Source organism: Paenibacillus agaridevorans (genome assembly GCF_018604145.1).
Taxonomy (GTDB): domain Bacteria; phylum Bacillota; class Bacilli; order Paenibacillales; family Paenibacillaceae; genus Pristimantibacillus; species Pristimantibacillus agaridevorans.
Genome location: NZ_CP075889.1, coordinates 8,945,758 through 9,003,428 on the forward strand (window position 1 = coordinate 8,945,758; position 57,671 = coordinate 9,003,428).

Consider the following 57,671-nt stretch of genomic DNA (forward strand, 5'->3'; position numbering starts at 1 on the left):
CGACGACCTGTTCATAACGAAAGAGGGCGGCGGGACGCCGGTTGACTTGCCGAATGAAATTCAGAACCCTGGTTTGGAGCTTCCGTCCGCTACCGGAGGGATTCCGCATTGGAGTGTCGGAGCCGGTACGGCAGGCGTGCTCGAAGTGAGCACGGAACGCGTCCGAAGCGGCTCGAGCAGCCTTTATTTTGCCGATCGCGATTCGGGGCAGGGCTTGCGGGCGATTAGCGATCCGTTCCGGGTAGAAGGCGGGGAGACCTATATCGCGGGCGCTTATGTAAACGTCATCAGTCAATCTCATAATATTGTGTTGGAAGCGTATTATTTTGATGCCAAAGATGTTCAAGTCGGCGTGAAGACGGAGCTGTTCAGCTCCAACTCGCTGGGAACGAATCAATGGTCGCGCATGAGCACGCAGACGGAAGTCCCTCAGCATGCCGCCTATGCCAGGGTGGCGTTATACTCGGGAGGAGTGAGTATTACGGAGGCATACTTTGACGATGTTTCATTTGAAATCCTGCCCAAAGAAGAGCCGTTGGACCGCGTTTATCAACAGGCGGTTCGGCTTGGCGACATGGTAAGCGTCAATTTGGGCCAGGCGGGACAAATTCAAACGAACAGTCTTGGAGAGAATGAGGTTTATTTCCATTCCAACGGTTTGCCGGGTCCATTCTCGGTCCTGGATGCCGAGACGGGCGAATTGAAGTTTTCGCAGCTGATTCCGAATTCGGAAGCGATGTGGGCCATGACGGTCGGTTCGGATAAAAACGTTTATTTTGCCGCAACCGGAGACGGGCTACTGTATCGTTATCTTCCCGCGGAGAAGCGGATTGAATCGCTAGGGGTCAATCCTGCCGACAGCTGGGTCTGGGATTTGGAAGCATCCTCCGACGGCAAAATTTATGGAGCGACCTTCCAGGATAAAGGGATAGGCAAAGTGTTCGAATATGACATTGCCTCCGGCACGTTCAGAAACTACGGAGGCGTCATGAGCGGCATGGACTACGTCCGGGGCATTGCGGTGCACGGCGATTATATTTATGCCGCGCTGGGCGCCAATGTCCATCTGTTCAAGATCCATCGCGTAACAGGGGAGAAAACCGAGATTCCGATTGCGGGGTACAGCGGCACCGTTGGCACGATGGCCGATGTCTTCGTGGTAGGAAATAAGCTGTTCGCGTCGGTCAGCACGATGAATATGGTCGTAATGGACTTGGACACCTATGAGGTTCTCGGAGGTTTCCAATACAGCAACATGCTGTCGGAACCGAATCCGCATAACGAAAACGAGATTTATTACAAGAATGGAAGCGAGCTGTTCAAATACGATTTGGCGCAAAATAAATCGGTCAAGATTGCGCTACCGTTCCCTCTGCCGGACACGCTGCGCGTTAAGGATATGACATGGATTGCGCTCAAGGAAGGCGCGGGAGCGGGAGAAACGGTGCTGGCCATGATCACCCAGTACGGCGAGTATTGGTACTATAATCCGAAGGACAACTCCATTAAATTCGTGGATTTGGATATTGCGTCTCAATATGTAAGGATTCAGGCTCTCGAAAGCGGTCCAATGGACGGCCGCATTTATATGGGAGGTTATCAGCGGGGGATGAGCGTCTACAACCCGTTCACCGACGAGATGGATGTTAATATAGCGGCGTTCGCTCAACCCGAAGGAATAGGGTTCCTGAACGATCATGTTTATTACGGCACGTATGTCGGAGCGGTTATGTACAAATACGATCCGCGGAAGCCGGCCGAGATTGGCAGCAATCCGGTGCTGTCTTATGACATCGGACATCATCAGGACCGACCGTTCGCGATTGCATCGGGCGGAGGCAAGCTGTATGTCGGCACGGTAGCGGACTACGGCATGCTCGGCGGCGTGCTTGCCGTCTACGACGAGCGGCAGGACAAATGGACGCAATACGACGATGTGATCGAAGATCAGGCGATTATCGGGCTGGCTTACAAGGACGGCCTGTTGTACGGGGGCACTACCGTATGGGGCGGCCTCGGTATCTCGCCGACGCAACAGGCAGCCAAAATCTTTGTATGGGATGTGGCTCAAGGCAGGAAAGTAGCCGAATTTACGCCTGACATTCCGGGCATCGACGAAACGCCGAAGATGATCGGAGATATTTCATTCGGGCCGGATGGCCTGTTATGGGGCGCGGTCGACGGCACGATCTTTGCGATGGATGTAGAAACGAAGGAAGTCGTGAAGAGCAAGATGATCCGTCCAAGCCTTTACAACTCCAGCAAATGGAAGCCATATCATTTGCGATGGAGCCCGGACGGCATGCTGTATACGACATTGTCCCGCCAACTGACCGTCATTGATCCGGAGACTTTGCAATACAAGGTGATCGACGGCACGTTTACGAACGATATGACGATCGGTCTTGACGGAACCATCTATTATGCGCCGGATGCGGGAACGGCATTAGTGAAAATCCCGGTGCCCGAGACGGATGCGACCTTGCGTTCCGTAACCATTAACGGCAAGCCGTTCGCGGAATTCTCGACGGGAGTCACCAGCTATGTGAAAGAACTGACGGCGGATTCGACGATTGAGGCCATCCCGTCGCAGCAAGGCGCGACAATTGCGATTGAAGCGATGAACGCCAGCGAAAAAACGTTGATCAAGGTTACGGGCGCAGACGGCAAATCCAGGCTGGATTATACGTTGTATTGGAATGAAGCCGCGCGCCAGAAGGACAGACCGGGCGCGGGAGATCCGAATCCTCCCCTTAACCCAGGGCCATCGGGGCCATCCGCGCCTGCTGAACCGGCGGTAGAAGGAAGACAGATTGTATCCGAGAACGAGCTTCGTCCGAACGCACAGGGCGAGGTTGCAGTCAAGCTGGACCCTAGTTCGGACCACGCGCTGCTGCCTATTAACGCGGGCGAATTGGCCGGCAAGCGTTCGATTAGGCTGGACGGCGGGAATTATGCCGTCGACGTTCCGGCGGAAGTGCTGGAGCAATTGAAGCAGCTTGCGGAAGGCATGGCGAAGGCGCGGATCAAAGTGGCCTTCGAACGGGCGAGCGAGCAAGACGGGGAGACGCTTGCTCAGGCCGCATCGGCAAGGTACTCGGCGGACGTTGCTGCGCGAAGCGATATTCGCAGTATCCTTCTGTCCGTTGTCGGACCAGAAGGCGACGAGAAGAAGCTCGGGCAATTTGCAGAGCCGATGACGCTCGTCTTTGATTGGAAAGGCGATATCGATCCGGATGCAACCGGCGTCTATCGCATAGACGATAACGGAACTCTGTCTTACATCGGCGGAGCGATCAAGAACGGCCGCATGGTTGCGGAAGCGACGGCATCCGGACGTTATGCAGTCATGCAATTCGACAAGACGTATTCGGATGTGCCTTCCGGCCACTGGGCCTCCCGAGCGATCAAAAAAATGACGGCTATGCTGATGGCCCAAGGCGTAAGCGAGGATCGCTTTGCGCCCGAGAAAGTGACGACAAGGGCGGAATTTGTGGCGTTCGTCGTTCGGGCCTTGGGATTGGAAACGGCGGAAGCGGGTTCGGGCAGCTTCGCCGACGTAGCGTCCGACAGCTGGTACGCGGCGGAGATAGAGGCGGCGTTCCAGGCGGGCATCGTGAACGGAACAAGCGGCAATACCTTTGCTCCGGGAGCTGCGGTTACAAGAGAGCAAATGGCTGTTATTCTCTACCGGGCCTACGAGTACAAGCGCGGCAACGGCGCGGTTTCCGGCGAGAGCGGCAGCTTCGCGGATCAGGCTGCCGTCAGCCCGTGGGCTGCCGACGCCGTATCGGCCGCTCAAACCTTAGGCCTGGTGCGCGGACGAGGCAACGATAAATTTGCGCCGCAATCGAATTTGACGAGGGCGGAAGCCGTGCAAGGGGTATTGAATTTGTTTGACAAATAAAAGATTGCGGGTGGGTGATGCGGGCATTGTCCCGCATTACCCTATTCGATGGAACTATGGAGCACCTATTGGGATAGAAGGAAAGAAGCGGTCATGGCCGATATGCTGGTTAAGGGAATGCTGAGATAACGGGCCGATTTCATTCGGCTCGTCTTTATCGTCGCGATAGGGAGGGATACAAGATGGGGAAACTTGCGATCAGACAGCTGAGAGCGCATCCGGTATTAAACTTTGCAAGCGAAGAGCTGCAAGCGATCAGCGAGGTCTATGCGGGTGCAACGGCTGTCTGCGCCAAGCAGTGGATTATCGGAACCTGGAGCGATTGCGAGCGGCATTTGTCGGCTGCCCCGTTAGACCCGGTGGCGGCAAAGCCGGCATGGCCTTGGCAAAAGGAATCGGAAGGCGGTCAGGAACGCGCGGGGGATGAGTACCCGGAGGACGCCTACGTCATTCTGTGCCGAGAAGACGTTATTATTCTTGCCGGCCGCTGCGAAAGGGCGGCTTTGTATGCGGTGTACGCCTATTGCAAAGAGGAATTCCGGATCGAATGGGTTTATCCGGGAGAAGTAGCCGTTCGCGTCTCTCGCCAGGCAGACGGCCCGGAGCGGGAGCAGACTCGCGCGCATGACGCGGATAGGCCGGCCGTTCAAGTTCCGTCCATGCGGCGCAGAGGGTTTGTATACGAGAATTTGAGGGACGAGCCGTATTTGCTGGCGGTGATCGATTGGCTTGCCAAAAACCGCGTCAATGAGCTGTTTATGACGTTTATGCTATGGGATGAGCTTGGTGCGGCGCTGGCCCCCGAGTTGGTTAAACGCGGCATCGCATTGACGCTCGGCGGCCATAGCATGAAGTTTTTCATGCCGGAATTAATGGAGAAAAATCAGTTGGATTATTCCGATTTGAGCTGGCAGCCCGGCGTGATAGCCGATATCGCGCAATATTGCGGGAAGGTTCCGTCTTTGACCCGAATATCGCTGTGGCCGGAGGATGCCGCAATCGCCGATAACGAGGCGGAGAAAAAACGGTTTTTATCCGGCTATATCCAGTTCACGGAACGCATAAAAGAAGCCTTGAGCGCAGCCGGCTTAGAAATTGCAGTCGAGCATATCGCCTATAATGCGGGCTTGTCCTGGGATATGCTGGAGTTGATTGACGGAGTAGAGGCGTCGGAGCGCAGTGATGTCCTGTTTGCCTACTGGGGCAGGGACTATAGCCGGCCATGGTCTTTCTCGGACAGCCGCGCCGAGGACGCTAGAGCCGCCAGAGCTTTGGAACGATGGGCGGAAGTGGCGGCCGATAAAAACAGGAAGATATGCGTGTTTGAATACTACAGCGACCACTTTATGTTAAGTTCGTTATTCCCCGCTCTTCCGGAGCGCATCTATGACGATCTGGAGCTGTTTAAACAGCTCGGCATCGACTCCGTCACGAATCTGGTTGTTCCATGCTCTCACACCGGCACTGAGTATTCCTGGAAATGGGCGCAAGGCTATAACAGCTATTTGTTCGCGAGATGCGCCTGGGGCGATAGCGCCGAAGCGGCTTTAGCCGATTATTGGCAATATGCGCCGGCAAGCGAGCGCGCATTCCTCAGGGCGGCAGTAGACCGGGTGGGGAGCAAGCTGGCCCGCCTGACCCGCTACAACTTTCCATTGTTCCCCGCAAGAGTGGTGGATGTGAAGAAACTGACGGCGCCTGTTGCGGAAGCAAGCGATATTCGGGCTGAATTGAAGGAGCTTGAAGCGGATGTCCAAACGACCTTGGCTCATTTGCTGCGCGGCGAGGGCACTGGGCTGGAGCCGTTTAGAACGTATTTCAATCATCTTGGAGAGACGATAGGGGAATTGAACCGAGGCTGGGCCGAAAATGAAGTGCTCGGATAACCGGTTCTCCTTTATTTGCAACTACATGCGCAAACGGAAAGTCTAGGTCACGAGCTAGTGTACTTCTCGCATTTAAAAAAGTGTTGACAGTTGTGGTTATGGGTTATATCATTTGAATATGCACTAGATATGAACTAAGTTCATTTATGGAAACCGTTATCATATCAGGGAATGACATCAAATCAATGGTTTTCAATTCATTAACAGGTTTTCTAGTGTATTTGTAGTACAAATCGTGATTGGGGGAACGGAATATGACAAGCAATAAGCTAAAAGAAACAGCTTCCAAGATGGCGCTTGCACTGGCGCTTGTAATGGTGGTTACCGCATGTTCGGGGAAATCGAATAGTCCAGCGGCGTCGTCTAGCGCGTCACCATCGTCAACTTCAAGCAGCGAGGGGAATGAAGGCAAGCCCGAAGCCGGAGCGCTGCCGATCGTAGCGGATAAGCTGACATTGGATACATGGATTGTATCGGACGGAAACTTCCGCGGCCAGAATTATAACGAAAAAAATTCTTTCGCCAAGATGGAAGGGCTTACAAACATTAACATCAACTGGATTCAGGGCAGCGGCGCTGACGGCGTCGAGGCGTTCAATCTACTTATGGCAGGCGGCCAGCTTCCCGATCTTGTCGCTTACAACAACATGGTGACGGAAGGTCCAAAGTACGGACAGCAAGGGGCATTCGTCGAGCTAACCCCTTACATTGAGCAGCATGCCCCTAATTTCAAAAAAATACTGGACAATCATCCAGAGCTGAGAAAGCTGCTGACGACGGCCGACGGCGAAATTTATCAGTTCCCCCAATTGAACTTGCATGAATACAATCTGGTTCAGATGTATCCGCAAATTCGCCAGGATTGGCTGGAAAAGCTGAAGCTTGAAGAGCCGAAAACAATCGACGACTGGTATACCGTTCTTAAGGCTATTAAGGAAGGAGATCCGAACGGAAACGGCATTGCGGACGAGATCCCTTATGTAGCTGTGAACTTGCAGCATATCATCCGTACTTTCGGACCTGCGTTCAATACAGATTGGGAGTTCTACGTTGATAACGGAAAAGTGAAATTCGCGCCGTATGAGGCGGAATACAAGGAATTGCTGCAATGGCTGAACAAGCTGTACAGCGAAGGCCTGCTTGATAAGAACTATCTTGTAGATACCGACTTTAAATTTTTGACCGAGAAGGTAACAACGGATCGCGCCGGGGCATGGGCAGGCTGGTCGGGATCGTATATGCGGTCGTTCACTGATTTGATGAAAGATCATCCAACGTTCAAGCTGGTTGGCACAGAGCCGCCGGTTGGGCCGAAGGGCGAGCAAAGATTCGGCTTCCACGCATGGCCGCTTGGAACGGTAGGCGTAGCGATCTCCGCCAAGAGCAAGCATATTGAAGAAGCGGTCAAATGGCTTGACTTCCAATATTCGGAGGAAGGCATTATGCTGAACAACTTTGGCGAAGAGGGCGTATCGTACGAGATGGTTGACGGTTATCCGAAGTTTACCGATGCCGTGTTCAACAACCCGGAGGGGCTTAATTCCACGGAATCATTGCTCAGCTACACCATTGGCGGCGGAATGTGGTCAACGGTTGCAGACGAGCGTTACCTGGAGCAATACGACATGGAAGAAGCGATTGAAGCTAAGCAGAAGGTAGGGAAATACATCAATTTTGACAAGGCGTTCCCGCCAATTACGCTGACTGCACAGCAAAACGATAAAGTCGCATCGCTGCTGGCGGATATTCGCACCTACCGCGATGAATATGCCAACGGTTTCGTGATGGGCAACCGTTCGTTTGATGAATACGATCGCTTTGTACAACAACTGAAGCAAATGAAAATCGAAGAAATCATTGCCGTCTATCAGGAAGCTTACGACAACTACCTCGGCAAGTAACGGCATGCAAGGCAGGCGAGCCCCTTAAGCTTTTGGGGCCGCCTTTTTAACCAAATGAGCATTAACGGGCTTCCCGGAAAGGAACGGGCATATGAACGCTAACGCGGCTAAATCGAATAACAAGGTTCCGGATCGTTTGAAAAAAGGCGTCCGGCGAGCGACATTCCGAGGAGTTATTAAAAACCGATCGCTTTATATCATGCTGATTCCCGTTGTTTTATATTTTATTGTCTTCCATTACAAGCCTATGTACGGGGCGATTATTGCTTTTAAAGACTTCAAGCCCTTCCTCGGCATTGGAGACAGTCCATGGGTCGGCTTCAAGCATTTTCAGCAATTTTTCGAAAGTTATTTTTTCGTCCGCATATTGCGGAATACGATTGTGATCAGTCTGTATCAGCTTATCTTCGGATTCCCGGCAGCCATTATATTGGCGTTGCTGCTTAATGAACTCAAAAATCAAATCTTTAAGCGATTTGTGCAATCGATTTCGTATTTGCCGCATTTCATATCGCTAGTCGTCGTATGCGGCATGCTGATTGACTTCCTGCAGCCGGACGGCATCATTAACCGTTCCTTGCTGGCAATAGGCGCGATCGGCGAACCGATCAATTTTATGATTCTGCCGGAATGGTTCCGGATCATCTTTGTCGGGTCGGGCATATGGCAAAGCGTAGGCTGGAGCTCCATCATTTTCCTCGCTGCGCTATCGGGAATCAATCCTTCTCTTTATGAAGCGGCGGCAGTCGACGGGGCGGGACGATGGAGACAGATGCTGAGCATAACATTGCCGGGCATCATGCCGACCATCATTATTCTGCTTATTATTAATATCGGAAATTTCATGGTTGTCGGTTTTGACAAAATCATTTTGTTATATAACTCTGCAACGTATGAGACGGCGGATGTGATCGGAAGCTTTGTTTTCCGCAGAGGCATTACCGAAGCCAACTACAGCTTTACCGCTGCCGTAGGCCTGTTCAACTCAGTGATTAACTTTACGCTGCTTGTACTGGTGAATCAATTGGCCAAGAAGAAGGCGGAAAGCAGCTTATGGTAGGGGGAAACGCAGATGACTTACAATAAGTCGATTGGGGAGCGCCTGTTTGACGCTTTCAATATAATATTGCTGGTGGTTGGATCGTTTCTATTTCTGTATCCGCTTTGGTTTGTCATCGTGTCCTCGGTCAGCGATGCGGCATCCATTGCGTCCGGCGCCGTTTCGTTATGGCCCAAAGGATTTAATCTGGAGGCATATGAACGGGTATTCAACGACTCTCGCGTATGGCTCACGTACCGTAATACGATCTTCTATGTACTTGCGGGCACGCTGATCAACCTCGTCCTGACGACCTTGGGCGCCTATCCGTTGTCGCGCAGAGATTTGTACGGCCGCAATGGCGTTATGCTTTTTATTGTATTTACGATGTTTTTCAGCGGCGGACTTATCCCGATGTATTTGAACGTGCGCGATCTTGGCTTGTTCGACACGCGTTGGGCTCTGCTGCTGCCGGGCGCAATCAGTGCCTATAATCTGATCGTGATGCGAACCTTCTTTCAATCCACCATACCCGACGGACTTATCGAATCGGCCAAAATGGAAGGAGCGAGCGAATACCGGATACTGTGGAGTATCGTGCTTCCGCTCTCCATGCCGGTTGTCGCCGTCATGACGTTATTTTACGCCGTTTATCATTGGAACAGCTGGTTTGACGCCATGATTTATTTGCAGGATCGTTCGTTGCATCCGCTGCAATTGCTGCTTAGGGAAATTCTCGTTTCCTCGCAGACCAACGATATGCTCGGCGGGGTCGGAAGCGGCGATGTAGTCGGCGTATCCGAAACGATCAAATATGCGACGACAGTCATAGCGACGTTGCCTATTCTCGTTATCTATCCGTTTCTGCAAAAATATTTTGCCAAAGGCGTTATGCTTGGAGGAGTAAAAGAATAATGATAAATCCATTGCAGATAAGCGAAACGAAAAAGCTCGATAGTCCTATGAAGACAATATTCAGCTACAAAGGCAAGGCGATTGTGCAACAGGTACCCGTCCCCGAGGTGAAGGCTCACGCCGTACTTGTACGGACCGTATATTCCGGCGTAAGCAACGGTACAGAGCGGTTGATGCTGATGTCCAATCATCAGCAACCCGCTGCGCTGGGCTATAGCGCATGCGGCATTGTAAGCGCGGTGGGGGAGGGCGTCCATCATGTCAAACCAGGCGATCGCGTAGCCTGCTACGGCGCGCCTTATGTCCGCCATGCCGAATATATGCTGGTGCCCAAGCATCTTGCAACGCCTGTGCCGGATGATGTGGATATGAAGGAAGCCGCATTTGCCGGACTTGGCGCTATCGCCATACATGCGCTGCGGCAGGCCAAGCTGGAGTTCGGCCAATCGGTCGTTATTGTGGGGATGGGCATTATCGGCCAGATTACGGCCCAAATTGCCAGCGCGGCGGCTTATGATACGATTGTTTACGATTTGCAGGCGGAGCGTTGCGCCTTGTTCGAATCGCTCAGCAAAGGCAGAACCGCTCAATCGCTAGAAGAGCTTGAAGCCGTCATTCATCAGGCGACGGAGGGTTGCGGAGTGGATGCGGTGCTGCTCGCGGCCAATGGCAAAAACAACGGGTTGATTGACGGAAGCCTGGACTGGATACGGGACCGGGGCAACATCGTCATTGTCGGCGATCTCGAAATGAATTTTTCGAGAGAGAAAATGTTTCGGAAAGAGGCGGAAATTCGCATATCGCGAGCCGGCGGTCCCGGACGTTACGACAGCAACTACGAAGCCGACGGTCAGGACTATCCGCTGGGGTATGTACGCTGGACGGAAGGCAGAAATATGAGCGAATATATTCGGCTCTTGCGGGAGAAGCGCATCTCGATCAACCCTCTGGTGAATCAGAGCGTGCATATTGACGAGATTCCCAGCATGTACGAGGGTTTATTTATGTCGGTTTCGCCTGCTTTAGGCACATTGATAACATATGAATAGTGATATATACTACCAAGTATATAAGGTACCGAAATTTTGTAAGATATGTCCGGTATTATACGAAGGGTAGTGCATTGTATGGAAAAGCCAAGCAGAACCACGTTTCGAGTGCGGCTCGAGACGATGGTTCATCAGCTTAGAGAAGATATACTTAGCGGGACCCTGGCTCCGGGGAGTTATTTGCCGTCGGAGGACGTGCTGGGCGAACAGTTTCAATTGAGCAAAAAATCGGTTCGCAAAGGGTTGGAGGAGCTCGTGAACGGGGGGCTTATCGTCAAAAAACCGAAAATCGGCAATATGGTGCTGAAGCCGGGCGAAGGAAGCGGCAGGACGAGCATTCGGTTCTGCTATTACCCTGAAGTGGACCAGGAGATCGACATGGCGGCTTTACTGGATATGTTCGAGCGGAAGCATCCGCATATTCAGGTTAAGCGCATGACGATGCACACGGATCATTACGCCGATCAAGCCATTGAGTTTATGGAAGAGCAAATGCTGGATGTCGTTTTGTTGAACTTTTACGATTTTAAGCATTTTCATGAAACATCCCGCTTGCAAATGCTGATGGAGCAGCCGATTGACGAAGCCATCTATCCGTTTCTCAATCGCGCGTTCACCATTGAAGGCCGGAGTTATGTCAAGCCGTTTTCTTTTTCGCCGGTTATTCTTTGTTACAATAGAAGACACTTTCAAGAAGCCGGGCTGGCGGAGCCGGACAGCAGCTGGACCTGGAGCGACTTTTACAGAGCCGCGGAAGTACTGGCCAAGGACGGGGAAGAGAATAAGCGATTAGGCTTCTTTTTTTATCCTTATTCCAACAATCGATGGCCGCTTTGGCTGCTGCAGCATGATTTTCAGTTGCAAAGGGACGAGGCGGGCCAGTTTAATTTTCGAAGCGAGCCGTTTACCAAAAGCATTCACACGTTAAAAGAGCTGTTTACGAACGAATATACGGCGTCATCCCTTGTATTCGAGAACTCGCAGGATCCGGAGCGTTTGTTTTCGGAAGAACGAACGTCAATGATTGTCACCACTTATTTCAGATTGAATCAATTAAAGCAGGCGTCGTTCGAATACGATATCTCGCCTGTTCCTTATGTAGAGACGCCAAAAACGCTGCTTCTGAACGTAGGAATCGGCATCAGCAATCAGTCGGCCCATAAGGAGGCGGCGAAATTGCTGGTTGATTTTTTAACTTCGAGAGAAGCTCAGCTGTTCATGAGGAATCAGACGTTGTCCATCCCTAGCGTTAAGGAAGCGGCCCAGTCGGAGCGGCAGAACAAACAGGGCGAGCCCAAGCGATATCAAATGTTCCGTGAAATTATGCCAAGCTACCGATACTACTCCGACATGAATATGAAGCGCTCCCAGCTTACAGCTATGGTTCATCATCTCAAGTTGTATTGGGCGGGGCTTGAAACAGCCTCGAATGCAATTGCAAGCATAGAGCAGGCTCTTAATCAAGAGTTTGCATAGTATGCGTCAAATGGATTGGTGTCGCGATCCGCAATAATTGTTTAACCAACCCCCATTGTAAAGTCGTCTCAAAAGCATGCTTTTGAGACGACTTTTTTTGTGCTTCTTTAGGTTCTTCGAGACCGCTTGCTGCTATGGATTTTTTCATTTTTTATTTGGACTGCTCATTTTCTTTTTTATGGATATGTATATCCAATCCATCGACTGATATACTGGCATGGTATTCTACGAGGAGGGGATCGTATGTTTAAAGTTCTGGTCACGGATCCTATAAGCGATTTTGGATTACAGCAGCTGATAGGGGCAGAGGATGTAGAGCTATCCCAAAATACAGGGCTTTGCGAAGAGGAGCTAATATCTATTATTTCTTCCTATGATGCGCTGCTGGTTCGTTCTCAAACCAAAGTTACCCGCCGCGTCATGGAGGCTGGCATTCATTTAAAAGTAATAGCCAGAGCAGGTGTAGGAGTAGACAATATTGATTTGGAAGCCGCCACAAGCAGGGGAATTATTGTGGTCAATGCGCCTGACGGCAATACGGTTACGACATGCGAGCATACTTTTGCGATGATGATGGCTCTGGCAAGACATATTCCGCAAGCTTATGCCAAAACCATTGCCGGCCATTGGGATCGCAAATCATTTCTCGGCGTCGAATTGCGAAATAAGGTGCTCGGCGTGCTGGGGCTTGGCCGCATAGGCATAGAATTGTCCAAACGCGCTGCGGCGTTTGGAATGGATGTTGTTGGTTATGATCCATATCTATCAAAAGAGAGAGCAGACAAATTGGGCATCAAACTTTTGACAATGGACGAAATCATCAGGACTGCAGATTTTTTGTCCGTACATACGCCATTAACAAAAGAGACGCATCATTTGATCGCCAGACCTCAGTTCAATGTTATGAAGCGGGGGATGAGAATTGTTAACTGCGCTCGCGGAGGCATTATTGACGAGGTTTCGCTTATGGAGGCGTTGGACAAGGGAATTGTTGCCGGCGCTGCCTTCGATGTATTTGAAAATGAGCCTCCAATGGCAGAACACCCCTTCTTAAAACATCCCAAAATCATTGTTACTCCGCATTTGGGCGCGTCTACCTTGGAAGCTCAAGAGAATGTAGCTCTAGATGTGTCCGAGCAAGTTATTCATATATTGAGAAATGAACCGTTTAAAAATGCGGTCAATATGCCCGTTGTTCCAAAAGACCTTCTGAACAAATTGCAACCCTGCTTCGCATTGTGCGAGCAACTGGGAAAATCGCTGGCCCAGATGACCGACGGAGCGGTACGTGAAGTTGCGGTAGAATGCGAAGGGAAACTTGCCGATCTGGATACATCGCTGCTGATTCCCTATGTGCTTAAGGGATTGCTTTCCCATCATCTCGGTTCGGAGCGGGTCAATGTCGTCAATGCCGTTCACTTGGCAAAATCGCGGGATATTCATTTACTGATACGAAAATCAGTCTTGGCCCAAAGTTCTACAAGCGAAATTACGATTCGGCTAAAGACAACGATTGAGGAGAGATGGGTATCGGGTTCTGCTTTACCTGGCGCTCAGGGAAGGATTACTCGAATCGGGCCATATCCGGTCGACATTACTCCCGAAGGGTATGTTTTGTTAATTTCACAAAATGATAAACCAGGCATCATTGGACGCGTTGGAAATTTGCTAGGCAATAACGGTATTAATATCGCAACGATGCAAGTAGGTCGCAATGAAATAGGCGGTTCCGCGGTCATGATTCTAAAAATTGATCATAAGGCAACTGCAAATGTTATAGAAGCATTGCTGGAAATTCCCGAAATCAAACGTGTACGAGAGATCATCTTTGACTGAGGCGATTAAGGAGGGGAGAAAACATGGATCAGTTTGTGGAGGAAAACTTAAAAACAATTAAGCAGGAGATGGAGTCGGCCTGCCGCGCTTCCGGTCGTCGCATAGAAGATGTGAGATTGTTACTGGCAACCAAAACCGTTCCGCTAGAAAAATTGAACAGAGCTATGCAGGCGGGAGAAACGTTATTTGGTGAAAATAAAGCGCAAGAACTGCGGGACAAGTTCCCGCTTATGCAGCAGCATCAACAGGTGGAATGGCATTTTATCGGACATTTGCAAACGAACAAAGTGAAGGATGTTGTGAAATATGTGACACTCATTCACTCTGTGGATCGTTTAAAGCTGGGGCTGGCCCTGCACCAACAGCTTACAAAAATGAACAAAACCATGGATATTCTAGTGCAAGTCAACACGTCTTATGAGGCTAGCAAATTCGGAGTCCCACCGGAAAAAGCGCAGGAATTGATCGAACAATTATCCCAATTCGAAACACTAAACATAAAGGGTTTGATGACAATTGGTAAATTAAATGCCACAAACGAAGAAACACGGCATTGTTTTCGATTGTTAAAAAACATTCAAGCGCAAATGGAAGAGAAAAAATTTCCCGGCGTAAAGATGGACATTCTCTCGATGGGGATGTCCGGTGATTTCAAAGCGGCTATTGAAGAAGGAGCCACCATTATCCGGATAGGGACAAGTGTATTTGGCCAACGCTACTTGCCGGATCGATATTACTGGAACGAAAACAAACGCGGGAATGATTAGGAAAAACTGGCAAGGATACTTATTGTAACAGTATCCTTGCCAGACGCTCAATACCTTGCTCGATGGCGGCTTCATCTACTTTAGCAAATCCCAGCACCCATCCTTTTCGGTCGCTTTCGAGACAATATTTGCTTAGCGGGTAGATACGAATGCCCTCTTTATAAGCCCATTTTGTCACTGCTTTTTCGTCAAACGAACGAGCGGCCTCAAGAAGCATATGCAAACCGGTCTCGACGCCGCTTAGCGTAAAGCGTTCACTCAACCCAGCCGAGGCAATGGCCTTCGTCATGGCTTCGTGCCTGCGCCTATACACATTTCGGACTCGTCTCATATGGCGCATAAAATGACCTTGTTCAATAAAATGTGCAAGCGTTAATTGTTCCATAATGGGAAGATGGCGATAAGTCAATTCATGGACCTGGGTAAGGCGATCAATGGCTTTCTGTGGCCCGATAATGGCTGAGATCCGAATTCCCGGTGCGACCATTTTGGAAAAACTCATCATATACAATGTATTTTGGGGCCGCTGACTAAACAAGGTAGGAAGCGGGTCCCCGCGATAACGAAATTCGCTGTCGTAATCATCTTCTACAATCCAAAACTGAGATTGAGCAGCCATCTGTACTAATTGTTGTCGGCGTGGTTCTGACAAAATGACACCTACCGCACACTGATGGGATGGCGTAACAAACACAAGCTTGGTTTGCGGGTCAATGTCGTCAACGCAAAGGCCAAATTCATCAACTGGCGCGGGTGTAACATGCATTTTCCGATAACGCATCGCCATCCATGCAGCGGGGAATCCCGGATCTTCAACGGTGACGGTATCCCCTTCTTGCAAAAGGGCTTGGGCAATCAAATCGATGCTATGCTGAGCGCCGGATGTTAACAGAATTTGATCGACGTTTACATGAATGCCTCGTTCAAATGACAGGTATCGTTGAATCTGTTCCCGCAGGGGCAGATAACCCTTGGCATCGCCGTAAGCCCAAATATTCAGATCAGTTCCCGTTGAAGCTTGTAAATAGGACTGTCTCCAATTCCTTTGAAATTGTTCATCTAAATAAGGCTCATGGGGACTGAAATCAATTTCGGGATTAACCCTTTCTTTATTGCCAAACCAACTATGTAAATGGCCTATGGAAACATGAAGGAATGGCAAATCTGGTAGATCGGGTCCTTTGATTTCCCCATCCTCTAAAGGAGATACGGCACGGATCCGCTGATTAACTCTTGTTCCGCCCCTACGGGAAGTTACTGTGTATCCACGGCTGAATAACTCTTCGTAGACAATCTGAACAGTAGAACGGGAAACGCCAAGCTGTAACGCGAACTCGCGAGAGGGGAGCAGCAATTCGCCTGGTTTCCATTTTCCGGTCGTTATATGATGGATCGCCTGATCCAGAAGCTGCTGCCAGATGGGACGGGCATCTTCACGGTCTACTTTTAGTATTGTTTTCACCACCAAAGTTTTGGTTGATATATTATCATAACAATCCTTTGTTTTGCAACTCTATATATAAACAGATCAACTCAAAAAATCTCCCTCCTCTAAACTTCCGAACTGACGAAAGTGAGCTTAGAGGAGGGAGACGAATCGAGTAGATCGATACCTATTCTTTAGAATTTTTCCGGAAACTGTTTGACAATACCATCTGTGAGCATATTGGCCAGTTTAATCATATGTATTTCATTCTGATCTGTTACTGCAATATTGGCTTTCCAGTCCCCTTTGAGATAACTCAGCACCATTTCCGTAATGTATTGGAGATGCGTGTACAGCATGTCCTGAAGTTCTTTAAACGACCAATTTGGATTTGCCGCACTTAAAAACTTTGCTATTTCATCCGCATTTTTATGCCAAGCAGCCTCCAACTTCTTTACCTCTGCCTGATTGTTAGCTTTAGCAGCAGTAATGATTTTACCAGCGATAAGAATATGTTCCCGGAGAAGTTCGGCCAATTTATTGCCAGCGGCGTTACCATAATAAGGCTTAATAAGATCGCCTATGTCTTGTTGGTTCCGCAAGAGACGTTCCAAAACAGCCGATTGATCTTTTAGACCGGATATTGCGCTGACAATGTAACTTCTCGTCCAGACGGTATGGTCGATCCAAGCCTTCTGCATATCGCTCGTCAGTTTCATGATCTCAGGGCTAATGCATTCCGTTTTCTTTTCCTCACTTGCAGAAACAGAATTAACTACCGGCGTTACAGTGAAAACAAGCGCAGTGCTCAGCACCATAGCAACAATCCGTCTTAATATCATGATTATGGGCTCCTTATACGTTTTCACTATTATGTGACTGGAAACCCAATTTATACAGATGGATTTAGCGTTCTGATCCGCTTATCCCACTGTATTCCTGATTTTAATCAGCTCGTTAATAAAGTGATCAAGCTGTCGTTGCGTTGATCCGCCATCCAGAAGATTACGACTACGATTCTGGCCTTGTAAATCTTGCTCTAATGCATCTAACGCCAATCCGGCAGCAAGAGCTGCGATCCCATCGCCCAATGTGGCTATGGAGGCCCCTAAAAATGCAATTTTGGCAATTTCGATATCCCGGAGCGCCTTTTCGGTATCCAAATAGATCCCCTCCTCAGTTCACACATTATCAATGTATGTGCGCTAAGACTGAGGTGACACTTTGATGAGGGGGATTTAGGTAACAGACGCTCGTTGATGTTTACCTGTACAACTTACTTCGCTTATCCACTCTAACGATTGAGCAAATGTAGCATTTATGATTTTTCCCTTTAACCTGCTGCACGTTTTCGCAATAGACGCATCTCATCACGGATTCACCTCCGAGGATATTGTATCCAGTGGAGGTACCTGGCTATTCCGCAAATCGATAATCGTATGCGGCAATATCCATCGTCTTTTTATATGTTCCCTTTTTTTAATGACTATCCGATTACGGTACACCTCTACCGCCAAGCTTTCGCTTTTATCGACTCTGTTCTTATCCCGAAGAACATTTCTGACGGAACCGTTTTTAATCATGTGAATATGGCCGCTACTCACTGGTTCAGGCTGTTCGAGATCCTGATGTGTATGTCCCGAGAACAGAAATACTTGCCTCTTAACATTGGCCAGTATGTTCAATAATCCTTCATCGCGTGCAGATATCGTGTTCTCTATGGGCTGATGCAAAAAAACAAAAGTAGGAATCATCTCATTGTCTTGATGAGAGGGCTTGTCTCGAAGACGTTCCTCTAACCACCGTAATTGCTCCTTGCTCAAATAAGCAGACTCCCCGACGGATTTGTCTACATCCCTGTATCGCTCGCCGCTTAAAAATATAAAATGGCAGCCGTTTAACCAAGTGTCATGGAACACTTGATTGTAATTAAAGTGCGATAAAAATAGTTTTTTGGCTTTTTCGCTCGACCAACTTGGGTTAAGTTTTTTTCCAAAATGGCGACGGTCCCAAAGCTGATAATAATCATGATTGCCCATCGTAGCAAAAAGGTTTGGATGCGGGACTCTCCGCAACAGTTCCTTCAACTTCCGATAATCATGATCGAAACCATCCGTTAAGTCTCCATTAAGGATGAGCAGCGAACTTTGCGGACTAATGGACTTGTGGTCCTCAAGTGAACGGAGAAACAGCTGATGCGATTGGCGATCAAAGGATTGGATATGAATATCGCTTAATACGGCAAAGGAAAATAAAAAATCCTGATTTGTTGCCGAAGTGGATTCCTCTGGAACAAGCACAAAGAAGAAGATAATTAAGCAAATCATTATAATTCTCAAGGAATCACACATCCGATCATTATTTCTTTAGCTGAATAGCCATTTCATGTTGTCACCATACTAAACCCCAAGGTTCGATTTTCACTTGTAGCTTTACCAATTAGGCTCAATCCATCCCATTCTTCCATAAGGAGAATAAAACATGTGCTATAACAATTTGTACAAAAAAATGCTCCCATGTTTTCTTATCATTGCTGTATCCGTATTGATTTTTACATATCAGCCCAGTACGGCGCATGCTGATAAACCGGAAATACAAATATCCGTTAAATCATCACCTGATGCCCAATATTCGTCTAGTCGCAAGCTGTCTTGCGTTTTGCTAAACGGTACAAAGGACTACGAAAAAAAATATGCTTTTCAGGCCACTGACGTTACTCTTCATGCGAGCTGCCATGGGGAAAATATGGATTTCATATTGGATACCTCGGGAAATCTCCATAAGAGCAACGGAAAAATGGTCGAGCTTAAACCAAAAGCTCGTACTGAACTGCTTAATCAAGCCCGGTTGCTTCGAAGCCAACATTATGGCGAACCTCTTCACTGGAGTGAAGTAAATGAGCTGCTGCCTCGCCTGGCCAAATTTACGGTTATCGATCTTGAAACAGGGCTGAGGTTCCAAGGTCAACGGAGAGCGGGAAGCAGTCATGCCGATGTCCAACCTCTGACGAAATCAGATTCGGAAACGATGAAAAAAATCTATGGAGGGAAATGGAGTTGGAGTCGGAGGGCGATTCTCGTAGAATCGAATGGTCGATCATTTGCGGCGTCAATGAACGGGATGCCTCACGGAGGCGACGGTATTCCAGACAATGATTTCAAGGGCCATTTTTGCATTCATTTTATTGGAAGCACAACACATTCCAAAAACAATGTCGACTTGGGTCATCAAATAATGGCAACCAAGGCTTCAGGAACTTTAAGTGCATTGATGATGAGATTGACCCCTTATCAAATCATTGATGCGTATTTTCTTGCCGGCCATTATCGGGATCAAGGACTGATGTCTGCGCTCATGCTTGTCTCAAGCACTAATGTAACCCCTATTTTTTCAGGAGATAAAATAGTTAAACATCGTATCCTAGAGCCGGCCCCCGATCACGTATCTGAGCTTGCAGTAGATATTCCCGTCGAGAGTTGTGAAGTTCATTCGGGTACTTGCATCAATAAATCAACAAAAGTATTCCACCTTAGAAGACTAACCTTTGTGGATGCCTGGCAGATCGAAAACATCTCACAACTGTAGTTCTTTCCGATACTCCCTCGGTGAAATGCCCGTTTTTTTTCGGAACAGCTTGTTGAAAAAAGTAATGTCCTGGTAGCCGACGGAAGAAGCGATGTCGGCTATTTTGCGATCGGTTGAACGGAGCAGGCGGCATGCTTCGTCGATCCGGACCGATTGGACATAATCGATAAACGTCATGCCGGTTCGGCTCTTAAATTTTCGATAGAATTGTCGCTCTCCAAGTCCAGACAGCTCAGCCGCTTCTATTAATGTAAGGGGAGAATGGAAGCGGTTATGGATAAAATGGAGCGCCGCCTCCATATTTGATAATCCGGCTTGCTGCGTAGTTGCAGACTGCCCGTCCTGGTAACTATGCAGAAACAGAAGCAGCTCGATGACGGCCAAGTGCAGTCCGGTGTTCCAGCCTGAACGCCTCGTTGTGTAGATATCATACAGCTTCAGAAACAACCTTCGGAATTCACCGAACGCATCCCGGTATTGTCTCCAATCGGGTTCATCGAGCAGTGTCGCAAGCGCAACTCCTCCCGGGAAGCTCTGCAGCAGCAGTCGAATCGATTCTTGCGCCATCACGCAGTTGTAGACGATGAGTGGACGACTGCTTGATGTGGTAGCAGGACGAAATACATGGGAGACCCCGACTGGTATCAGGAATATATCTCCTTGATGGACTTGCAACGTCTGATCACCGATATAATGAGTGCCGGAACCTTCGGCGACATAGCTGATTTCAATAAAGTCATGTCGATGTTCGATTTTGTAAAAAGATTCAACCGCCCTGTTCACAAATATGGGAACGTCGGGTCGAAAATAGTTGTCGCCTTGAGACAAGTCGATTGTGCGTTGAATAGTCATCGTGATCACTCCATATTTCGAATGTAAAATGTCCGAAATGTCCTGTATAAAAGTCAGTATAACCCGAAATTCCAAGTGCAACGTCATCTTATAATGAAAAAAACGGATAGGCAAGTGTCCATCCGTGTATATTTCGTAAATAAAGATCGGAGTGAGACGTTTGCATCAGCTACACGCTTTGAAAAAGCAATTTGATAACCCGCCGACAGAATTTAGCCCGCTTCCGTTCTGGTTCTGGAATGACGAGCTGTCAGCAGAGGGGATCATCGGACAAATTCACGACTTCCATGCGAAGGAAGTGGACGGTTTCGTTATTCATCCACGGATGGGGCTGCCAAGTTCGATGCCTTATCTGTCGGAGCCTTATATGGAGCTTGTCGAATTGGCGGTGACCGAAGCGGATAAGCTGGGTATGAAGGTTATTCTTTATGACGAAGGCATGTATCCTTCCGGCTCTGCCTGCGGGATGGTCGTGAAAGAGAACCCGGATTACGCCAGCCGGGGGCTGCAAGTAACGGAATGTGCTTGCAAGAGGAGCGGAGAACCTGTTGTAATCCCGATTGAACTGCTGCCGGAGCAAAATCTGGTTTCTGCGCTCGCGGTTCGCAAACTTTCCGGAGTGGAAATTGATGCGAGCAGCACGATTGTCCTTCATGCCGAACAGGACAGCATCCGGTTTACCCCTCCTGCTGCTGGGAACTGGTCGGTTTTATTCTTTATCGAGACCCCTTCCAAGGGTACCATTAGGGGCGTTCATCCTGGCCAGGATGACGGCGAGTCCGACGCTCCTTTGGCCGCTGACTTATTAAATCCCGATGCGGTCCAGACCTTTATCAGGTTGACGCATGAAGCCTATTACAGGAGGCTGAGCCGCTATTTCGGAAACACGGTTATGGCCATGTTTACGGATGAGCCGAATTTGCTCGGGCGTTTTCATACGAAGGGGTTAAAGCCCTGGACGCGGGGGTTCCTTTATGAATATCTGGAGAGCGGGAGCCGGGAACAGGATCTGGCGGTGCTTTGGTTTGAAGCCGGCGAGACAACGACAGAGATCCGCAAAGCTTACGAGACGGTTATCCGCAATCGGCTGGGTCGGACGTATTATAAAACGTTGGCCGATTGGTGCGAAGCCCATGGCATAGGGCTGACCGGTCACCCGGCGGAAAGCAACGATATCGGGCTGTTGGAACATTTCCATATTCCCGGACAAGATGTGGTCTGGCGCTATATTGCGCCGGAAGCAGGCAAAGCAGTGACAGGTACGCATAGTACCATGGGCAAATGTTCGTCGGATTCGGCGCGCCACCGTGGCAAACGAAGAAATTTAAATGAAAGCTTCGGCGTCTGCGGCATCGAAGGCGGTTGGTCGCTCAGCGCCGACAATATGAAGTGGTATTTGGATTGGCTGTTCGTCAGAGGCGTCAATCTGATCGTCCCGCATGCGTTCTATTACTCCATTCGCGGGGAACGCAGGGATGAGCGGCCGCCGGATGTAGGGCCAAATAATACATGGTGGCAGGATTATGCCCAATTTGCGAGATATATCAAGCGCATGAGTTGGCTGATGACCGATGGGCGAAACGGAGCGGAAACGGCAGTAATCGCCGGTTCTGCCGAGCTGCCTTGGAGAATCGTCAAGCCGCTGTACGAAGAACAAGTCGAGTTTAATTATTTGGAAGAAAGCCTGCTAGATAGCGCCATCGAATGTAAGGATGGGGTATTATCGATTTCGGGTTACCGTTACAAGGCGGTTTTGGTGGAGGATGGCAAGCGGCTGACGCCAGACAGTTGGCGGATTCTGCAAACCTTTGCCGAACAAGGCGGATTGGTCATTGAGCTTTCCGATGATGTTCAAACAACGAAGGGCATCGGTCAGGTTCGGGTAAAGCACGAGGATGAAATACCGGCGCTGCTGACACGCACGCTCGGTCAAGATGCCCGTCTTGAGCCTGCGTCTGCTTCTATTCGCATCAGTCGGATTACGAAAGACGGCATCCTGTTCTATGTTATCGTTAATGAAGGCGAAGCTGGTTACGAAGGAACGCTTGAGATAAGTCACTCCGGATATACGGAATGTTGGTTGCCGTGGACAGGTGCAGTTCAACAGACAAAAGTCGAACAGGCTGCGGAAGGCCAGAAGCTGCATGTAAGCATCGAGCGCCGGGAATGTCTGATTATCGCCGTAGATCCGAATATGGAGCAGGGCGAAATGAAGGATGAACCTGGAGAAGTTGATGTTACCGAGTTGCCAGCCGATTGGCGAGTGGTGGAAGGTCCGGTGAGCGGGGAAATTCCGGCTCTCTCTTCTTGGACGGAATGGGATGGCTTAAAACATTACTCCGGCACGGTTACGTATGAGAGAAGCTTCGAGCTTGACGATCCATGCGCTTGGTCTGGCGCCAAACTTGATCTTGGCGAGGCTCATGAACTGGCACGGCTATGGGTCAACGGTCGGGAAGCGGGAGTGCGCATGTGGAATCCTTATGTGTTCGACATTGGAGCCTACCTAAAGCCAGGGACGAACGTGTTAAAGGTGGCGGTTACGAACAGCTTGGCCAACCTTTACGATGGCAAGTCATATACATCCGGGCTAATTGGACCGGTGCGGCTTAAGGGCGAGCGGAAGTAAAAGCACGGTGTCTGTTACGAATCGGCTCGCACGAACAAGGTGGTTATGATTGAGGATCGCAGCTACAATTAAAGCGAACAACCCCTTGCGCTTTCCCTATGGCGCAGGGGGTTGTTAGTGTCGAGTCCATCTCTTGCGGTATTGATGCGGCGTAATCCCCATATGGGATTTGAACAATTTGCAGAAGTAAGAGCTGTTCGTAAGTCCGATCTCCTCGGCGATGAGAGAGACGGGCTTATTCGTCGTGATCAGCAGCAGCACGGACTGATGGACTCTCCGGGTCGCCATGTATTCCGAGATGTTGATGCCCGTAGCCTCCTTAAACAAGTGGGACAGATAGAACGGAGACAGGTGAAGCGCCCGAGCCATGCGGTCCAGGGAATACGGTTCCGAATAATGGGTCTCGACCCAGTTCAGGATATGCTCCACCTGATGGTTTTTGCGGCGCGTCCGATAGGCCGGGGAATGCTCATTCAACTGCTCCCACTCTTGTTTAAGCCAGCGATATAAAGGGATCAGGAAAAGAGAGCTTTCTTCGTGCCTGTCCGTATCCCTCTGCGTGTGCAATTGATTATGCATGTTTCTGAACAGACCGTCGAGCAGATCGGCATCATGAAACTCGTATATGCACGGGGAAGGCAGCTTCTCCAAATGAATATATCGATAGAAGGAATGCAGCCGCGGCCATTTCTCGAAATAAGCTTCGAACATGGTCGGCTCGAAAATAGCCAACGACCGTTCGAAGCATTGGCCGTCCGTATAATCGAGCGTTAGATGATGGAGCTGGTTCGGCTGAAAGATACAAAGCATGCCCGACTTGATGTCGTAGCTGTTATTGTCAACGATCATCGTTCCTCTTCCCTGATGGATATACAATATCTCTACGCCCAGATGGGAATGGAAGGTTTCCAAATGCTCGTTATTCACGCTCTTGCGTTTGTAGGCAAAATATAACGGATCCTCGCTAAAATTGCTTGTCGACATTGGCAAGAGACTCACCCTTTCCGTCCAGAAATAAACGATAAACTCTACCTTCAATATAGCAAGTCGTCCATTCAGATTCAAGCCGGACCATGAGAAAAAACCGCAATCTAGCGTCATTTTTCCAACTATGCCATATCACAATTGGGCGTCCGGCTACGTTAAGATACTCGTAGGATATCAATTCCCAGGAGGACAGAGCCATGATCAAAGTAGCCATTATCGGCGCAGGAGCGATATCGTCCGCTCATATCGAAGGATATCTGCAATTCAAGGAGCGTTGTCGGATCGTCGCCTTGTGCGACCTGTATCCCGAGAAAGCGGAAGCGAAGCGGGAGCAATACGGCTTGGATGCCAAAGTCGTAAAGGATTATAAGGAATTGCTTGGGGACGGGATCGACCTGGTATCCGTGTGCATGCCTCCGTTCGTGCACGCCCCCGTTACGATCGACTTCCTGAACGCGGGCAGCCATGTCATCGTGGAGAAACCGATGGCGGCTTCACTTGAAGAATGCGACGCGATGATCGAGGCGGCCGAACGGAGCGGAAAAGTATTGTCCGTTATCGCTCAGAACCGATTCAGAAATCCCGTCATGAAGCTCAAGAGCGTGCTGGACAGCGGCTTGGCCGGAAACATTCTTCATGCCCAAGTCGACTCGTTCTGGTGGCGGGGTCACTGCTATTACGACTTATGGTGGCGCGGCACTTGGGAGAAGGAAGGCGGCGGACCTACGCTGAACCATGCGGTGCATCATATGGACGCCATGTTGTGGATGCTGGGACAGCCAAGCGAGATTCAGGCCATTATGAGCAACGTCGCGCATGACAATGCGGAGGTGGAGGATCTCTCCATCGCGATGCTCCGGTATCCGAACGGATCGCTCGGTCAGATTACGAGCTCCGTCGTGCATCATGGCGAAGAACAGCAATTTATATTCCAGGGGCAGAACGCGCGGATCTCGGCGCCCTGGAAGGTCACGGCGTCGGTATCGAGGCCGAACGGCTTCCCCGAACGGAACGCGGAGCTGGAGGAGCAGATCCAGGATCTATATAACAAGCTGCCGGACCTCCCCTATGAGGGGCATACCGCGCAGATTGACAACGTGCTTGGCGCAATCGAGACCGGAACGCCGGTATTGATAGACGGAGCTAGCGGCCGCAGTACGCTCGAGCTCATCATGAGCATCTACAAATCGGCGAGCACGGGCATGAAGGTTCAGCTCCCCCTGCAGCCGGACGATCCCTTTTACACGCAGGAAGGCGTCAAGGCGAACGTGCCTTACTTCTACCAAAAGGGCGAGAGCGTCGAGAACTTCTCGGATCAAAACATTACGACGGGCAGCTTTGCCGACAAAAAATAAAGCGGGGGGTTAAGCTCGGCAGCAAGCGATTCGAATTACGAGAAGTCTGCAAGTGAGTTACCCATATAATTAAAGATTATCCATAAAAAGAGAGTCGCTTACTTTTGCGGCTCTTTTTATATTCCATGCAAGATATGAAACGTAAATCAATTATCATGGTGTCAATAAAATATAAGAGATTATCCAGGGTACTTTCGCTATAATGGAAAAAAAGTAAGCATACATCTGTGTGCAGCAAAGGGAGTCCCGAAAATGAAAAGCGCTTTCATTATTTGGAGGAAATCGATTTTTACCCGGCTTATCGTTACCTTCCTTTTAATTGTCTCGCCTATATATCTTGTTGCTTTTCTTATCTACAATTGGGGCATTAACAGCGTTAAGGAAGAACTGGAAGGCACGATGAAGTCTCAGCTAAGTTTTTACTCCAGCAATCTCGACACGGAAATACAGCGTGTCAACTCCCTCCTTTTTAATACTCTATATGACAGCAACCTTACAGACCTCGCAAATTTGATTTCCAAATTGTCGGATTACGACACTTACCAATCGATCAACAATTTGCAACAACGGCTGCTTGTGCTGCAAAACAGCAATATATATGTGAGTAACGTGACCGCGCACATTCCGTCGGCGGATATGATCGTCACCTCCAATGATGGACGTGGCCCGCTTGAACAGGAACCGCTGCACTACTTTAATAGCGCAAAATCAAATTCTAAATCCCAACTCCTTCTTTACAAGGGAGACATTTATTTACGCGCATTGCTTCCCCTGGACATAAATTACAGGATTGAGAAAAAGGTTCATCTGTTGACAGTGAAGCTTTCAATAGAGCGAATCCGTGCTGCGCTTGGACAATTGGAAACCCGCAGGGATAGCGGCGCGGTTTTGCTGCTGCCTGACAATAAGATGATCTTGAGCGATGCAGTGGATATTGAGTTTGCAAGCAGTCTCAAAAATGTCTTAATCTCGCGGCTGAAAGAAGCTCCCAGCGGAACCATCGTACTAGAAAACGATAAGCGGCAATATTTTGCGGTTTATATGAAATCGGACTATCTTAATACGGCATTAGTCCAATATGTTCCAATGGAGGCGCTGACGGAGAAGGCGGAACAATTCAAAACCTTGTTTTTATTTTTCTCGTTGTCTGCCGTACTGGTCATCGCTTTGTACATGCTATCCGCCTTTAAGTTTATCCAGCAACCGATGCTTAAGCTGATAAGGGTGCTCAGACAAATGGAGATGGGGAATTTGAACGTAGAGATCACTCACCGGCGTACAGATGAATTCGGGTTCCTGTTTCAGCGATTTAACGGGATGATGAAAAATCTTAATCAATTGATCGATCAAGTATACAAGCAGCAAATATTAACTCAGCAGGCCGAGCTCAGACAGCTTCAATCGCAGATTAATCCGCATTTTCTATACAACACCTACTTTGTACTATATAACATGGCAATGAGCGAGGATTATGATAATGTCAAACTGTTTACACACCAGCTTGGTTCGTACCTTAAATACATTACTCGGAACGCCGTAGAAGATGTTCCGCTGCATATTGAAGTCGATCACGCTCGAACTTATTGCGATATTCAAAGCTTGCGATTCTACAATCGCATTGAAGTCGAATTTGGACATATCCCTCCAAGCTTCCGGGATAAGCTAGTGCCGCGGTTAATTTTGCAGCCGGTTATCGAGAATGCATTCGAGCACGGAATATCCGATATGAAGAGCGGAGGTTGGCTTGTTGTCCGATTCGAGAAGGAGAATGACGGATTCGTAATTATTGTAGAGGACAATGGGCCGTCCATATCGGAAGCAAGAGTGCATGAGCTGAACAGGCTGCTCACTCCTGGAAGGGACGATGTCAGTGAAATTACGGCGATTGTGAATATACATCGAAGATTAAGGCTCAAATTTGGAGAGGAAAGCGGTCTTAGTTTCGAGGTTGGCGATAAGGGTGGGCTCAGAGTTAACATTTTCGTACGAGAGCAGGGGGCAAATTGAAAATGAAAAGATTGCTGATCGTTGATGACGAGCCTTTTATCGTGAATGGAATGTATGAGTTTATGCTGCTCGGATCCGGTTTGGAGCTGGATGTTTACAAGGCGTTTTCTGGAGACGAAGCTTTGGAGTGGCTGCAGCGGACGAAGATGGATATCGTTATATCGGATATCCGCATGCCGTCGATGAGCGGACTGCAGCTGCTCGAAGTCATTCGGAAACGGTGGCCGTATTGTAAGGTTATTTTGCTGACCGGCTACAATGAATTCGATTATGTGTATCAAGCTATTAAACATGATGGCGTTCGCTATTTATTGAAAACGGAAGGCTACGATAAAATATTGGAGCTTGTTCGCGTTGCAATAGCAGAAATTGACGAAGCTCGTAAATCCGAGGACTTGATTGCTACAGCAAATCGCCAAATGAAGATGGCGCTCCCGATTTTGCAAAAGGATCTATTTACGGGGCTATTGCGTGGAGAGCGTCACACAACGGAGCAGCGAAACTATTTATTTCGACAGCTGGCACTTTTGCTGGATGCGGAAAGCGAAGTGTTTTTGATTATCGGCAGGCTGGAAAATACGAATCGAGCAGAAAGTACAATTCGGGTCAAGATGGCCTTTGAGCGGTATATCGGAAATGAATACAAGTCAGTTTTCCTTACGATGGAAGACAATTTGCTCGTTTGGTTTGTTCAGCCGATGGAGAACGTGAGAGTAGAAGGCGCGCAAGAAGATCGTTTGGAAATACAAGGTTCGGAAATCGGTCAAGGAATCGTGCCGCAGCTTAAAGGCATGCTCGAGCTCGTTTTAGAGATGTGTGAGGCTACGTTCGGCTTTACGGTTCATTTTATTATCGATGGTCAATCCGCACCTTGGGAACAAGTGGCTGATCGTTTTGCGATCCTTAGAGCAGGAAGCGGCAGCTTGCCGGCAATCGGAGGCGGAGGAAGTATTGTGGAATATCCTTACCCGAAGCTGAACACCTCCATCGCCATTGAGAACGAAACGCTTGACTTAGCTATGCGGCAAATGAAAAGGATGGATTTGCTCGCGAATTTTCTTGAATCGGGTCGCAGGGAGGAATTTCTCGAGCTGCTGAAGGAGCTTCTGTACAGCGCAGAAATCGCTATAGACCGCAAGATGGTTCATGCAGCTCTCGGTATTTATTACCCGCTGTCTTTGCTGCTTCTTTCCCATATCCATACATGGCAAATGGAGCAGCGTTTTAATGAAGTGAATGGGTTCGTCCCGCAAGTCATACTAGATCCGTCTACATCTGTAAATCAGGCAGCTGAGGCGTTTCGCCATATTGCTCCGCTGCTTTTCGAATGGCGGCAGAACGCGCAGAACAGTCATGCCCATACTGCCATTTCCCACGTTCAAGATTATTTGCTGGCTAATCTTGACAAGGATTTGTCGCTCGTTCGCCTTGCGGAAGTAAGCCGATTGAATCCTTCTTATTTGTCGAGGCTGTTCAAGCAGGTGACAGGGGTCAATCTGAACGTCTTTATCCAAGAGGCGCGCTTGAATAAAGCGATGGAGCTGCTGCGCGACTCGGACTACAAGATATACGAAATCGCCAGGCTGGCAGGTTACGAGTACGCTCCTTATTTCACGAAAATTTTCAAAAAAAACGTTGGGGTGAGCCCCCAGGAATACCGCGATCATTTGAACAAAAGTCAATAAACTATAAGCGGGTAAAAAAGTTATGCGTTTTCAAAAGGAAACGCTTTCGTTTAAGATTCTGAGCAAGGAGCTAGTGCTTACGATCACGGTTTAACTAGCTTCAAACTAAAAGATTTGGGGGACTGAAGTTGAAAAATGTAAATTGGAAAAAGGCAGCAGGTATCATACTAGCAGTAATAATGCTAACGATATCGGCATGCAGCAGCGGCAATAAGCCAAACGAAGGGGATTCCGGGACTGAGAGTCCATCTGCAAGCTCTGGTGCAGATACGACGCATGCGTCCGAGAAACCAGTAGAGAAAGCGGACCCGCTTGGCAAATTCGATCCGATGATCGAGGTAACCACGGTCAAGTCGCTAGATGATGGCTCCATGAATTTTCCGGAAGGCGAGTCTATTGACAATAACTTATGGACACAGGGCTTCGAGAAGGATCTTGGTATAAAGCTTAAGGTAGAATGGCTTGTACCGGACAATCAGTATGATCAAAAGCTGAATGTGATGATCGCGTCCGACGATCTTCCAGATATCATGATGGTGAACGCCGTACAGCTCAAGCAATTGGTCGATAATGAAATGGTTGCGGACTTGACCGAAGTATACGCTCAATACAAATCCGAGCTTACGGATCAAATCATGATGTCAGATGGAGGAATCGGACTTAAGCAGGCCACGTTCGACGGTAAGCTGATGGCGCTTCCCCAGATGAACGGGGCAGCGGATTCCGCGCCGATTTTATGGATTCGCAAAGACTGGCTCGATCATTTGGGTTTAGCTGTCCCAGCCACGATGGAGGAGCTTATCAATGTCGCCAAAGCTTTCACGGAGAACGACCCTGACCAGAACGGCCAGAAGGATACTTATGGACTAGCGCTGGAAAAAGGATTGTTCGGCGGCGAATTCGTACTCAACGGCTTTTTCAATGGCTATCATGCGGTTACTGGTTCTCCAGGCAATCTGCTATGGAATAAAGGCAGTGATGGCAACCTTATCATGGGGTATGTTCAGCCAGAGGCAAAAACGGCCTTGGGCAAGCTGGCGGAAATGTATAAAGCAGGGTATATCGAAAAAGATTTTGCCGTTAAAGATGTCGGCAAAGTTGGTGAGTCTGTTGTTTCAGAGAAAATCGGGATGTTCTATGGACTGCACTGGAACGTCTTCACTCCGCTGCCGAGCGCTGTGCAAAAAAATCCGGCAGCAGATTGGCGGCCTTATCCGATTCCGACAGTGGACGGTACGATTACAGCCGAAAATCTGCTGGGTGTATCCAATTTCTTTGTCGTAAAGAAAGGGGCAGTTAATCCCGAAGCAGCGGTCAAAATACTGAATTACTTCTTATTGAAGCAAAATCCGCTCAGTCCGGAGTTTGATGCGAGATTCCATAATGGTCCGCAATATCCGGATGCATCGCATAGCGAATACAAATATTCACCTATTTTCGTGTTCCACCCGCAGCAAAATATCTTAATCCATAGAGGCTTTGTCGAATATGGCAAGGCTCGCGATACCAATGTGCTAAGCGCCTGGAACCAAGGCAATCAAGCAGATATCGATTTATTGGAGAACGGGTATAACGGTACGGATGGGGAAGGCAAAGCAGCCGGCGTCAAAACGGAAGTATGGGCAGGCTGGATGTGGTCGGGGCCGATCGGTGCGTATAGCGTCGTAAATAGCTACTTGGAGAATAAGCAAATCGTAGAGCCTGTATTTTATGGAGCGCCTACTCCAACGATGACGGCGAAGCAGTCCACCTTAGAAAAGCTAATCTTGGAGAATTACACCAAATTCATAATGGGCGTACGTCCGATCGAAGAGTTCGATAAATTCGTGCAGGATTGGGATTCGCTCGGCGGTGCGGATATTACGAAGGAAGTTAATGATTGGGCTATGTCAAAATAAGCTAACGAAGCAGGGGCGGATGTTAGTCCGCCCCGGCATGGAAAAGGATGTTGGTGATGAAAAAGCACAATTTCGGCAAAGGTTTGATGCGCGAGTGGCCCATGCATCTAATGATGCTTCCGGCTGTCCTTCTTATCATACTGTTCAGCTATATTCCTTACGCGGGACTCGCGATTGCATTCGAACGATTTAACCCGAGTAAAGGCTTTTTCGGATCTCCGTTCGTAGGCTGGGATAATTTCGAATACATGATCAAGATGCCGGGAATAAGTCAGGTAATTTGGAACACGGTTTATATCGCTTGCATGAAAATGGTTGGCGGTCTTATCGTTCCGATCGTATTCGCGCTCTTGCTGAATGAAGTCATTCACACAAAATTTAAACGAGCGGTACAGACGCTTATTTACCTGCCTCATTTTTTGTCTTGGGTTATTCTTGGCGGGGTGCTGACCGATATTTTATCTCCGTCAGGCGGGCTTGTGAACAGCTTGATCGGCTGGTTCGGAGCAGAGCCTGTCTTTTTCCTCGGCAATGAAAAGTTGTTTCCTTACGTGCTAGTTGCTTCGGATATATGGAAGGAATTTGGATTTGGCACAATTATTTATTTAGCGGCAATTACATCGATAAATCCGGTCCTGTACGAGGCGGCGATCTGCGATGGTGCTAGTCGCTGGCGTCAGGTTTGGCATATTACTCTTCCTGGAATGACACCGATTATTGTACTGATGATGACGCTTAGCCTAGGCAATGTGCTGAACGCAGGCTTCGATCAAGTATTTAATCTGTACAGTCCGGTTGTTTATCGGACAGGCGACATTTTGGATACGTTAGTGTACCGGCTAGGACTTATTGACGCCCAATACGGTGTCGCAACCGCGGTTGGCTTATTTAAATCTGTCGTCTCAACCGTATTTATCGTCATATCATACATTTGCGCGTTTCGGTTCGCGAATTACCGCATCTTCTAGAGAAAGGAAGTAGAACCGAATGATTCGAGCCGGCACGGGAAGAACTGTGTTTCAGCTTTTTAATTACTTGCTGCTTGCTTTTTTCGCCTTCATTTGCGTGGCGCCGCTTATAAACGTTCTATCCGTTTCCCTAAGTGAAAGCGCCGATGCGGCTGCTGGCAGTGTAAAACTGTGGCCAGTGCATTTTACGCTAGAGTCATACGTATTCGCATTCAAAGACAAGCTGCTGCTCTCTTCCTATGGGGTATCAATCCAGCGTGTTATTGTCGGGGTCGCAATCAATATGTTTCTTACCATTCTTGTAGCGTATCCGTTGTCGAAGGAAGTTCGAGAATTTCGTTTTCGTACCTTGTATGCATGGTTTTTGTTCATAACGATATTGTTTCATGGAGGTCTGATTCCTTGGTATGTAACGATTCGCCAATTGAATTTGATGGACTCGATATGGGCGCTTGTCCTACCGTCGGCAGTGCCGGTATTCAACTGTATACTGCTGCTGAATTTCTTCCGCCAGCTCCCGAAGGAGCTGCAGGAATCGGCTCATATGGACGGAGCGGGTCATTGGACGATTTTGTGGCGGATCATGGTTCCGTTGTCTAAGCCAGCACTGGCGACACTAGTCTTGTTTGCCTGTGTCAACCATTGGAATTCTTGGTTTGATGGACTAATTCTAATGAAGCGGCCGGAGCACTATCCATTGCAGACTTATTTGCAAACCAAGGTTATTAGTTTTGATGCAGGCGCACTCGCAGGAGCCACGAAGCAAGAGCTGGAATCGCTGATGGCGGTATCCGACCGTACCCTTAAGGCTGCACAGATTTTTCTGTCTGCGCTGCCGATCATGTGCCTGTATCCGTTTCTGCAAAAGTATTTCGTGAAAGGAATTGTGATGGGGAGCGTGAAGGAATGAGCAATAGGGAGCTTATAACGTATTTACCTGGTGATAAAGGAGATTCCGGTAACGCGAAGCAGTTCTTTTATGTTAAGGATTTCGGTGCGAAGGCAGACGGCGTCTCCGACGCGGGCCCTGCCATACGCGCCGCAATCGCAGCCGCGATCTCATCAGGAAAAGATGCGGAGGTTAGATTTGAACGCGGACGTTATCGCGTGGAAGGCGGTCAAAATAATGAAGCGGCAGTCCGTATCGTCGGCGCTAGCAAGCTCGTACTGAAAGGTGAAGGCAGTGATACCGTTATTGTTGCGGGGAATCCGCTGGCGAGCGGCATAGAGGTGGTGGACTGTGATGATGTATTAATCCAAGCGCTCGCTGTTGATTACGATCCGCTTCCTTATACACAGGGTACAGTAGCAGAAGCAAGACCAGCCGAAGGTTGGTTTACGTTTCGAATCGACGATTCTTATCGACAGTTGGACGAAAGCTATTTCAAAGAAGTGGAAGCGCGTTGGGGCTTGGTCGTTCGAGGAGCAGGCGGACCAGAGCCGCGTTACGGTCCGCATCCTTTATTGGATCTAACCTGGGAGAAATCAGAGGATTCCGAATGGCGCGTGAAGGTTTCCAATCCAGAGATGCTCCAAGCCTCAGGCATGCAGCCTGGGGATCGGTATGTCCATATGGCGAGAAGGCATTACGAAAGTGCAATCATATTCTGGCGCACGAATCAGGCTGCTTTGCGCGACGTAACTGTATACGCTGGTCCTGCGCTCGCAACTATTTGGGGTCAGAACAAAAATGTGGAAATCGACGGCTTGCGTGTCGAAGTTCTTCCGGGCTCGAATCGGCTGCTGTCCGCCAACGGTGATGGCATTCACAATTTGAATACGCGGGGCAATCTGATCATCCAAAATTGTTCGTTCTCCGGTATGGCCGATGATGCGATAAATATTCACGTACGTGCAGGAACGATTTGCCGGGTATTGTCCCCGGATATTCTGCATGTGCGAGGTGGCTTGTTCGAAGCATTAGCCGGTGACATGCTGCAAATCTATAGTCCGCAATTAGGACAGATCCGAGCCGAGGCACAGGTGCTGCATGCCGCCAAACTGCCGGATGAAACATTGGAGATTAAGCTGGATCGCGAGATTTCTAACGCTCTCGCGGGCAATGGTTTGCACGATTCCGATCATGTCTACAATTTGTCTGCATGCGGCAGAGGGTTTGTCGTGAGGGGCAATCATTTCGGCAGACACCGGGGACGAGGTATTCTCGTCCGCAGTCTGGACGGGACAATAGAGGGTAATACATTCACGAACGCGGAAGGCTGGGGAGTTGCCGTTCAGCATGAACCTGATTGGGAGGAAGGGCCGCTTACGAGGAATCTTTCAATCGTGAATAATACGTTCAAAGGAAATGAAGTGAACGTCATGGCGTCCATTCATATTGCCGCTGGAATTCCGGCAGGAGTTCAGGCTGCGGATTGGGGTCAGCCGATAACGGGAATTTCCATCAAGGATAACCAATTCCTTAATCCGCAGTACCCGCTTATTCATATACAATCCGCTGCGAATATCGTCATTCGTGATAATCATGTAAAGGAATTGCTGCCGGGAACAGGATCGGACATTAAAGCGATTGAGACCGAGAACGCTCAAGGAGTAGAGGCTGAGGAGGCGTGGAGCGGATGAATGATCGCGTATGGAGGCATCGCACACCGCTTGCAAGGCTTAAGCGGAAGCTGAGGCAGGGAGCGGCGACTATCGGTTTCCTCGGAGGCTCCATAACGGAAGCCGCCCCGGGACATAATTGGCCGGAGAAGGTGTTGTCCTGGCTGACGGAAAGTTACCCGGAGGTACGCTTCACGGTCGAAAATGCCGCAATCGGCGCGACGGGCAGCGATTTGGGCTGCTTTCGTGCTCGCAGGGACATCCTCGACCGGGGCTGCGATATCGTATTCATCGAGTATGCCGTTAACGATTATTACGGCGATAAGGAAATCCGCAAGCGCTCGCGCGAAGGATTAATTCGTCAATTGCTCGCAGGAGGCGCGACGGACGTCGTGCTTGTATACACCTTTTTGCAGGCGATGTACAAGGAAATGTACGAAGGCCGAATGCCGGATTCGATTGAAGAGCTGGAGACGTTGGCCGTTCATTACGGCATTGGTTCCGTCTGGGCGGGGCTGCATGCATTTGAAGAAGTTCGTCTCGGCCGCATGGATTGGGACGAATGGCTGCCCGACGGCTTGCATCCGACTCATCGGGGCAGCCTTAGCTATGCCCAAGCGGTAATTGCCTTTCTTGAGAAAGAGCTTCGGGCGGTAGAAGGGGAGGCTGGAGATTCTCCGGGAGCTTCTGGAGAACAAGCGGCAGGTGAGGAAGCTGCAGGCCATCCGGGAGCTACCGGCGAGCACGCGGCAGCCAGCGTTCTGCCGGAGCCGTTGAACGTCTCTCATTGGGGCAGCGTTTCACGGCTTCCATTCACAGAGGTTACGTTGGAAGGACCTTGGCTCATCCGGCGAAGCAGCCGACTTGTCTGGATTGATCAGATGCTCACGACGTCCGCGATCGGAGCAAAACTGGCCTTTTCATTCGAAGGCGCGGGGCTGGCGCTCGCCTTTGACTTCGGAAAACGTTCGGCGAATTTCATTTATCGGATCGATGGGGGAGAGCAGGTCGAGCACGTCTTCGATCGTCAGGATTGGTGTCCGGAGGAAGGCATGTTCCAGCTTGCTCTCGTGGGACGCGACCTTCCACCCGGCCAACACCGGATGGAGTTGGAAGTCATACACGGTGACGGTCCGGGGTGTACTGGAACCCGGTTCAAACTGGCATTTATAGGTGTCATACATGAAACGAGGTGAGAGAAGGTTTGAAGTACGAAGGAAAGGTCTACGGTGAAGGTTTAAACGATAGAATTGCCTATCCGCTTGGCGGGCTAGGTGCGGGAATGATTGCACTCGAAGGAACTGGGGGGCTTTCCCACTTCTCTCTTCGGCATAAGCCGGAGCTGCTTAACAAGCCGATGTGTTTCTCCGCAGTTACGGTCTGCGGTGAAAATGCTATTGCTAAAGTGCTTGAAGGTCCAATGCCATCACGCTCGATCTACGATCTTCGGCACGGTCCTCATGGCGGTGCCGCGGGCGGCAACAACGGCAGAAATTACGGTCTGCCTCGGATGGAAGAGAGCTTCTTTACTGCGCGTTTCCCATTTGCGGAAGTAGCGATGAAGCACTCGCAATTGCCGGTGAATGTTGTATTGACAGGCTGGAATCCATTCGTGCCTGGTCATGCCGATGATTCCTCATTACCGGTGGCAGGACTTGAATACAGGTTTCATAATCATTCGAGCGATCCTGTCCAGCTTGTCTATTCCTTTCACAGTACAAATTTTATGTCGTGCGGGGATGGCGAAGCGTCAGCCAAGCCGATTGACGGGGGGTTTGTTCTTGCACAGGAAGGTACCCCGGATATGCCCTGGACTGCGGGACAATTTTGTGCGGCGACCGATTACCCAGGAGCTGTGACGGATACGTCGTGGTTCCGTGGCGACTACTGGTTTGATACTCTTACGATGCTGTGGCGGAAGATCGAAGGAGCGAGTGCGGGCAGTCTGCCCCAAAATTATAATTCAGGAGAGAAGGGAGGCAGCTTGTACGTTCCAATGTCGCTGAAGCCGGGAGAAACCGCGACCGTGCGGCTCCGGTTAAGCTGGTTCGTTCCGGAATCCGATCAGCGTCATGGTTTTTTCGCCAATCCGGACGAATACGGCTATTACAAGCCATGGTATGCGGCAGCGTTCGAGAGCGGAGCAGATCTCGAAAGCTATTGGCGAAAGGAATATTTCCGTTTGCGGGATTTAACGGTGAAGTTCTCGGATCATCTGCATGCAAGCAATCTTCCCGAAGAAGTAATAGAAGCGGTTTCATATAATCTTGCTATTCTGAAATCGCCGACAATTATGCGTCAGCACGACGGCAGGCTGTGGGCGTGGGAAGGCTGCTTCGACGAAGAGGGAAGCTGCTACGGAACCTGTACCCACGTTTGGAATTACGCACAAGCATTAGCTCATCTGTTTCCTGGACTGGAGCGGGAAATTCGACGTACTGAATTTACGGAGGGGCAGGACGAGGAAGGGCATCAAAGCTTTCGTGTCCCGCTGCCGATTGCGCCATCAGCCCATCTTGAGCAAGCGGCGGCAGACGGGCAATTAGGCGGCATTATGAAAGTTTACCGGGAATGGAGAATTAGCGGCGATACCGGGTGGATGCTTTCCTTATGGCCCAAAGTGAAACAAAGCTTATCATTCGCGATTCGAACATGGGATCCCCGTCATACAGGAGTTCTGGAGGAGCCGCATCACAATACTTACGATATCGAGCTGTGGGGACCGAACGGGATGAGCGCAACGCTTTATTTGGGCGCTCTAAAAGCAGCGGCGATCATGGCGGAAGCGGCGGGAGAATCGTCAGAGCAATACGAAACCTTGTATGCAAAAGGAAGAGCGTATGCGGAATCGGATTTGTTCAACGGGGAATATTTTGTGCAGCATGTACGGTGGAAGGATCTTGACGCGCCGCTGCCTCAAAACGGACACAAGGCGAACAATGTCGATTATTCCGAGGATGCATACGCCTTGTTTCTGCAGGAAGGCCCCAAGTATCAATATGGCACTGGCTGCCTCGCGGATGGCGTGTTCGGCTGCTGGCTTGCCGCTGTGTGCGGACTTGGCGACATTCTCGATCCGAGCAAGGTTGCTAGTCATTTGCTTAGCGTATACCGCTACAATTTCAAAACCGATTTGTCTGAGCACGTAAATCCACAGCGTTCGGGCTTTGCGATTGGCAAGGAAAGCGGTCTGCTGCTTTGTACTTGGCCAAGAGGCGGAGAACCGACATTGCCGCTTCAGTACAGTAGAGAAGTATGGCCGGGGCTCGAATACCAGGTTGCTTCTCATCTGATTTATATGGGATTCGAGCAAGAGGGGCTAACTATTGTAAGAGCATGCCGCGACCGGTTCGACGGACGAGTGCGCAATCCATTCTCTGAATACGAATGCGGCGAATGGTATGGCCGTTCACTGTCCTCTTACGCGCTTTTATGGGCATACGGGGGAATTCGCTACGACGCTCTCGATCAAACGTTATACGTGAAACGTACTGCAGCCAATCATGACTTTACTACTTTCATATCAGCAGCCACAGGTTATGGAATGGCTGGCGTGAAGGACGGAATGCCGTTCGTTAAGTGTCAATCAGGGGAAATTCAGGTGAATCAGATCGAATGGTATTAATTCAAACAGGGATGTGATAAAGAATGATAGCACGGAGTAACATCATAAATAAAAATAGGATAATCCTGCTGCTGTTTACTATACCATTCATGCTTTATCTGATTATGTATGAAGCCAAAACGGCCTATGCATCGATTTCGGGAGATGCTTATATAACCTATGATTCAGGTACGAGAACATGGACGCTCGGTACGGATGATGTGGAAAAAAAAGTTCGCCTGAATGATCTCGGTCAATTTATGCAAACCAGCTTCAAGAATAAGCTGACAAACCGCGAGTATGTGCAGGGAACGCAGCAATCAGACGAGTTTCAAGTTAAGATCGGAAGCACGGTCTATAATGGTTCATCTACGAGCTGGATCTATGATACGCACGATGTAACGACGCTTTCTCAGGGGGAGCTGCAGCTTAAAATCACATTTCATAATAGTGTCGTGAAGGTGCATCGCTATTATGTTGTTTTCCCTGATACCGGTGCCATTCGCGAATGGTCGGAATTTCAGAACGTGTCGGGCAGCCCGCAAAGCTTCTCATCGCCCTATATGTTCAAGCAGCGGCTGATGCAAAATGACAGAGCCGATATCGATCTTCAATATATGACCGGAGGAGGCAACTTTACCGGCTCGGGCGTGCTCAAGACGGTATCTATGACCGGAAGCTATAATCGCACCTTCGACTCTTATGATGCTCCCGAGGTTATGATGGTTGACGGACACTACCAGAATGCGATAGGCACTTATGAGCAGGGAACTTCTGTATACGACGCTTTTTTCGTGCTTCGCAACCGCTCCTTGTCCGAAGGCATCTGGCTGTCTTTTGATTTCAACGGGCATTGGCTGGCCCAAGTGAGTGAAACCGGTACCCCGATCAACTTAAGCGGCTATGTCAGCATGTCTGATTACGTGGTGGCAGACAACGCGTCGATTACGGGTGCCAAGAGCATCATCGGCGTCTTCAGCGGTGATTTGGATGATATGGGTAATACGATTTTAGATTACTCATACCGCTATCTATGGGATTATACCCGCGGCTCGGGTGGCGGAACATGGCAAAACCGGATCAGTCCGCAAATGCCGAGTGCCTGGGAGTCAATGAATTATGCACGATACGCCGGAGGCACGGTCGTTCATGTTGATGATAATTGGTATGACCGAAAAGGCGACTGGAATGAAGCGCTTGCGGACGAAAGCTTTGCCGATTTGAATGAATACGTACAGAAAAGCGGAATCAAGATGAGGGTGTGGTCCCCTTTCTGGCATGTAGACTATGGATCCGAGGTAGCGAAGAATCACCCTGAGTGGCTGGTAGAGGATGACGAAATGACTTTTTATGGTCTGCATCTGAATTTGGCGAATGAAGATGCTTATGACTGGATTCTGGACAAAGCTACTTCAAAACAGACGGAGTGGGGTGCTTATGATTGGCGCTATGACGGAGCGCCCGCGTGGAAATCAGGAGGAAGCGACAATGATATGCTTGCGCAGTCCCATAACTTCTTCCGGCTTCTGAAGGAGTTCAAGGATGCGAATCCGTATGCGACCATTCAAGGATGTGCATCCGGCGGCGAGATTTTATCGATGGAGGCATTGCGGTATGTTGACGCGCAGCAGTTGACAGATGGACTCGCCTATCATTACGCCGGTTACTATCAATCATTGAAAATTCCATTAGTGAAGCTTGGACACGGCTTTTACTCCGAGCCGGACATCGATGCGGATTTCACTACACTGGAGCCTAAAAGCGCTGCAACTAAAGAGAAATATCGAGAATTTGTGGAGATGCAGCGATACATTGGCACTCAAGGAGTAAATGGCAGATGGAGTAAAGTATTTCGTCCGACAATGGCCTCTGGCGACGAGACGTACATGCTGCAAACGACAAATGGGGATCTGACCAAAGCTATGATCATGTTCAATGGATCAACTCCTTATTTTAACACGAATATTACGGTATATCCGAAGGGTTTGCTTGATGCGACCGATTATACATTAAGCTGTCCTAAAGGGAGCTGCACATCGCAAACGCGTACGGGAGCTTACTGGAAATCGAACGGAGTAGCGCTGACAAACCTGCAGGCTGGGGAAATGATCTTTTTTAACATGACCGATTACCCTGGTTCGGGTTTAGATACGATTAATCCGTCCGCTCCAAGCCATGCGACCGTCCAGAAAGCGGAATACATGGGGCATTACGGTGCGGAATTAAACTGGAGCCCGGCGAGTGACGACCGCTTATTGTCTTATTACGAAATTGAACGTAACGGCACAGTCATCGACAAAGTATCGATCGGTACCTTTTACTTTTTGGAAAATGCTGATTCCGGTGATGTTTACCGAATTAGAAGCGTCGATGGCGACGGCAATGCTTCCACATTCGTGACGGCAGCGTTACTGTCTGGAGGCCCTACGCCGCCCGCCCCGCCAATTATTGCGAGCCGCTATGAATTTGCGGCGGATTTCAGCTCATCTCAAGGAGCTAATCAATGGGCATATCAGCAGCAATACAATCCATTTCCTGGTTATAATTATTTAACGAATCTATTCTGGGACGCTTCGAACAATCGTTGGAAAGGAAATGATGCTTATCCAATGGCAGCGCCTGGCTGGGTCCACCCTGGCGATGAATACAATCCCGTTATTAAGTGGATCGCTCCTAAGGACGGTACCGTCCGAGTCAGCGGCACGGTGTCTTTAAGTCAAGCGGGACAAGGAGGAGACGGGATCGTAGCGCGTATTCAAGGGCCGACTAACTCGCCGTACACGAACGGTGATATTTGGGGACCGCATACGCTAGGCGGTAATGATACCGTTGGCATTAGTCACGATCTTATTATAGAAGTGAAAAGAGGGCAGGTACTCTTCTTTATTGTTAATAAAAACGGTAACGAATATTTTGACGGCACGCATTGGAATCCGGTAGTAACCTATGGTTCCTTCCATTCTGCTTCGGCTGGTTTTTCTTCAGCACAGGGAGATGGAGGCTGGTATTACCAGCAGTGGGATGGAAGCACCTATTATAATTTGCCTACTTACGATGCCGGATCGGCAGCTTGGCAGCAAAGCGGTACGGATTTAATAATCGGAGCTGCATTTCAGCATCCGGATACAAATGAGTCGGTGCGCAAATGGGTTGCTCCCTCAAGCGGCACAATCGATGTGACTGGAACCGTAAAGATGTATCAGACTGGCGGAGATGGAGTCGTCGTCACGATCAAGAAGAATGGCACGACGCTATGGGGCCCGCATTTGATCGATGGAAACGATACGACGACAGGCGTTAGTCATCACGTAACTACAACAGTTACGGCGGGTGATGCGATCTTTTTCATCGTGAACAAGAACGGCAGCAACTATTTCGATTCAACATTATGGGATCCAATGATTAGTCTCTATTCGTAAAGGGATAAATACTGAACGCCTATTCGTTACGCCAAAAAGAGAGGTGTCCGAACCGTGAATAGATCGGTTTTTTTCAGGAAGAAAAGCTGTGTTCTAGCACTATGTATTTTTGTATGGTTTGGTACGATTCATTGGGCCCCTTCATATACAAATGCAACTCCTATCGGGGCTTGGCAGTTTTCGACAGAATTCGGCAGTCTTCAAGGAGAAAAACAATGGTACTATCGCTATTGGAACGGAACCTCTTATATGGATATGAGCTATGATACGGCAGGCGGGTTCGGAAAATGGAAGGGGAACGAGGACAAGCTGCTCTTATGGAAAAAAGGCTTCAGCCCCGGATTGAATTCAGATGCGGCGTTAGGCTGGAAAGCACCGGGTGATATGACAATAAGTATTACTGGCAATATGATACGCTCCGCACTGGAGCCTCAGTTAAACGGGGACGGGAATAGAGTGAAAATCATGAAAGTCAGCGGAAGCTCAATAACCCAAATTTGGCCCAGCAGCGGATGGCAAGTGCTGTATCCTGGACAATTCGCTACACATGCGCTTGTAGTGTCAGTACTAGAAGATGACTTTATTTATTTTCAAGTCAATAAAGACGGCGCTAATAGTAACGACATTGTGTATTGGGATCCGGTGATCCGACAAGACGAGCTCCCATTGTTTACGATTGACAAGACTGAAATGGTGATGAATCCAAACGATTATGACCGTATGCAAATGTCCTATACGGATACGCCTGTACTGCCGATATATCAAGCTGCTGGCGATCCGTATTGGATTCATTCCGATCCTTTTCATGGATTTACGAAGATGCGCGGTCCCGCGGATAATCCAAGCCAAACGTTCGTATGGTCAAAAACACAATCAGAGCTGTTTGAGAATCCTAACGGACATGATGGCTATTGGTGGTTGTTGAATATTGTAAGACAAACGGACGGAAGTCTCTTAGCTGTTTGTCAGGTCGGTTCTGCAGGTCCGAGCCAGGATCGTTATCGAATCGGGCTGGCGAGAAGTACAGACGAAGGGGATTCATGGACCTACTTAGGCAATATTGTAACTCAGTTTGGCGATCCTGCTCATGTAAATATAGGAGGAGGAGTCTTATTTATCAAAGACGGCTATTACTATACTTATTTCTTAGAGTACGGATCACAGGGAATCCAAGCTGCCGTTGCGAGAGCGCCTATAAGTGAAGTGATGGTCGCTGCAGCTAATGATACTGTGTCGAATTGGTATAAATATTATGATGGCAATTGGACAGAAGCCGGTCTGGGCGGCAATTATACCCCGCTTAACGCAGATCCGGTCGGTGCTAATGTTACAGGTGCCTATAACACCTACAATAATAAATATTACGTCATATCAGGAAGTGCCTTCTCTTCGACCGATCTAATTCATTGGACGGATGAAGGTGAAATCGTCTCGTATTTCGGAGTTGTGCCGGATGCGCGCGGACCGTTTCCATTTTATACCTCCTATCTTGACGGCGACGGTACGGCGACCGATTTGCAAGTCGGGCAAAGCTTCTATATTTATTTCATGCAAGCACATAAGTGGGATGTGAACACCCCATTAACCGAAGTAACAAAGGAGCTGTATCGAACAAAAGTAACTAAGACCTCTAGTTCAATGGATACTTTCCTGGCGAGTGAAGCGTTTGGCAGCACTCAAGGAGAACAAGGCTGGTATTATCAAGAATGGGACGGCTCTAATTACACGGATATGACATGGGATGCGGTTAACGGTCGGTGGACAGGTTCCTATTCCAATAATCTGATCATGTCAAACGTTCAGCATCCCGATGTTGCGGATTCGGTAAGAAAGTGGATAGCTCCAAAGGATGGAACGGTAAATATTCGAGCGCATAATGGAAGGATCGCGACTTCAAGCTCTGCTGGCGGAGATGGGGTCCAAGTGAGAGTCTTATACGAAAATAGTCCCTTGTGGCCTTCGTCAGGTTGGCAATATGTAGGTGGGAATGACACCATCAGCATGCCGGAGAGAACGATTCGAGTAGCTGCTGGCGATGCGATCTATTTTATTGTAAACCAATACGGAAACAACATCGGCGATGCTACAGAATGGAATCCTGTCATTGAATATGTGAAGCAGGTACCATGGACTAGAGATGATTTACAGCCTGTAAAATATCAAGCATCTGCAGATTACGGGATTACTCAACAGAAAGGGGCTTGGAGCTACCAGCAGTCATTTTGGAATAGTCACTCGTATGATGACATGAATTGGGACTATTCGATGAGCATGTGGAAAGGCAGCGAGCCGGACTTGCTTATTTGGGATAACGGGATGCATCCCGATGTTACTGATGCTGTACGGAAATGGGTTGCTCCATTCAATGGGACCGTAGAAATTACGATGAACGACGGACATATTACTTTGGCGGACACAAGGGGAGATGGGGTGCAAGCAAAGGTATTAAAAGGGACTGACAATGTTTGGCCATCCATTGGGTATACCTATATTGCACCAGGAACTGCTATTCCTTTTCCAAAACAAACTGTAAACGTTCAAGCAGGGGATCCGATCTATTTTATCGTGTCGAGAAGCGGAAACCATTATTTTGATTCAACATCGATGGACCCTGTCATCACCTACGTTCCTTTTTCTCAGAACAAAACCGTTACAGCTTCCTCTGGATCGGTCAATGCAGCTCTAGCGGTAGACGGAAACGATGCTACAAACTGGATGGCATCCGACGGAGCAATGCCACAGTGGCTGAAGGTTGACCTCGGCCAATTGCATTCCATCAAACGAATAGACACTAAGTTCAATACCGCAGAGCGGTGGAAGTATCGAATCGAAGGTTCGATCGACAATATCGATTGGAGCGTTGTTACGGATGAATCTACTGTCGGAACGAATAGTCAAGATGCAACTATCGGCGTATATAGCTTTTACGGCAGTCTTGGCAGCTATAGGTATGTAAAAATTACGATATTAGACACCGAAACGACTTGGGCTTCTATAAAGGAATTTAAAATTTATTAATTGTTGAATCGGATCAGGTATGAGCAGGGGGATTCCCAATGAGGAAATGGAGCAGCCACGCAGTAGATGATGGAACTTTGCACGCCTTAGGGAATGGAAGATTAGCCGTATATGAACAAGGACCGAATATCAATCAAGTGTTTGGACCTCCTTACAGCTCGCCCTCATTTCTCAAACTCGTCATCAACGAGTCTGAGAATGTTGAGACGCATTCCTATAGAGAGACGGGAACAGCGATCTGGACACATCGGATTTACAGGAATCAAGAAAACATTGGAGAAATAACTGATTTTGTTGATTGGCATTATCCCTGCTTGATTAGAAAAATTGTTTTGAAGCAATCTTTGAAGTTCAAGCTTGTCGTGGATGAGGATGTTAAGCTTTTGGATAATGGACATCGGTATGCTTCATTTAGCAGTACTGTCGGCCTATTGGCCGTTGCCAAAGCCGGCCGTTTTATTTACGGACGATATCCGACGACGAACGACAGTGTTCTTCAGGTGATCGGTACTGGCAGTCTTAATCATCATGGAAGCAGGGAAGGAAATATTCGAGAATGGTGGTGCGGGCCTGGCGAAAGCCTGATGTATCTCGCGGGAGGCCGCTCTTATCCGGAATGCGTGCTGACTGCAGAAGAGGTTTTAAGCAGTGATTATAATACGAGACTGTCCAGCAGCAGGGATTATTGGAAAAAGTACAGTTCGGGGAGGATTAGCTTAGAGAGCAAGCTTCGGAGAGATGTTCCTTTACAATCCCTCATGGAGGCGATAGATGATTATTCAGTTCTCGTGAAAACTCAACAGGGGAGCGAAGGTGGGATATTGGCCGGCCATAATTACCATCTCGGTTACATTAGGGACCAATACGGCGCGTTCCGATGTCTTTTAAAGCTCGGGCATTATGATGAAGCAAAAGAAGTTCTGCGTTTCTACTGGCACACCTGGCGTAAATCCGGTTTCCTGAAAAATGCCCAAGGAATTGGAAATGATGGATTATTCCATGTCCATGAAAACGATGATGTAGAAATCACGGGTTACCTGATTATTCAAGCTTTCGATTATCTTAAACAAACGAATGATGAAGCTCTGATCAAAGAAATCTGCCCAATGCTGGAATGGGCTTGGACCGTTCAAACCGATCATCTTGCCTGCGATATGCTTCCGTTTAATGGGGATGAAACATACATTGCTTGTGGGATCCTGCCACGAGATATCATCTATGATGGATCGGCGGAAGCGACAATGCTCTTTATTATTGCGGGAGAGGTTTTTCTGGAGTGGCTGAAGCAAAATCAGATTTGGGAACATGTGAAATGGAAGGAACAGCATAAGATATGGCATAAAACGATGAAAAGCTACCGAATTAACTTTTGGAATGACAATAAAATTATGACAAACAACCCGAACCGCAAGAAGGGCTTGCAGCTTCCAAGATTCAGACATGGCGTGTGCGAGAGTTGTTCTTACTTTGGCTGGACTGAGAATGATGGAAATAACCGTTACGTCTGTGCTTCCTGCATGTCAGGCAGTGCTGTTCTCGAAGAGAAAAAGGATACGATTTATTACTTGCAATCCGTAAGTCTAATGCATTTGTATATGGGCAGCACTTTATTTTCTAGGGAGGAGCTGGCCAGGATTTTGGACGACATTATTATCCAATATGAAAGAGACGGAAGCTTGCCTTCCAAACCCAATAGCACAATTACGCTAGGCTACGATTATGGATTATTCCTTTATGGATTGACGGTTCTGCAGCATCCTTTGTCGAATGAGATCTTCGAAAAGATACTATCAATCCGCGACTCTGTAGGGGCGTGGACGGAATATTACATCAATGAGACGCCGCAGGGTACTCGTTATCGGCCTTGGGAAGGTGGGATGAACCTCGAATCGGCTATCCATTATGCAATGAATAATTAAGAAGCAGACTTGAAAGACGATTTTTATGTGCTTTTTTTATCATTTAATAAAACAAGGGGCTGCCCACTTTCTGGGCAGCCCCTTTGTTTACTATTATAAAAGCCAACCATCGGGCCTATCTGCCAAATCTTGAACAGAGTTCATAAATAATCCGGCATGATAACCATCACAAACAGAGTGATGGACTTGAAGAGATAGAGGTAAATATATTGAATTACCTTTATTTATGAATTTCCCCGCAGTAATAATGGGCAGAAGATACTTGCTGTTATTATTAATATTTAGGTTAAATCCAGTAAACGAAGTCCATGGGATAATAGAAATAGAAAAAATGTTTTCAGGTATAGGTGTCTTGGGGAACAATTTGCCGGAACCATTATAAATTCCGACATCCTCAAGGTAAGAGTCATAAAAATTTTTAAAGTCATTAGTTCCAGTAGTCCAAATACCAGAAAATGTTTCAGATGCACGATCAAAAATCGTATATAGCGGGTCTAACTTATCCCAAAAACCTAAATCTCCCTCACGATTATAACCAGTCCTAAAAGCCGTATTTGAGTTTATCACACTTGTCACTAAAAAAATAAATGCAGGATAAAATTTATATTCTTTTTGTTTTAAATTTTGGTATAGGACACTAATATCAATTTCCGTGGTAATGCTAAAAGTCGTATGTTGGTTCAAATAATGATTAAATATCTCTTTTCTCTTCCAATTGTTTAAATCAATTTTATTAAACTTCATTTGATTGGCCTCCTAAATTTTTGTCTAAAGCGGATTTAAGAGGCCAACTCGTCTGCTTTCTTCATTAGAATCAATCCTTTTTAAAGAGTCGATTATTATTGTATCATATAAAACACTTTTAAAAACAATCCACTGCTGACCATTAAAACAAAACACTTGGCAAATGCATGCGGTTTCGTTATAATACTGAATATATTTTCAGTGTTATTTGTCAATGGGGGAAAGGCGGTTCGCCTATGAATAAGAAAAAGCAGCAAACCGAGCAGACCAAGAAAAGGATCGCCGATGCGTCTAAAGCGTTATTCGCGCAAAAGGGCTTTAAGGCCACGTCGATAGAGGATATCGTAAAAGCGACCGGATGCAGCGCGGGCAATATTTATTATCATTTTAAGAGCAAGGAAGGTCTCTTCTTTCATTTGCTGGATGATTGGAACAGGGAGTGGGAAGACAATTGGCTTGCTCGGGAATCGATGTATGCGTCCACGATCGATAAGTTGTATGGGATAGCTGAGCATTCGGCTCTTGATCATTTAAACCATCCGCTTAGCAAAGCGGTCGATGAATTTTTTTTCAACGCGGATAATGATCCGGTGATCGAGGAGCGCATTAATGACATGGTTGGAGGTTATATTGAATTTAACCGGCAGTTGCTTCAGCAGGGAATCGACAACGGCGAGCTGGAGATGGCTGACGTAACGGGGATCGCCACGATTTTGGATATTCTCATGTACGGATTAAATCAGCATACCCGAAAGATGGGACATGAGGAAGCGCTGGCGGCATACCGGCTGGCTATGGACGTATTTTTGCATGGCATTGCCAAGCGGCCGCGCTAGGCTCTTTTTTTGAATTAATTTAGAATAAATATTCAGTAATATTAGCAAGATGACAACTGGAGGAAACTGCGATGGCATTACTGGTCAAAAAACGGGGAGCTATGCTCATCCTTATGCTTAATCTATTTCTAGCTTTCACGGGTATCGGTCTCGTCATACCGATTATGCCTAAATTTATGGAGAGCTTGGGCATTACCGGCGGAATCGTCGGTCTTCTCGTGGCCGCCTTTTCGCTGACCCAGCTGCTCTTCTCGCCGCTGGCCGGACGATTTGCCGATAAATTCGGCAGGAAACGCATGATCGTTATTGGCATGGTAGTTTTTGCATTGTCGGAGGTGTTGTTCGGATTGGCGCATTCTCCCGTCCTGCTGTTTGTTTCCAGGCTGCTTGGGGGAATTAGCGCCGCCATGATCATGCCGGCCGTCATTGCATATGCGGCTGACATTACGACCAAGGAAGAACGCGCGACGGGGATGGGGTATATAAACGCGGCGATTACGACCGGATTTATTATTGGCCCAGGTATAGGTGGTTATATTGCGGAGTTTGGTATTCGCGTTCCTTTCTATTCAGCGGGGGTGGCCGGAATTATAGCGGCGATTCTCACCTTTTTCGTTTTGCAGGAATCGGTGCCTGCCGGGGCAGCCGAAGACGAATCTGGCGTTCCGTCCGTCGACAAGGCGCATGGAAGTCTGCTGACTCAGCTAAGGTATTCCTACCGTGAACCATACTTTTTGAGCTTGATTATCGTATTTGTTATGTCCTTTGGATTGGCCAATTTCGAGACGGTGTTCGGTTTGTTCGTGGACCATAAATTTGGTTTCGAGCCGAGCGACATCGCGTTTATTATTACGTTCGGCTCCATCGCCGGCGCCGTCGTGCAGGTAACGGCTTTCGGCTGGATTCTCAAAAGATTCGGCGAACAAAACGTCATCTCGGTTTGCCTGCTCTTCGCCGGAATCTTTATTTTCTTGACGCTGTTCGTTCACCGCTTCTGGATGATATTTGCCGTGACGTTTATTATCTTTTTGGCAATCGATATTTTGCGTCCGGCCATCAGCACGCAGATGTCCATGGTGGCCAAGGATCAGCAAGGATACGTGGCCGGTCTTAATTCGGCCTTTACGAGTCTCGGCAACATTGTCGGACCTATCGTGGCGGGATTTTTGTTCGATCTGGACATCAACTTTCCGTACGCAATGGCTTGCTTGATCCTGTTGGTCTGTTTCGGAATGACGCTGAGCGCGAGAAAGCGCGGATTGCAAAAGGTTAAATCGGTTTCGTAGGGCAGCTGTTTGCTGAAGAGGACGAAGGGCAGTGGGACATGTCGATGAAGACATGTCCCCTGCCCTTTTGTAGTTTTATCCTCATGTAGCGCCAACTCATGTTCAATTTCCCGACTCGCATTATAGAGAAACCTTAAAGCTCGTATTATAAGCTTTTTTCAAATGATACAGTATTGTTAATGGATCAAAAGGGCAAACATTAGCACTTGCGCCAATGTTGTACAATTGTTATAGATGCGTTAAGGGGAGCTATCTTTAAATAATGAAGGAGGATCGTGCCGGCATGGAAAGCGTTACGAACGAAGAGAAGTCGGAGTCCATAAAATCGTTGCAATCAACGATAAGAAAACTCGAGAGCGCCTTGTCCCAGATGACGCAAAGCGGGGCGAATACGACCTTGGTCCAAAAGCGACTCCGCGCAGTCAGCCTCGGTCTCGCTGTGCTTGAAAGCCTCTGGCATCAAAAACCTCATTCTTACACCACCAATGAATTGAATGAAGCTCGCGAAGCGCTCGTCGGTCTAACCCCGTCTGTCGAAAACAGCTACGCAAAGTCTAAGGCGGGCAGTCCGCAGAAGACGCTGCTGGCAAGGAGATTAAAGGCGCTGGAACTCGCGGTTCAGGCGATGGACGACCTTTCCGTTAAGTAAATTCCGCTAAAAACGCGACATGGCAATGTACATAAGGCGTCGCGAATCGCCGATGAGCGTTAACCACGATACGCTATCGCTTTCTATGGGTTCTTGATCGTTCAGCATTGCTGAACGATCAAGAGCTTTTTTAGTTGGAGGGGACGATGGACGGCTTGGGAAACGGAACATATAGCAGCATGCGGAGACGAAAACCGACGGACAGCCGCAACCGCAACTGTAACCGTAGCCCTAACCGCAAACGTAGCCCTAACCGAAACCGTACCTGTAACGGACCTCAGAGACTTTATTCGCCCGAATTAAGACACATCCTAATTGTAACGGACATAGAAAACACTATTTGTCCAAAATGATGGGGCGGACGGCCATTTGGATGCGAATAGAGGCGAGTATGTCCGTTAGGAGGGAGTGGAAGGCGGTAGGTGGGAGTGTGAGAGCGGAAAGTAAGTTAGCGGGAGACGAGTGGCGAGCCGGGTTCGCGGGATGCGAGTGGGAGAATGTCGGGAGACGAGTTGCGGGAGGCTTTACCTGGGGGAGCCGGACAGCGACTCAGCAACACTAGTTAGCCTCGATTCGCGCTCTTATATCTGCAATCAACCAAACTGCTTATCGTTATCCATTCCGCTGATTCGGCGGAAAAAACACGAAAAAGCGCTTTCAATGCTGGCGCGAAGCCGGATGTCCATGGGATTATACAGGGGCAAAGCGAAGGCGGCAGCTGAAATCGCTTTCGGACATATCAGACAATACCAGACATAAAGGAGAGGAACGACATTGAAATCACTGGCAAGCCCGGACTCGCTCAAGTATTCAGACGCTGGCGATTCCAATAGGAAGCTGCGTCCAAAAGGAAAGCGCTTCCGCGATGTCATAAAGCGGTACGGAGCGCTGTATCTGCTGTTTATCCCCGTCGTCGCTTACTACGCCATCTTCCATTACGCGCCGATGGCCGGGGTCGTTATCGCGTTTAAAAACTACAACTTCCTGGACGGCATATACGGCAGCCCTTGGGTCGGGCTGGCCCACTTTAAACGATTTATCGACAATGGGGACTTCTGGATCGTGTTCAGCAATACGCTGGTGCTCGCCTTCTACCGGATCCTGTTCGGATTCCCCGCGCCGATCCTGTTCGCGGTGCTTCTGCATGAGATGAGGTTCGTCAAGTGGCGGCGCGTGTTTCAGACGGTTTCCTATTTGCCGCATTTCGTCTCCTGGGTCGTGGTATACGGGCTTATGTACAACTTCTTCTCGGAGAGCGGCTTCATCAACACGCTGATGAAATCCTGGTCGGGCGAGAGTATTCCATTCCTGTCTTCGACGGAATACTTCCGAACGATGTTCGTCGGAAGCGCCATGTGGAAGGAAATGGGCTGGAGCGCAATCATCTTCCTGGCCGCGCTGACCCGCGTGGATCCCAACTTGTACGAAGCGGCTTCGATCGACGGAGCAAATCGCTGGCAGAGGCTGTGGCATATTACGCTCCCGGGCATTCGCAGCGTCATCAGCATCATGTTTATTCTGAGTCTTGGCGGATTGCTCAGCGTCAGCTTCGAGCAAATTCTGGTCATGATCAATCCTCAGGTATCTTCGATCGCAGAAGTTCTGGATTACTATATTTATCGCGTCGGCTTGCTAAATACGAATAACTTCAGCTATGCGACCGCCGTTGGTTTGTTCCGATCCGTCATTGCGGTTGCGCTGGTGCTGCTGGCGAATTTCCTGGCGAAGAAAATGGATGAGGAGGGCGGCATATGGTAAAGCCGACATCAAGCCCTCATTTGGGCAAAAGCAGCATTGTCGATTACGTTATCTGGTTCGTGCTTGTATTGTTCAGCATATCGACGTTGTTCCCGTTCGTAAACGTGCTGTTCGTGTCGTTCGCCAATATGAAGGATATCGTGGAGAGCGGCGGCGTGCTGCTGTTCCCGAAGTCTATCCACTTGGACAGCTATCGTTACGTGCTTCAATATTCGGGCTTGCTTAACGCTTACGGCGTTACGATCTTTATCACCGTGGTGGGGACCATCATCAACCTGATTATGACGGCTCTTGGAGCTTACGTATTATCCAACCGGGATCTGCCCGGCCGCAACGCGATGATGACGATGGTGCTGATCGCCATGCTGTTTAGCGGCGGACTCATCCCGACTTATCTGGTCGTGCGTTCTCTTCAGCTTGTCGACACGGTGTGGGCGCTTATGCTCCCTTCTGCGATCAGCGCTTGGCTGCTGATCCTGATGCGCAACTTCTTCCAGGGGATTCCCGCGGAGCTTCGCGAATCGGCACGTATCGATGGCTGTTCCGAGCTGGGCATACTGGTTCGCATTATTTTGCCGCTGTCGATGCCGATCTTCGCCACGCTTGCGCTGTTCTACGGCGTAGGCCACTGGAATGAATATATCAACGTCGTAATCTATATCAACGACCCTGACTTGTCCACGCTTCAACTGATTCTGCGCAAAATGTATACCTTCGCCATCGACCAGTTGGACGGCGACAGCTTGCCGCCTCCGGTGGAGACCGTTCGCGCCGCTACGATTATGATGTCGACGTTGCCGATCGTCATGGTGTATCCGTTCTTGCAGCGTTACTTCGTGCAAGGCGTCATGGTCGGCTCGGTGAAAGGTTAGTACCCATGGTTGTAAGCCGCTTGGCTTATAATAGATAACATAAACAAGAAAGGGAGATCACAATGAAATCGATGACCAAATCCCGCTTCAAGGCAGCCGGCGCGTCCTTGCTGACCGTCGCGCTGATCGCAGGATGCAGCGGAGGCGGCAACGAGCCCGCCGAGACGAGCACGAGCAAACCGGAGGATGGAGGAACAAAGAAAGAACCAACCGCCATCTCTATTATTCAGCCGGATCTCGGCAGGGTCTGGAAGGCCGATAACCCGGGCACCAAGGAGCTGGAGGCTCGAACGAACGTCAAGCTCAACGTCTCGATGCATCCCAATAACGATTTTACCAGCAAATACAACGTACTGGCCGCTTCGGGAGACATTCCGGACATTAGCCGTCTCAGCGCGTTCGATTACCAGAACTTTGCGGATCAGGGGCTGTTCCTCGATCTGACCGACTATATCGACGAATACGGTCCAAATCTAAAGAAGGCGATTCCGGAAGAGCTGTGGGAGCTGACGAAGTACAAAGGCAAACAATTCGTCATCCCGTACGAGAACACGGCAGGCAAAGAAGTGCCGGTCGTACGCCAGGACTGGCTCGAGACGCTGGGACTGAGCATGCCGACGAACCTCGACGAGTTCGAGGCCATGCTCAAGGCGTTCACCTTTGACGATCCGGACAAAAACGGAAACAACGACACGTATGGTCTTGGCGTGACGAACACGTACAGCGAATCGTTTATGCCGATCTTCGGCGCCTACGGCATTGCGCCGGGCTTTATCGGCGGCAGCACGCCAATGCCGAGCTATCTGAAGGAAGACGGCAGCACGATCGTCCCGGTGGCGGTTTCGCCGGAATACAAGGAAGCGATCACTTACATCAAGCGGCTATGGGATGCCAAGGTCATCGATCCGGAGATCTTTACGATCAAGGCGGATCAGGCGCAGCAGAAGGCTGCGCAAGGCAAGATTGGTTACTTTAACGCTTGGTGGTCTATAGCGCCTCAACAGCTCGTCATGCAGCTCAAGATGAACGAGATCGTGCCGGAAGCGAAGTGGGAGCCGATTCTCCCGGCTTTGACGGGGCCGGAAGGCAAGAGCGGCATGTTCTCCTTTGGCAACATCGGCGCATCGGTAGCCATCTCCGCCAAGTCAAAAAATCCGGAGGAAGCGATCAAGTTCCTCGATTATTTGGCAACCGAAGAAGGTTGGGAATTGGCAAGGTTCGGGATTAAGGACACGCACTACACGTCCGCAACGTCTCCGAGAACAGCGGAAGGCCAGAAGGCGTATGACGAGAAGTGGCTGGATCCGCTGAGCCAGATCGTATCCCGGGTGGATTTGGTGGATAAGGTGAACAATGCGAGCGAGGATCCCGTGCAGATCGAAAACAACCGCTTTATCAATGCGGCTGCCGGCTATAACCTGTATGCGGATATTTTCTATGGCATTCCGCTGACCGACGAATACAAGATGTACGGCGCCGACGTGGCCAAGTTCGAAGAGGAAATGATCATTAAGTTCATTACAGGGGTAGAGTCGCTGGACAAGTGGGATAGTTATGTAGAGAGCTGGAAGAAAAAAGGCGGCCAGACCGTATTCGATGCCTCCATTAAGAAGTACAACGAGCTTAAGGGAACGCAGGCAGTATCGGGCATTTAACTAAGTCGTAAAAAGCAGATATGGAAGCGGGGACCGATGACGGTCCCCGGCGTTCTGCCATGCCTGCGAACAAGAAAGGTGGCACGTTTATGTTCGACGATTTGCCATCTCCCCTTTTGCTAAGAGGCAACGACAGGAGAGCCTATCGCGATCCTTGCGCCGTCTATCACGCGGGGACATGGTTCCTATACTACACGCTGGTGGAGACGGAAGCGGACGGCCAGGTTTATCTGTACACGGCCATGAGCGAAAGCGGAGATTTGCGGCATTGGAGCAAGCCGCTTATTTTGACGCCGAGACATCAGGGGTTAAATTATTCGAGCCCCGGCAATATCGTCTTCCATAACAACAAGTGGCATATGTGCCTTCAGACGTATCCCAGGCCAAACGGGGAGAAATACGGCAATGCGGATTGCCGGCTCTGGATGATGGAGAGCGACGATCTGCGCCATTGGTCGGCGCCCGAGCTCCTTCTGGTCAAAGGCGGGGATACGGGCGTTCGCGAGATGGGCAGAATGATAGACCCTTATTTGGTGGAACATGCAGACAAGCCGGGCGAGTGGTATTGCTTCTACAAACAGAACGGCGTCAGCTACTCCCGTACGTACAATTTCCGCGATAGGATATACGGCGGCAGCAGGGAAGCGGGAGAAAACGTCTGCATCATCCGGCATGACGGCGAATACGTGATGTTCCATTCCCCGGAGAACGGCATTGGCGTCATGCGCTCCTCCGATCTGACGGAGTGGCGGGATGACGGTGAGCTCATCACGCTTGGCCAGAAGGACTGGGAGTGGGCCAAGGGCCGGATTACGGCCGGCTTTGTCATCGACCTGCGCCATGTTGCGGGGATCGAGGCATTTGTTATGTTTTACCATGGGAGCGGCCCCAAGGACGAAAGCGTGTTGTTCGATACGCATGCTTCGATCGGAGCGGCCTGGAGCAAGGATTTGACTGTTTGGGAATGGCCGGGGAAGTCCAAGCCGGTATGCATAAACATAGAGGAGGAGTAGATCAGGATGAAACGGATGTCGATCATGTGGTTCCTTGTTTTGACATTGGTTTTGCAAGCGTTTCCAGCCTATGCGAGCGAGGATGTACAGCCGGAGCAGGAGACGAGCGTTATGCGTATCGAAGGCGAAAACTACGGCATGGCAAATCAGACGCCCGTCGCGAAGGGGGAGCGGGACGCGCTGAGGGGGAGCAGCACGGAGCTTAGCGGCAACGACTTCCTGTTCTTTAAGAGCGCGGCGGGAGCGCCGCTTCCCGAGGCAGGTTATATCGCGGAATTCGAGGTAACTGCCCCGGTGCCGGGCACTTACGGTCTGACGATTGTCGCTTCGCCGATTGCGGCCGGCCACGTTTCACCGTACCAGATCCGGATTAACGACGGGGAGTATATGGACGTGAATTCGTCGATCGCGACGAAGATTGGCGAGCTTCAATCGCCGACGAACCTGTTCCACCGTTACAGCTTGACTCCCGTCACGCTGGAAGAAGGAAGCAATACGATTTCCTTCCGGGTGACGCAGGGGAGAAGCCTGGACGGACGCATTTACTTTTTCCTCGACATGCTGGAGCTGACCAAGCTGCCGTGGGGACTTACTTCCATACGCAGCAACGCGCAGAACAATTTGTTCGAGGAGCAGGACGAGGTTCGGCTCACGATTGCCTTTACGGATTCGGCGAGCAGCGGGCATTCCGTCTCGTATCGAATAGAGGATTACGAGGGGAATACGGTCGTACAGGATGAACTGACGCTGCAGGACAACGTGCCGAGCTACACATTGACCTTGCCGCAGCTTGGGCGCGGACACTATACGGTGTATGCGGAGGCGGACGGGGACGGCCGCGAGGTCAGCGAATATTTCTCCATCGTCATGAACAGCGCCGAGCGCAGGTCCGGCATTACGCATCCGTTCGCGATCGACGTGGCCGGAGGCTCCTTGTTCCCGGCGGCGGATGCGCCCGGCTATGCGAGGGCGGTCCGGCTGACCGGCGTGGATTACGTGCGGGAGCGGATGCACTGGAATTCCGTCAGCAGCGCGCCCGGCACGTATGATTTCGCCAAATACGACCCTTACAACGATGCGTACGGCGACGAAGGCATACGCGTGCTGCAGTTGAACCATATCGCGCCGCCATGGGCCAAGGATACGGGAAAGAATCTGCCAAGGAACCTGATGGACGCGTATGATTTGGCCAAGACATCCGCCCTTCATTACGGAGCGCAAGCGGACTGGGAATTCTGGAACGAGCCGGACATCCAGTACACGGCGGACAGCGAGACGGCCGATCAATACGCGGCCTTCTTAAAGGCGACTACGATTGCGGCCAGAGATGCGGGTACGGGCACGCAAGTCGCGCTTGCGGGCATTGCTTATCCGCCAGGGGGCTATGTGGAGCTCCTTATGCAAAACAACATTACGGACTACATCGACATTTACAATTATCACGGTCATCGCAACGACAACGAAACGACGAAGCTGATGGAGACGCCGCCGACCTTCGCCGCCAATATGGAATTCCTTCACGACTACGGCGTCGACGGCAAGCCGATCTACGTTACGGAAGCGGGCATCATGTTGAAGTTCCAGGACAGCACGCAGACGTTGACGCAAGAGCAGCTTAGAACCCAGGCGCGTTATCTGGCCACCTCCACGATCGAATCCGTGGCGATGGGCGTGGACAAACATTTCTGGTTCGTGTTCCCTTATTATCTGGAGAACGGCATGTCGTGGGGAAGCTTTTCCTCCCGCGTTACGCCTTACGCGGCCGTCAACGCTCAAGCCGCCATGACTCATGCGCTGGGCGAAGCAGTCTACCTGGGGCAGCTCGGCAGCCTGCCCGCGGGAGTCGCGAGCTACGTGTTCCGCGACGGAGAGGACAGCGTTGCGGCGATCTGGAGCGAGAACGACACGCCGTTGACGCTTCCCGCCATAGCCGGGGATGCGCTGCTGACGGACATTATGGGACGCGAAAGCGTGCTGGCGGCAACGGGCGGAAGTTATGCGCTGACCGCCGGAGCCGACGTGCAATATGTCCGGGTGGCGGGGACGTTTCCGGGCTTGACGGAGCCGGCCCATGCGGAGCCCGCGCCGTTTGCTCCGCCGCTGTCTGCGGCGGACCGGGTGGTGCTGGTGCAGAAGTATCCCGAGGCAACGGCCGCCAAAGCCAAAGC

Annotated in this window: 37 protein-coding genes and 1 pseudogene (2 of these 38 only partly in view); 31 read left to right on the plus strand and 7 right to left on the minus strand. The window is 49.4% G+C overall.

Annotated features, from left to right (window positions below; translation table 11 throughout):
* The 9 genes from KJW29_RS35560 to KJW29_RS35600 all read left to right on the plus strand — a co-directional run.
* A protein-coding gene (locus KJW29_RS35560; RefSeq protein ID WP_214628219.1) for an S-layer homology domain-containing protein crosses the window boundary here: on the plus strand, positions 1-3,907 show its 3' portion. It extends 1,079 nt beyond the left edge of the window; the window shows 3,907 of its 4,986 coding nt (coding positions 1,080-4,986); its start codon lies off the left edge, out of view; its stop codon occupies positions 3,905-3,907.
* A gap of 182 nt (positions 3,908-4,089) precedes the next feature.
* Complete coding sequence (locus tag KJW29_RS35565) at positions 4,090-5,793, plus strand: hypothetical protein (protein ID WP_214628220.1); 1,704 nt, start codon at positions 4,090-4,092, stop codon at positions 5,791-5,793.
* A gap of 254 nt (positions 5,794-6,047) precedes the next feature.
* Positions 6,048-7,694 (plus strand): extracellular solute-binding protein, encoded by a 1,647-nt coding sequence (locus KJW29_RS35570; RefSeq protein WP_214628221.1) that lies wholly within the window; start codon positions 6,048-6,050, stop codon positions 7,692-7,694.
* A 91-nt stretch (positions 7,695-7,785) separates the two neighbouring features.
* Complete coding sequence (locus KJW29_RS35575; protein ID WP_214628222.1) at positions 7,786-8,754, plus strand: ABC transporter permease; 969 nt, start codon at positions 7,786-7,788, stop codon at positions 8,752-8,754.
* 12 nt (positions 8,755-8,766) lie between these two features.
* Positions 8,767-9,648 carry a carbohydrate ABC transporter permease gene (locus tag KJW29_RS35580; protein ID WP_214628223.1) on the plus strand — a complete coding sequence of 294 codons (882 nt, stop codon included), beginning with the start codon at positions 8,767-8,769 and terminating at the stop codon, positions 9,646-9,648.
* Entirely contained in the window at positions 9,648-10,697 is a 1,050-nt protein-coding gene (locus tag KJW29_RS35585; RefSeq protein WP_246608509.1) for a zinc-dependent alcohol dehydrogenase, read from the plus strand. Before KJW29_RS35580 ends, KJW29_RS35585 begins: the two co-directional genes overlap by 1 nt.
* 78 nt (positions 10,698-10,775) lie before the next feature.
* On the plus strand, positions 10,776-12,173 hold the full coding sequence (locus KJW29_RS35590) for an extracellular solute-binding protein (protein ID WP_214628224.1): 1,398 nt from the start codon (positions 10,776-10,778) through the stop codon (positions 12,171-12,173).
* A gap of 243 nt (positions 12,174-12,416) precedes the next feature.
* Positions 12,417-14,009 (plus strand): phosphoglycerate dehydrogenase, encoded by a 1,593-nt coding sequence (serA, locus tag KJW29_RS35595; protein ID WP_214628225.1) that lies wholly within the window; start codon positions 12,417-12,419, stop codon positions 14,007-14,009.
* A 23-nt stretch (positions 14,010-14,032) separates the two neighbouring features.
* On the plus strand, positions 14,033-14,776 hold the full coding sequence (locus KJW29_RS35600; RefSeq protein ID WP_214628226.1) for a YggS family pyridoxal phosphate-dependent enzyme: 744 nt from the start codon (positions 14,033-14,035) through the stop codon (positions 14,774-14,776).
* A gap of 19 nt (positions 14,777-14,795) precedes the next feature.
* Here the strand turns inward: KJW29_RS35600 and pdxR are convergent, their stop codons facing one another.
* From pdxR to KJW29_RS35620, 4 genes are all read right to left on the minus strand, one after another.
* A complete protein-coding gene (pdxR, locus tag KJW29_RS35605) occupies positions 14,796-16,229 on the minus strand; it encodes a MocR-like pyridoxine biosynthesis transcription factor PdxR (RefSeq protein WP_214631450.1) in 1,434 nt (477 codons plus the stop codon).
* A gap of 167 nt (positions 16,230-16,396) precedes the next feature.
* Complete coding sequence (locus KJW29_RS35610; RefSeq protein WP_214628227.1) at positions 16,397-17,044, minus strand: glycosyltransferase; 648 nt, start codon at positions 17,042-17,044, stop codon at positions 16,397-16,399.
* Positions 17,045-17,125: 81 nt separating this feature from the next.
* Positions 17,126-17,365 carry a translation initiation factor 2 gene (locus KJW29_RS35615; RefSeq protein WP_246608510.1) on the minus strand — a complete coding sequence of 80 codons (240 nt, stop codon included), beginning with the start codon at positions 17,363-17,365 and terminating at the stop codon, positions 17,126-17,128.
* Positions 17,366-17,572: 207 nt separating this feature from the next.
* Positions 17,573-18,541, minus strand: coding sequence for a metallophosphoesterase family protein (locus KJW29_RS35620; protein ID WP_214628228.1), 969 nt, complete (start codon positions 18,539-18,541; stop codon positions 17,573-17,575).
* A gap of 142 nt (positions 18,542-18,683) precedes the next feature.
* On the opposite strand from KJW29_RS35620, the gene KJW29_RS35625 reads away from it, so the two are divergent.
* Positions 18,684-19,787 carry a hypothetical protein gene (locus KJW29_RS35625; RefSeq protein WP_214628229.1) on the plus strand — a complete coding sequence of 368 codons (1,104 nt, stop codon included), beginning with the start codon at positions 18,684-18,686 and terminating at the stop codon, positions 19,785-19,787.
* Here KJW29_RS35625 and KJW29_RS35630 read toward each other — a convergent pair.
* Entirely contained in the window at positions 19,776-20,639 is an 864-nt protein-coding gene (locus KJW29_RS35630; protein ID WP_214628230.1) for an AraC family transcriptional regulator, read from the minus strand. The genes KJW29_RS35625 and KJW29_RS35630 overlap by 12 nt on opposite strands.
* 151 nt (positions 20,640-20,790) lie before the next feature.
* On the opposite strand from KJW29_RS35630, the gene KJW29_RS35635 reads away from it, so the two are divergent.
* On the plus strand, positions 20,791-23,268 hold the full coding sequence (locus KJW29_RS35635; protein ID WP_425517478.1) for a glycosylhydrolase-like jelly roll fold domain-containing protein: 2,478 nt from the start codon (positions 20,791-20,793) through the stop codon (positions 23,266-23,268).
* 114 nt (positions 23,269-23,382) lie between these two features.
* Here the strand turns inward: KJW29_RS35635 and KJW29_RS35640 are convergent, their stop codons facing one another.
* A complete protein-coding gene (locus KJW29_RS35640; RefSeq protein WP_214628232.1) occupies positions 23,383-24,252 on the minus strand; it encodes an AraC family transcriptional regulator in 870 nt (289 codons plus the stop codon).
* A 200-nt stretch (positions 24,253-24,452) separates the two neighbouring features.
* On the opposite strand from KJW29_RS35640, the gene KJW29_RS35645 reads away from it, so the two are divergent.
* From KJW29_RS35645 to KJW29_RS35700, 12 genes are all read left to right on the plus strand, one after another.
* Positions 24,453-25,610, plus strand: a complete 1,158-nt coding sequence (locus tag KJW29_RS35645; RefSeq protein WP_214628233.1) for a Gfo/Idh/MocA family protein — start codon at positions 24,453-24,455, stop codon at positions 25,608-25,610.
* A gap of 252 nt (positions 25,611-25,862) precedes the next feature.
* Positions 25,863-27,617, plus strand: coding sequence for a sensor histidine kinase (locus KJW29_RS35650; protein WP_214628234.1), 1,755 nt, complete (start codon positions 25,863-25,865; stop codon positions 27,615-27,617).
* A gap of 2 nt (positions 27,618-27,619) precedes the next feature.
* Positions 27,620-29,302 carry a response regulator gene (locus KJW29_RS35655; RefSeq protein WP_214628235.1) on the plus strand — a complete coding sequence of 561 codons (1,683 nt, stop codon included), beginning with the start codon at positions 27,620-27,622 and terminating at the stop codon, positions 29,300-29,302.
* A 128-nt stretch (positions 29,303-29,430) separates the two neighbouring features.
* The gene (locus KJW29_RS35660; protein WP_214628236.1) at positions 29,431-31,200 is read left to right on the plus strand and encodes an extracellular solute-binding protein; all 1,770 of its coding nucleotides are present in this window, start codon (positions 29,431-29,433) and stop codon (positions 31,198-31,200) included.
* A 56-nt stretch (positions 31,201-31,256) separates the two neighbouring features.
* Complete coding sequence (locus KJW29_RS35665; RefSeq protein WP_246608511.1) at positions 31,257-32,168, plus strand: ABC transporter permease; 912 nt, start codon at positions 31,257-31,259, stop codon at positions 32,166-32,168.
* Between the two features lie 19 nt (positions 32,169-32,187).
* Positions 32,188-33,078 carry a carbohydrate ABC transporter permease gene (locus tag KJW29_RS35670; RefSeq protein WP_214628237.1) on the plus strand — a complete coding sequence of 297 codons (891 nt, stop codon included), beginning with the start codon at positions 32,188-32,190 and terminating at the stop codon, positions 33,076-33,078.
* Positions 33,075-34,751: a right-handed parallel beta-helix repeat-containing protein gene (locus KJW29_RS35675; RefSeq protein ID WP_214628238.1), complete on the plus strand. Its 1,677-nt coding sequence runs from the start codon at positions 33,075-33,077 to the stop codon at positions 34,749-34,751. The genes KJW29_RS35670 and KJW29_RS35675 overlap by 4 nt, the downstream gene beginning before the upstream one ends.
* Positions 34,748-35,926 carry an SGNH/GDSL hydrolase family protein gene (locus KJW29_RS35680; RefSeq protein ID WP_214628239.1) on the plus strand — a complete coding sequence of 393 codons (1,179 nt, stop codon included), beginning with the start codon at positions 34,748-34,750 and terminating at the stop codon, positions 35,924-35,926. Before KJW29_RS35675 ends, KJW29_RS35680 begins: the two co-directional genes overlap by 4 nt.
* Before the next feature lie 8 nt (positions 35,927-35,934).
* A complete protein-coding gene (locus KJW29_RS35685; RefSeq protein ID WP_214628240.1) occupies positions 35,935-38,355 on the plus strand; it encodes a GH116 family glycosyl hydrolase in 2,421 nt (806 codons plus the stop codon).
* Between the two features lie 23 nt (positions 38,356-38,378).
* Entirely contained in the window at positions 38,379-41,753 is a 3,375-nt protein-coding gene (locus KJW29_RS35690) for an alpha-galactosidase (RefSeq protein WP_214628241.1), read from the plus strand.
* Between the two features lie 54 nt (positions 41,754-41,807).
* Positions 41,808-44,771, plus strand: a complete 2,964-nt coding sequence (locus KJW29_RS35695; protein ID WP_214628242.1) for a discoidin domain-containing protein — start codon at positions 41,808-41,810, stop codon at positions 44,769-44,771.
* A 38-nt stretch (positions 44,772-44,809) separates the two neighbouring features.
* On the plus strand, positions 44,810-46,690 hold the full coding sequence (locus KJW29_RS35700; RefSeq protein ID WP_214628243.1) for a glycoside hydrolase family 15 protein: 1,881 nt from the start codon (positions 44,810-44,812) through the stop codon (positions 46,688-46,690).
* A gap of 92 nt (positions 46,691-46,782) precedes the next feature.
* Here the strand turns inward: KJW29_RS35700 and catA are convergent.
* Positions 46,783-47,434: pseudogene (gene catA, locus KJW29_RS35705) on the minus strand (type A chloramphenicol O-acetyltransferase); the annotation flags it as partial.
* Between the two features lie 236 nt (positions 47,435-47,670).
* On the opposite strand from catA, the gene KJW29_RS35710 reads away from it, so the two are divergent.
* From KJW29_RS35710 to KJW29_RS35745, 8 genes are all read left to right on the plus strand, one after another.
* Positions 47,671-48,270: a TetR/AcrR family transcriptional regulator gene (locus KJW29_RS35710; protein ID WP_108995982.1), complete on the plus strand. Its 600-nt coding sequence runs from the start codon at positions 47,671-47,673 to the stop codon at positions 48,268-48,270.
* Positions 48,271-48,341: 71 nt separating this feature from the next.
* A complete protein-coding gene (locus KJW29_RS35715) occupies positions 48,342-49,556 on the plus strand; it encodes an MFS transporter (protein WP_214628245.1) in 1,215 nt (404 codons plus the stop codon).
* Positions 49,557-49,839: 283 nt separating this feature from the next.
* Positions 49,840-50,205 carry a hypothetical protein gene (locus tag KJW29_RS35720; protein WP_214628246.1) on the plus strand — a complete coding sequence of 122 codons (366 nt, stop codon included), beginning with the start codon at positions 49,840-49,842 and terminating at the stop codon, positions 50,203-50,205.
* Positions 50,206-50,979: 774 nt separating this feature from the next.
* The gene (locus tag KJW29_RS35725) at positions 50,980-51,963 is read left to right on the plus strand and encodes an ABC transporter permease (RefSeq protein ID WP_246608512.1); all 984 of its coding nucleotides are present in this window, start codon (positions 50,980-50,982) and stop codon (positions 51,961-51,963) included.
* Positions 51,957-52,835: a carbohydrate ABC transporter permease gene (locus KJW29_RS35730; protein WP_214628247.1), complete on the plus strand. Its 879-nt coding sequence runs from the start codon at positions 51,957-51,959 to the stop codon at positions 52,833-52,835. Before KJW29_RS35725 ends, KJW29_RS35730 begins: the two co-directional genes overlap by 7 nt.
* Positions 52,836-52,897: 62 nt before the next feature.
* The gene (locus tag KJW29_RS35735; protein ID WP_214628248.1) at positions 52,898-54,490 is read left to right on the plus strand and encodes an extracellular solute-binding protein; all 1,593 of its coding nucleotides are present in this window, start codon (positions 52,898-52,900) and stop codon (positions 54,488-54,490) included.
* Positions 54,491-54,579: 89 nt separating this feature from the next.
* Positions 54,580-55,503, plus strand: a complete 924-nt coding sequence (locus KJW29_RS35740) for a glycoside hydrolase family protein (RefSeq protein WP_214628249.1) — start codon at positions 54,580-54,582, stop codon at positions 55,501-55,503.
* 6 nt (positions 55,504-55,509) lie between these two features.
* Positions 55,510-57,671: the 5' portion of an S-layer homology domain-containing protein gene (locus KJW29_RS35745; protein WP_214628250.1), read on the plus strand. The gene runs 2,272 nt beyond the window's last position; 2,162 of the gene's 4,434 nt are visible here — the first part of the coding sequence; it begins with the start codon at positions 55,510-55,512; its stop codon lies beyond the right edge, outside the window.

What these genes read in the sequence shown, in the direction of transcription:
- KJW29_RS35655 (WP_214628235.1), top strand. Translation starts at nt 27,620, where the DNA reads ATGAAAAGATTGCTGATCGTTGATGACGAGCCTTTTATCGTGAATGGA.
- KJW29_RS35665 (WP_246608511.1), top strand. Translation starts at nt 31,257, where the DNA reads ATGAAAAAGCACAATTTCGGCAAAGGTTTGATGCGCGAGTGGCCCATG.
- KJW29_RS35720 (WP_214628246.1), top strand. Translation starts at nt 49,840, where the DNA reads ATGGAAAGCGTTACGAACGAAGAGAAGTCGGAGTCCATAAAATCGTTG.
- KJW29_RS35645 (WP_214628233.1), top strand. Translation starts at nt 24,453, where the DNA reads ATGATCAAAGTAGCCATTATCGGCGCAGGAGCGATATCGTCCGCTCAT.
- KJW29_RS35675 (WP_214628238.1), top strand. Translation starts at nt 33,075, where the DNA reads ATGAGCAATAGGGAGCTTATAACGTATTTACCTGGTGATAAAGGAGAT.
- KJW29_RS35670 (WP_214628237.1), top strand. Translation starts at nt 32,188, where the DNA reads ATGATTCGAGCCGGCACGGGAAGAACTGTGTTTCAGCTTTTTAATTAC.
- serA (WP_214628225.1), top strand. Translation starts at nt 12,417, where the DNA reads ATGTTTAAAGTTCTGGTCACGGATCCTATAAGCGATTTTGGATTACAG.
- KJW29_RS35575 (WP_214628222.1), top strand. Translation starts at nt 7,786, where the DNA reads ATGAACGCTAACGCGGCTAAATCGAATAACAAGGTTCCGGATCGTTTG.
- KJW29_RS35740 (WP_214628249.1), top strand. Translation starts at nt 54,580, where the DNA reads ATGTTCGACGATTTGCCATCTCCCCTTTTGCTAAGAGGCAACGACAGG.
- KJW29_RS35730 (WP_214628247.1), top strand. Translation starts at nt 51,957, where the DNA reads ATGGTAAAGCCGACATCAAGCCCTCATTTGGGCAAAAGCAGCATTGTC.
- KJW29_RS35600 (WP_214628226.1), top strand. Translation starts at nt 14,033, where the DNA reads ATGGATCAGTTTGTGGAGGAAAACTTAAAAACAATTAAGCAGGAGATG.
- KJW29_RS35700 (WP_214628243.1), top strand. Translation starts at nt 44,810, where the DNA reads ATGAGGAAATGGAGCAGCCACGCAGTAGATGATGGAACTTTGCACGCC.
- KJW29_RS35610 (WP_214628227.1), bottom strand. Translation starts at nt 17,044, where the DNA reads ATGATATTAAGACGGATTGTTGCTATGGTGCTGAGCACTGCGCTTGTT.
- KJW29_RS35640 (WP_214628232.1), bottom strand. Translation starts at nt 24,252, where the DNA reads ATGTCGACAAGCAATTTTAGCGAGGATCCGTTATATTTTGCCTACAAA.
- KJW29_RS35565 (WP_214628220.1), top strand. Translation starts at nt 4,090, where the DNA reads ATGGGGAAACTTGCGATCAGACAGCTGAGAGCGCATCCGGTATTAAAC.
- KJW29_RS35690 (WP_214628241.1), top strand. Translation starts at nt 38,379, where the DNA reads ATGATAGCACGGAGTAACATCATAAATAAAAATAGGATAATCCTGCTG.
- KJW29_RS35650 (WP_214628234.1), top strand. Translation starts at nt 25,863, where the DNA reads ATGAAAAGCGCTTTCATTATTTGGAGGAAATCGATTTTTACCCGGCTT.
- KJW29_RS35680 (WP_214628239.1), top strand. Translation starts at nt 34,748, where the DNA reads ATGAATGATCGCGTATGGAGGCATCGCACACCGCTTGCAAGGCTTAAG.
- KJW29_RS35735 (WP_214628248.1), top strand. Translation starts at nt 52,898, where the DNA reads ATGAAATCGATGACCAAATCCCGCTTCAAGGCAGCCGGCGCGTCCTTG.
- KJW29_RS35585 (WP_246608509.1), top strand. Translation starts at nt 9,648, where the DNA reads ATGATAAATCCATTGCAGATAAGCGAAACGAAAAAGCTCGATAGTCCT.
- KJW29_RS35630 (WP_214628230.1), bottom strand. Translation starts at nt 20,639, where the DNA reads ATGACTATTCAACGCACAATCGACTTGTCTCAAGGCGACAACTATTTT.
- KJW29_RS35715 (WP_214628245.1), top strand. Translation starts at nt 48,342, where the DNA reads ATGGCATTACTGGTCAAAAAACGGGGAGCTATGCTCATCCTTATGCTT.
- KJW29_RS35625 (WP_214628229.1), top strand. Translation starts at nt 18,684, where the DNA reads ATGTGCTATAACAATTTGTACAAAAAAATGCTCCCATGTTTTCTTATC.
- KJW29_RS35710 (WP_108995982.1), top strand. Translation starts at nt 47,671, where the DNA reads ATGAATAAGAAAAAGCAGCAAACCGAGCAGACCAAGAAAAGGATCGCC.
- KJW29_RS35580 (WP_214628223.1), top strand. Translation starts at nt 8,767, where the DNA reads ATGACTTACAATAAGTCGATTGGGGAGCGCCTGTTTGACGCTTTCAAT.
- KJW29_RS35570 (WP_214628221.1), top strand. Translation starts at nt 6,048, where the DNA reads ATGACAAGCAATAAGCTAAAAGAAACAGCTTCCAAGATGGCGCTTGCA.
- KJW29_RS35590 (WP_214628224.1), top strand. Translation starts at nt 10,776, where the DNA reads ATGGAAAAGCCAAGCAGAACCACGTTTCGAGTGCGGCTCGAGACGATG.